The sequence below is a fragment of the Streptomyces sp. ML-6 genome, assembly GCF_030116705.1.
Classification (GTDB): Bacteria; Actinomycetota; Actinomycetes; order Streptomycetales; family Streptomycetaceae; genus Streptomyces.
In genome coordinates this window covers 1,262,984-1,320,125 of record NZ_JAOTIK010000001.1, presented here as the reverse complement: position 1 = coordinate 1,320,125, position 57,142 = coordinate 1,262,984, and the positions used below count along the sequence as shown (strand labels likewise).

47 protein-coding genes, 1 tRNA gene and 2 pseudogenes (2 of these 50 cut by a window edge) are annotated in these 57,142 nt (G+C 72.4%); 25 read left to right on the top strand and 25 right to left on the bottom strand.

All coding sequences use genetic code 11. From position 1 onward, the window contains the following. Window positions 1-1,952: the end of a HEAT repeat domain-containing protein gene (locus tag OCT49_RS05810; RefSeq protein ID WP_283850812.1), read on the top strand. It extends 2,872 nt beyond the left edge of the window; 1,952 of the gene's 4,824 nt are visible here — the last part of the coding sequence; its start codon lies off the left edge, out of view; the stop codon is at window positions 1,950-1,952. Window positions 1,953-2,023: 71 nt separating this feature from the next. On the opposite strand, the gene OCT49_RS05805 is transcribed toward OCT49_RS05810, so the two are convergent. Further along, on the bottom strand, window positions 2,024-3,241 hold the full coding sequence (locus tag OCT49_RS05805; RefSeq protein WP_283850811.1) for an acyl-CoA dehydrogenase family protein: 1,218 nt from the start codon (window positions 3,239-3,241) through the stop codon (window positions 2,024-2,026). 6 nt (window positions 3,242-3,247) lie between these two features. After that, complete coding sequence (locus OCT49_RS05800) at window positions 3,248-4,270, bottom strand: phosphotransferase family protein (RefSeq protein ID WP_283850810.1); 1,023 nt, start codon at window positions 4,268-4,270, stop codon at window positions 3,248-3,250. Between the two features lie 151 nt (window positions 4,271-4,421). On the opposite strand from OCT49_RS05800, the gene OCT49_RS05795 reads away from it, so the two are divergent. Together OCT49_RS05795 and OCT49_RS05790 are read left to right on the top strand one after the other, a co-directional pair. Beyond that, a complete protein-coding gene (locus OCT49_RS05795) occupies window positions 4,422-5,714 on the top strand; it encodes a glucarate dehydratase family protein (protein ID WP_283850809.1) in 1,293 nt (430 codons plus the stop codon). Between the two features lie 67 nt (window positions 5,715-5,781). Further along, window positions 5,782-6,744 (top strand): NADP-dependent oxidoreductase, encoded by a 963-nt coding sequence (locus OCT49_RS05790; protein ID WP_283850808.1) that lies wholly within the window; start codon window positions 5,782-5,784, stop codon window positions 6,742-6,744. 66 nt (window positions 6,745-6,810) lie between these two features. Here OCT49_RS05790 and OCT49_RS05785 read toward each other — a convergent pair whose 3' ends face one another. The 5 genes and pseudogenes from OCT49_RS05785 to OCT49_RS05765 all read right to left on the bottom strand — a co-directional run bounded on the left by OCT49_RS05785 (window position 6,811) and on the right by OCT49_RS05765 (window position 9,201). Beyond that, entirely contained in the window at window positions 6,811-7,122 is a 312-nt protein-coding gene (locus OCT49_RS05785; protein ID WP_283850807.1) for a DUF202 domain-containing protein, read from the bottom strand. After that, complete coding sequence (locus tag OCT49_RS05780) at window positions 7,119-7,514, bottom strand: YidH family protein (protein ID WP_283850806.1); 396 nt, start codon at window positions 7,512-7,514, stop codon at window positions 7,119-7,121. Before OCT49_RS05780 ends, OCT49_RS05785 begins: the two co-directional genes overlap by 4 nt. A 46-nt stretch (window positions 7,515-7,560) precedes the next feature. Further along, entirely contained in the window at window positions 7,561-8,079 is a 519-nt protein-coding gene (locus tag OCT49_RS05775; protein ID WP_283850805.1) for an NUDIX hydrolase, read from the bottom strand. Window positions 8,080-8,113: 34 nt separating this feature from the next. Then, a pseudogene (locus tag OCT49_RS05770) lies at window positions 8,114-8,206 on the bottom strand (3-alpha-hydroxysteroid dehydrogenase); the annotation flags it as partial. A gap of 101 nt (window positions 8,207-8,307) precedes the next feature. Continuing rightward, entirely contained in the window at window positions 8,308-9,201 is an 894-nt protein-coding gene (locus tag OCT49_RS05765) for a DMT family transporter (protein ID WP_283850804.1), read from the bottom strand. Between the two features lie 202 nt (window positions 9,202-9,403). Between OCT49_RS05765 and OCT49_RS05760 the strand changes: the two genes are divergently transcribed. Further along, window positions 9,404-11,059, top strand: a complete 1,656-nt coding sequence (locus OCT49_RS05760; protein ID WP_283850803.1) for an FAD-binding dehydrogenase — start codon at window positions 9,404-9,406, stop codon at window positions 11,057-11,059. Window positions 11,060-11,180: 121 nt separating this feature from the next. Here OCT49_RS05760 and OCT49_RS05755 read toward each other — a convergent pair whose 3' ends face one another. The 3 genes from OCT49_RS05755 to OCT49_RS05745 form a co-directional block, all read right to left on the bottom strand. After that, window positions 11,181-11,630 (bottom strand): ASCH domain-containing protein, encoded by a 450-nt coding sequence (locus tag OCT49_RS05755; protein WP_283850802.1) that lies wholly within the window; start codon window positions 11,628-11,630, stop codon window positions 11,181-11,183. Between the two features lie 249 nt (window positions 11,631-11,879). After that, entirely contained in the window at window positions 11,880-13,277 is a 1,398-nt protein-coding gene (locus OCT49_RS05750) for a GntP family permease (protein ID WP_283850801.1), read from the bottom strand. An 11-nt stretch (window positions 13,278-13,288) separates the two neighbouring features. Beyond that, a complete protein-coding gene (locus OCT49_RS05745) occupies window positions 13,289-13,798 on the bottom strand; it encodes a gluconokinase (protein WP_283850800.1) in 510 nt (169 codons plus the stop codon). 145 nt (window positions 13,799-13,943) lie between these two features. On the opposite strand from OCT49_RS05745, the gene OCT49_RS05740 reads away from it, so the two are divergent. Continuing rightward, window positions 13,944-14,645 carry a FadR/GntR family transcriptional regulator gene (locus OCT49_RS05740; protein ID WP_283850799.1) on the top strand — a complete coding sequence of 234 codons (702 nt, stop codon included), beginning with the start codon at window positions 13,944-13,946 and terminating at the stop codon, window positions 14,643-14,645. A 132-nt stretch (window positions 14,646-14,777) separates the two neighbouring features. On the opposite strand, the gene phsA is transcribed toward OCT49_RS05740, so the two are convergent. Continuing rightward, window positions 14,778-16,673: an O-aminophenol oxidase PhsA gene (gene phsA, locus OCT49_RS05735; protein ID WP_283855681.1), complete on the bottom strand. Its 1,896-nt coding sequence runs from the start codon at window positions 16,671-16,673 to the stop codon at window positions 14,778-14,780. A gap of 283 nt (window positions 16,674-16,956) precedes the next feature. Here phsA and OCT49_RS05730 point away from each other — a divergent pair, with 283 nt between their 5' ends. Beyond that, window positions 16,957-18,042 (top strand): S-(hydroxymethyl)mycothiol dehydrogenase, encoded by a 1,086-nt coding sequence (locus OCT49_RS05730; protein WP_283850798.1) that lies wholly within the window; start codon window positions 16,957-16,959, stop codon window positions 18,040-18,042. Then, window positions 18,042-18,671: an MBL fold metallo-hydrolase gene (locus OCT49_RS05725; protein ID WP_283850797.1), complete on the top strand. Its 630-nt coding sequence runs from the start codon at window positions 18,042-18,044 to the stop codon at window positions 18,669-18,671. Before OCT49_RS05730 ends, OCT49_RS05725 begins: the two co-directional genes overlap by 1 nt. A 58-nt stretch (window positions 18,672-18,729) precedes the next feature. Here OCT49_RS05725 and OCT49_RS05720 read toward each other — a convergent pair whose 3' ends face one another. Beyond that, entirely contained in the window at window positions 18,730-19,665 is a 936-nt protein-coding gene (locus OCT49_RS05720) for a pseudouridine synthase (protein WP_283850796.1), read from the bottom strand. A gap of 165 nt (window positions 19,666-19,830) precedes the next feature. After that, window positions 19,831-19,915, bottom strand: a tRNA-Leu gene (locus OCT49_RS05715). 184 nt (window positions 19,916-20,099) lie between these two features. On the opposite strand from OCT49_RS05715, the gene OCT49_RS05710 reads away from it, so the two are divergent. The 3 genes from OCT49_RS05710 (at window position 20,100) to OCT49_RS05700 (ending at window position 22,711) form a co-directional block, all read left to right on the top strand. Beyond that, window positions 20,100-21,425, top strand: coding sequence for a M20/M25/M40 family metallo-hydrolase (locus OCT49_RS05710; protein WP_283850795.1), 1,326 nt, complete (start codon window positions 20,100-20,102; stop codon window positions 21,423-21,425). 174 nt (window positions 21,426-21,599) lie between these two features. Then, window positions 21,600-21,833: a chaplin gene (locus OCT49_RS05705; RefSeq protein ID WP_283850794.1), complete on the top strand. Its 234-nt coding sequence runs from the start codon at window positions 21,600-21,602 to the stop codon at window positions 21,831-21,833. A gap of 137 nt (window positions 21,834-21,970) precedes the next feature. Next, window positions 21,971-22,711: a chaplin gene (locus OCT49_RS05700; RefSeq protein WP_283850793.1), complete on the top strand. Its 741-nt coding sequence runs from the start codon at window positions 21,971-21,973 to the stop codon at window positions 22,709-22,711. Window positions 22,712-22,779: 68 nt separating this feature from the next. Here OCT49_RS05700 and OCT49_RS05695 read toward each other — a convergent pair whose 3' ends face one another. Beyond that, complete coding sequence (locus tag OCT49_RS05695) at window positions 22,780-22,968, bottom strand: DUF5703 family protein (protein ID WP_030918345.1); 189 nt, start codon at window positions 22,966-22,968, stop codon at window positions 22,780-22,782. Between the two features lie 47 nt (window positions 22,969-23,015). On the opposite strand from OCT49_RS05695, the gene OCT49_RS05690 reads away from it, so the two are divergent. Further along, complete coding sequence (locus OCT49_RS05690) at window positions 23,016-23,669, top strand: hypothetical protein (RefSeq protein WP_283850792.1); 654 nt, start codon at window positions 23,016-23,018, stop codon at window positions 23,667-23,669. A 58-nt stretch (window positions 23,670-23,727) separates the two neighbouring features. Here the strand turns inward: OCT49_RS05690 and OCT49_RS05685 are convergent. Together OCT49_RS05685 and OCT49_RS05680 are read right to left on the bottom strand one after the other, a co-directional pair. After that, window positions 23,728-25,946: pseudogene (locus OCT49_RS05685) on the bottom strand (helix-hairpin-helix domain-containing protein); the annotation flags it as partial. Next, entirely contained in the window at window positions 25,943-26,926 is a 984-nt protein-coding gene (locus OCT49_RS05680; RefSeq protein WP_283850791.1) for an aldo/keto reductase, read from the bottom strand. The gene OCT49_RS05680 and the pseudogene OCT49_RS05685, both read right to left, overlap by 4 nt. Before the next feature lie 141 nt (window positions 26,927-27,067). Between OCT49_RS05680 and OCT49_RS05675 the strand changes: the two genes are divergently transcribed. Both OCT49_RS05675 and OCT49_RS05670 read left to right on the top strand, forming a co-directional pair. Continuing rightward, window positions 27,068-28,117 (top strand): LLM class F420-dependent oxidoreductase, encoded by a 1,050-nt coding sequence (locus OCT49_RS05675; RefSeq protein ID WP_283850790.1) that lies wholly within the window; start codon window positions 27,068-27,070, stop codon window positions 28,115-28,117. 224 nt (window positions 28,118-28,341) lie between these two features. Further along, window positions 28,342-29,130, top strand: coding sequence for a ferritin-like domain-containing protein (locus OCT49_RS05670; RefSeq protein WP_283855680.1), 789 nt, complete (start codon window positions 28,342-28,344; stop codon window positions 29,128-29,130). A gap of 54 nt (window positions 29,131-29,184) precedes the next feature. On the opposite strand, the gene corA is transcribed toward OCT49_RS05670, so the two are convergent. Beyond that, the gene (corA, locus tag OCT49_RS05665) at window positions 29,185-30,180 is read right to left on the bottom strand and encodes a magnesium/cobalt transporter CorA (protein WP_283850789.1); all 996 of its coding nucleotides are present in this window, start codon (window positions 30,178-30,180) and stop codon (window positions 29,185-29,187) included. 59 nt (window positions 30,181-30,239) lie between these two features. Here corA and OCT49_RS05660 point away from each other — a divergent pair, with 59 nt between their 5' ends. From OCT49_RS05660 to OCT49_RS05640, 5 genes are all read left to right on the top strand, one after another. Further along, window positions 30,240-30,950, top strand: coding sequence for a histidine phosphatase family protein (locus tag OCT49_RS05660; RefSeq protein ID WP_283850788.1), 711 nt, complete (start codon window positions 30,240-30,242; stop codon window positions 30,948-30,950). A 106-nt stretch (window positions 30,951-31,056) separates the two neighbouring features. Next, entirely contained in the window at window positions 31,057-31,647 is a 591-nt protein-coding gene (locus OCT49_RS05655; protein ID WP_072484378.1) for a DUF3090 domain-containing protein, read from the top strand. Next, window positions 31,611-32,495, top strand: coding sequence for an SCO1664 family protein (locus OCT49_RS05650; RefSeq protein WP_283850787.1), 885 nt, complete (start codon window positions 31,611-31,613; stop codon window positions 32,493-32,495). The genes OCT49_RS05655 and OCT49_RS05650 overlap by 37 nt, the downstream gene beginning before the upstream one ends. A gap of 139 nt (window positions 32,496-32,634) precedes the next feature. Further along, window positions 32,635-33,864, top strand: a complete 1,230-nt coding sequence (gene mshC / locus OCT49_RS05645; RefSeq protein WP_283850786.1) for a cysteine--1-D-myo-inosityl 2-amino-2-deoxy-alpha-D-glucopyranoside ligase — start codon at window positions 32,635-32,637, stop codon at window positions 33,862-33,864. Window positions 33,865-33,999: 135 nt separating this feature from the next. Further along, window positions 34,000-37,044, top strand: coding sequence for an NPCBM/NEW2 domain-containing protein (locus OCT49_RS05640; RefSeq protein ID WP_283850785.1), 3,045 nt, complete (start codon window positions 34,000-34,002; stop codon window positions 37,042-37,044). A gap of 125 nt (window positions 37,045-37,169) precedes the next feature. On the opposite strand, the gene OCT49_RS05635 is transcribed toward OCT49_RS05640, so the two are convergent. Continuing rightward, window positions 37,170-38,270, bottom strand: a complete 1,101-nt coding sequence (locus OCT49_RS05635) for a PAC2 family protein (RefSeq protein ID WP_283850784.1) — start codon at window positions 38,268-38,270, stop codon at window positions 37,170-37,172. A 257-nt stretch (window positions 38,271-38,527) separates the two neighbouring features. On the opposite strand from OCT49_RS05635, the gene OCT49_RS05630 reads away from it, so the two are divergent. Together OCT49_RS05630 and OCT49_RS05625 are read left to right on the top strand one after the other, a co-directional pair. After that, on the top strand, window positions 38,528-39,886 hold the full coding sequence (locus OCT49_RS05630) for an enolase C-terminal domain-like protein (protein ID WP_283850783.1): 1,359 nt from the start codon (window positions 38,528-38,530) through the stop codon (window positions 39,884-39,886). Next, complete coding sequence (locus OCT49_RS05625) at window positions 39,883-40,662, top strand: SDR family NAD(P)-dependent oxidoreductase (protein ID WP_283850782.1); 780 nt, start codon at window positions 39,883-39,885, stop codon at window positions 40,660-40,662. The genes OCT49_RS05630 and OCT49_RS05625 overlap by 4 nt, the downstream gene beginning before the upstream one ends. A gap of 68 nt (window positions 40,663-40,730) precedes the next feature. Here the strand turns inward: OCT49_RS05625 and OCT49_RS05620 are convergent, their stop codons facing one another. From OCT49_RS05620 to OCT49_RS05600, 5 genes are all read right to left on the bottom strand, one after another. Next, window positions 40,731-41,402 carry a FadR/GntR family transcriptional regulator gene (locus OCT49_RS05620; RefSeq protein ID WP_283850781.1) on the bottom strand — a complete coding sequence of 224 codons (672 nt, stop codon included), beginning with the start codon at window positions 41,400-41,402 and terminating at the stop codon, window positions 40,731-40,733. Window positions 41,403-41,617: 215 nt separating this feature from the next. Then, the gene (locus tag OCT49_RS05615) at window positions 41,618-43,228 is read right to left on the bottom strand and encodes a glycerol-3-phosphate dehydrogenase/oxidase (RefSeq protein WP_283850780.1); all 1,611 of its coding nucleotides are present in this window, start codon (window positions 43,226-43,228) and stop codon (window positions 41,618-41,620) included. 5 nt (window positions 43,229-43,233) lie between these two features. Then, window positions 43,234-44,760, bottom strand: a complete 1,527-nt coding sequence (gene glpK / locus OCT49_RS05610) for a glycerol kinase GlpK (RefSeq protein ID WP_283850779.1) — start codon at window positions 44,758-44,760, stop codon at window positions 43,234-43,236. A 57-nt stretch (window positions 44,761-44,817) separates the two neighbouring features. Further along, window positions 44,818-45,609 (bottom strand): MIP/aquaporin family protein, encoded by a 792-nt coding sequence (locus OCT49_RS05605; protein ID WP_283850778.1) that lies wholly within the window; start codon window positions 45,607-45,609, stop codon window positions 44,818-44,820. Window positions 45,610-45,845: 236 nt separating this feature from the next. Further along, window positions 45,846-46,610: an IclR family transcriptional regulator gene (locus OCT49_RS05600; RefSeq protein ID WP_283850777.1), complete on the bottom strand. Its 765-nt coding sequence runs from the start codon at window positions 46,608-46,610 to the stop codon at window positions 45,846-45,848. A gap of 239 nt (window positions 46,611-46,849) precedes the next feature. On the opposite strand from OCT49_RS05600, the gene metH reads away from it, so the two are divergent. From metH to OCT49_RS05585, 3 genes are all read left to right on the top strand, one after another. After that, on the top strand, window positions 46,850-50,362 hold the full coding sequence (gene metH / locus OCT49_RS05595; protein ID WP_283850776.1) for a methionine synthase: 3,513 nt from the start codon (window positions 46,850-46,852) through the stop codon (window positions 50,360-50,362). Window positions 50,363-50,478: 116 nt separating this feature from the next. Then, window positions 50,479-51,180, top strand: a complete 702-nt coding sequence (locus OCT49_RS05590; protein WP_283850775.1) for an HAD family hydrolase — start codon at window positions 50,479-50,481, stop codon at window positions 51,178-51,180. Between the two features lie 361 nt (window positions 51,181-51,541). Further along, window positions 51,542-53,140: an ABC transporter substrate-binding protein gene (locus OCT49_RS05585; protein WP_283850774.1), complete on the top strand. Its 1,599-nt coding sequence runs from the start codon at window positions 51,542-51,544 to the stop codon at window positions 53,138-53,140. An 85-nt stretch (window positions 53,141-53,225) separates the two neighbouring features. Here the strand turns inward: OCT49_RS05585 and OCT49_RS05580 are convergent, their stop codons facing one another. Together OCT49_RS05580 and OCT49_RS05575 are read right to left on the bottom strand one after the other, a co-directional pair. Continuing rightward, window positions 53,226-53,897 (bottom strand): response regulator, encoded by a 672-nt coding sequence (locus OCT49_RS05580; protein WP_148833656.1) that lies wholly within the window; start codon window positions 53,895-53,897, stop codon window positions 53,226-53,228. 10 nt (window positions 53,898-53,907) lie between these two features. Beyond that, window positions 53,908-54,753: a RecB family exonuclease gene (locus OCT49_RS05575; protein WP_283855679.1), complete on the bottom strand. Its 846-nt coding sequence runs from the start codon at window positions 54,751-54,753 to the stop codon at window positions 53,908-53,910. A 171-nt stretch (window positions 54,754-54,924) separates the two neighbouring features. Here OCT49_RS05575 and OCT49_RS05570 point away from each other — a divergent pair, with 171 nt between their 5' ends. Next, window positions 54,925-56,175 carry a site-2 protease family protein gene (locus OCT49_RS05570; RefSeq protein WP_283855678.1) on the top strand — a complete coding sequence of 417 codons (1,251 nt, stop codon included), beginning with the start codon at window positions 54,925-54,927 and terminating at the stop codon, window positions 56,173-56,175. Between the two features lie 62 nt (window positions 56,176-56,237). Continuing rightward, on the top strand, window positions 56,238-57,142 hold the 5' portion of the coding sequence (locus OCT49_RS05565; RefSeq protein WP_283850773.1) for a tRNA (adenine-N1)-methyltransferase. The gene runs 4 nt beyond the window's last position; only the first 905 of its 909 coding nucleotides appear in the window; it begins with the start codon at window positions 56,238-56,240; the stop codon falls past the right edge of the window.

Here is a 57,142-nt window from a genome sequence, read left to right as displayed (position 1 = left end):
GCCGGAAGGTGATCCGGTTCGTGCTGCGGATCTGCGCCACGCCCCGGTCCGCAGGAGAACTCACCGCCCGCACTCGGTCCGCCGGGCAACCCGCTGCCCGTCCTCGGTCCGCCGGGGAACCTGCCTCCCGCACCCGGTCCGGCGGGGAACCCGCCTCCTGCACCTGGTCCGCCGGGGAACTCACCGCCCTCGCCCGGTCCGCCGGGGTGCTGCTCGACGTGCTCGCCGACGCCCGGGACGAGGACCGTCACGACCTGATCGCCGTGCTGGAGGAGGCCGCGCCGATGATGACGGCCGCCCAGAGGCCGTCCGCCATCGCCTCGGTACGGGCCCTGCGGCCCGCCCCCGCCGCACCGCACCGGTCCACGCTGACGCTGCTGCGCCGCCTCGGCGCGGTGCCGGTCCGTGCCGACCTCGACCGGGCGCTCGCGGGCGCCCGGCTCGGCGCCGACCCGTGGCGGGCCGAAACCGCCGTGCTGCGCGAGGCGTTCGCCGTCCCGGAACCCGGCACGGCCCCCCTCCCCGCCGCGACCCGGGCCTGGCGGGCGGCCCTGGAGGCGGCGGTGCGCACCCCGGACGGGGCCGCGGAGTTCCGCCGCCGGGACGACGGCACGATCCCCCCGCAGGACCGGCTGGACGCACTGATCGAGGCATACCGGGGCACCGACGACCCGGCGGTGCGGGAGGCGCTGCTCGACTGGATGACGTCCCTCCAGCCGCTCGACGCACCGCCGCGCACCGCCCCCGGGGCCGACCGCGCGGTGCCGCCCCCCAGGCACGTCCGTGCCGACGACCTCGACCAGCCCCGCTCGGCGGCCCAGTACGAACGGCTGCTGGCCATGCTGGATTCGGACGCGGCGGACCGCAGGAACACCGCGGCGCGGGCACTCGCGCGATGGCCCGAGCCCGAGGCCCGGCTGGCGGTGCTCCGCGCCCATCTCCGCGGACGCGTGGAACTGCCCCCCGGCGCCGACCCGGCCCGCGCACTGGCCGGGATCGACGAGGCGGAGCTGCGCGGCGACGGTGTACGGCCCGACCTGGTGGCCCGCGCGGCGGCCCGGCTCGGCCCGGCGGAGCGGGAACCGCTGGTGCCGCTGCTGCTGGAGTGGTGGGAACACGCCCCGGCCGGGCTCGGGGCGGAGATCGCCGGGGCGCTGCGCGCCCATCCCGCCGACGCGCTGGCCGAGGCCCTGGGCGGGCGGCTCGCCGCCGGCGCCTGGGGCTTCCTCGACCTGCTCGTCGGCCAGCCGCTGCTGCGCACCCCCGCGCTGACGGAGACCTGCCGCCGCCTGCGCGCGGAGGGCCGAGGCGAACTGGCGGACCGGCTCCGGCTCGTGGAGGGTCCGCTGCGCGGTCCGGACGCCGCACGGCGGGACGCGGCCGCGCTCGCGGCGCTCCGTGAACGCGGCACCGCCGCACCCGCCGACCCCGTCCGCCCGCCGTCCCGCCGGGAACTGCTGGACCTGGCCCGGGCCGGAACCCCGGAGCAGATCTGCCGGGCCCTCACCGAACTGGCCGGTGCGCACCCCGGCCCGGACGCCGACCCGGACCGTCGGCTCCACGACCTGCTGGACGAGTTGATCACCCATCCCCGGCCCGAGGTCCGGCTGCGCGCGCACCGGACGTCACGGGTGATGCTGGAGCGGCCGGCCCATCTGCGGCTCACCGCGTCGCTGCTGGACGACCCCCGCCCCGACGTGGTGCGGATGGCGATCCGTACGCTCTGCCGCGCCGGCTGGGAACCCGCGGTCCCCGCCGTGACGGGGCTGCTCGCCCACCCGCACGCCGTGGTGCGCGGGGCGGCGGCCGAGGGGCTCGTCGAGCTGGGTGCGGCGGCGGTCCCCGCCCTCCGCAAGGCCGCCGCCCGCGCCCGCCCCGACCGGCGCTCCCGGTACACCTCGGTGCTCGACCGGATCGGAACCTCGAAGGACGGGGCTCCGGTCGGCCATTGAGGAAAGGGCGCGGGGCGGGGAGCGCCGGTCGCCCCGCGCCCACCGCCCCGCACCCGTCCCCGGCGCGCCGCCTACGACACGTACCGCTTGATCTCCCGCCGGGCCAGCGACCGCTGGTGCACCTCGTCGGGGCCGTCCGCCAGCTGCAACGTCCGTGCCGCCGCCCACAGTTCGGCCAGCGGGAAGTCCTGGCCGACCCCGCCCGCGCCGTGCAGCTGCACCGCCCGGTCGAGGATGTCGACCACCGCGCGCGGGGTGGCGATCTTGATGGCCTGGATCTCCGTGTGCGCGCCCCGGTTGCCCACCGTGTCCATCAGCCACGCCGTCTTCAGGACCAGCAGCCGCAGCTGCTCCACCGTCACCCGCGCGTCCGCGATCCAGTTCTGCACGACGCCCTGCTGGGCGAGCGGCTTGCCGAAGGCCGTACGGGACACCGCCCGCCGGCACATCAGCTCGATCGCCCGCTCGGCCATGCCGATCAGCCGCATGCAGTGGTGGATGCGGCCCGGTCCCAGCCGCGCCTGGGCGATGGCGAAGCCGCCGCCCTCCTCGCCGATCAGGTTCCCGGCGGGCACCCGCACGTCGGTGAAGGAGACCTCGGCGTGGCCGCCGTGGTAGTGGTCCTCGTACCCGTACACCTGCATGGCGCGGCGCACTTCGAGTCCCGGGGTGTCACGGGGGACCAGGATCATCGACTGCCGGCGGCGGATGTCGGCGCCCCCGGGGGCGGTCTTGCCCATCACGACGAAGATCTCGCAGTCCGGGTTCATCGCCCCCGAGATGTACCACTTGCGGCCGTTGACGACGTAGTCTCCGCCGTCGCGCACGATCCGGGTCTCGATGTTCGTCGCGTCCGACGAAGCCACCTCGGGCTCCGTCATCGCGAACGCGGAGCGGATCTCCCCGGCGAGCAGCGGCTCCAGCCACCGCTTCTTCTGTTCGTCCGTGCCGAACTGGAAGAGCACCTCCATGTTCCCGGTGTCCGGGGCCGCGCAGTTGAGCGCGGTCGGGGCCAACTGCGGGGAACGGCCGGTGATCTCGGCGAGCGGGGCGTACTGGAGATTGGTCAGCCCGGCCCCGTACTCCGCGTCGGGGAGGAAGAGGTTCCACAGGCCCTGCCGCCGCGCCTCGGTCTTCAGGTCCTCGACGATCTGCGGGGTCTGCCACGGGGAGGCCAGCAGCGCGCGCTGCTCGTCCGCGGTCTTCTCGGCCGGGTGCACGTGCTCGTCCATGAAGGCGAGCAGCCGGCCGCGCAGCTCCTCGGTGCGGGCGTCGAATGCGAAGTCCATGGGGGATCAGCCTTCCTGGAGGGTGCCGAGGCCGTGCTCGATGAAGACGGGGACGAGGGCGCCGATGCGGTCGAAACCGGCACCGACGGTCCGGCCCAGGGTGTAGCGGTAGTGGATGCCCTCCAGGATCACGGCGAGCTTGAACCAGGCGAAGGCCGTGTACCAGGAGATGGCCGAGGTGTCCCGGCCGGAACGGGCGGCGTAGCGCTCGATCAGCTCGGCGGGCGAGGGGTGGCCCGCCGCGCCGCTGGTGGTGGCGACGGGGGAGTGCGCCAGGTCGAGGTCGGAGCTGTACATCACCAGCAGGCCGAGGTCGGTCAGCGGATCGCCGAGCGTTGACATCTCCCAGTCCAGGACGGCCTTGATCCGGTCGTCGGCGCCGATCAGGGCGTTGTCCAGGCGGTAATCGCCGTGCACCACGGTGGGCGCGGGCGAGCCGGGCAGTTCGCGCCCGAGCGCCGCGTGCAGCTCGTCGATGCCGGGCAGTTCGCGGTTTCGGGAGGCGTCCAGCTGCTTGCCCCAGCGGCGCAACTGCCGGTCGAGGAAGCCCTCGGGCCGCCCGAAGTCGTCGAGCCCGACGGCCCGCGGGTCCACCGCGTGCAGCTCGACCAGGGTGTCGACGAGGCCGAGCACGACCGCCCGGGTGCGTTCGGCGCCCAGCGGGGCGAGCTGCTCGGCGCTGCGGTACGGGGTGCCCTCGACGTACTCCATGACGTAGAAGGGCGACCCGAGCACCGTGTCGTCCTCGCAGAGCAGCACCGGCCCGGGCACCGGCACGGCCGTCGGGTGGAGGGCGCTGATCACCCGGTGCTCCCGCTTCATGTCGTGCGCGGTGGCCAGCACATGGCCCAGCGGGGGCCTGCGGACGACCCAGCGGCCGGTGCCGTCCGTGACGACGTACGTCAGGTTCGACCGGCCGCCCTCGATGATCCGGGCCTCGAGCGGTCCGCTCACCAGCCCCGGCCGCTCGCGGTCGAGGTGTGCGCGCAGCCGGTCGAGGTCGAGACCTGGCGGGTGGACTGGGCTCATCGTGCGCACCTCCGGATGAAAGACGGTCGCCGCCCATGATGCCGACCAGTCGGTATGTCGTCCAGTGGGCTCCCGTCGTCCGGTGCGCCGCCCCCCGTCCGGATCGGGCCGGAGTCTGGTGCTCAGTCGCATCCCTGAATAGAGTTCACGTATGAATACAGAGCTGCTGATCGACGAAGTCCGGCTGACCCCGATCCTGATCGCCGACCCGCCCCTGCTCAACACCCAGGGGGTCCACCAGCCCTACACCCCCCGCCTGGTCATGGAGGTCGTCACCCGCAGTGGTGTCACGGGCGTCGGGGAGACGTACGGGGACGGCAGGTACCTCGAACTCGCGCAGCCGCTCGCCACCGCACTCGTCGGACGCCCGGTCAGTGATGTGAACGGCCTGTTCGCCCTGGCCGACGAGGTGTGCGGTGATTCACGAGCGACCGACGACCGGGTCGAGGCGGGTGGACTGCGCGGTGTCCAGACCGCCGACAAGCTCCGGCTCTCCGTCGTCTCCGGCTTCGAGGTCGCCTGCCTGGACGCGCTGGGCAAGACCCTCGGCCTCCCCGTGCACACCCTGCTCGGCGGGAAGGTCCGCGACCGCGTCGAGTACAGCGCCTACCTCTTCTACCGCTGGGCCGCCCACCCCGAGGACGGCGGCGAGCAGGACGACTGGGGCGCCGCCCTCGACCCGGCCGGCGTCGTCGCCCAGGCCCGGCGCTTCGCCCGCGAACACGGCTTCTCCTCCTTCAAGCTCAAGGGCGGCGTCTTCGAACCCGACCGGGAGATCGCCGCGATCCGCGCCCTGGCCGAGGAGTTCCCCGGCCGGCCGCTGCGCCTGGACCCCAACGGCGCCTGGTCCGTGGAGACCTCGCTGTACGTCGCCGAGCAGTTGAAGGACGTGCTCGAGTACCTGGAGGACCCGGCGACCGGCACCGACGCGATGGCCGAGGTCGCCGCGGCCACCGACGTGCCGCTGGCCACCAACATGTGCGTGACCACCCTCGCCGAACTCCCGGACGCCTTCGCCCGCGGCGCCGTGCAGGTGGTCCTCTCCGACCACCACTACTGGGGCGGGCTGCACCGCACCCGCGAACTCGCCGGGATATGCCGCACCTTCGGCGTCGGGCTCTCCATGCACTCCAACACCCACCTCGGGATCAGCCTGGCCGCGATGACCCACGTCGCCGCCACCGTCCCCAACCTCGACTACGCCTGCGACAGCCACTACCCCTGGCAGACCGAGGACGTCATCACCACCCGCCACGTCTTCGAGGACGGCCGGCTGACCGTGTCCGACGCCCCCGGCCTCGGCGTGGAACTCGACCGCGACCGCCTGGCCGCCCTGCACCGGCGCTGGCTCGATGACGACGGCACCATGCGCGAGCGCGACGACGCGGCCGCGATGCGCAAGGTCGAGCCGGACTGGCGGACCCCCGCGATCCCGCGCTGGTGACGGCCCGGGGCCCCGGCCCGGACCGGGCCGAGTTGCGGGTGTCCCGGCCCGCACCGACGGTCGGTACATGAAGGCGATCAGCTACAGCAGGTACGGCGGGGCCGAGGTCCTGGAGTACGGGGAGCGGCCCGACCCCAAGGTCGGCCCGGACACGGTCCTGGTGAAGGTGCGGGCCGCGGCGGTCAACCCGGTCGACTGGAAGGCCCGTGAGGGACACCTCGACCCCGTCCTGGACGCCGTCTTCCCGGTGATCCCCGGCTGGGACGTGTCCGGCGTCGTGGTCCAGCCCGGCATCGGCGTCGAGGAGTTCGCGGTCGGCGACGAGGTCATCGGTTACGCGCGGGAGGACTTCCTCTGCCGCGGCACGCTCGCCGAGTACGTCGCCGCCCCCCTGCGGGCCCTCGCCCGCAAGCCCCGGAACCTGAGCTTCGAGGAGGCGGCGGGCCTGCCGCTGGCCGGTCTCACCGCCTACCAGGTGCTGCACCGCGCCCTGAAGGTCCGGGCCGGCGACACGGTCCTCGTCCACGCGGCCGCGGGCGGCGTCGGCTCGTTCGCCGTCCAGCTCGCCCGGCACGCGGGCGCCCGGGTCATCGGCACCGCGAGCGAGCACAACCACGACCACGTCCGGGGGCTCGGCGGGGAACCGGTGGCCTACGGGGACGGCCTCGCCGACCGGCTGCGGGAACTGGCCCCGGACGGCGTCGACGCCGCGTTCGACACGGTCGGCGGCGAGACGCTCCGGGTCTCCGCCGAGGTGCTGGGGCCCGGCGGGAGGCTGGCGTCCGTCGCGGACGCCGAGGTCTTCTCGTACGGCGGCCGTTACGTCTTCGTGCGCCCGGACCCCGAGGATCTCGCCCACCTGGCCGAACTGGCCGAACAGGGCGTCGTCACGGTTCATGTGGACCGGGTGTTCCCGCTGGAGGAGGCGGCGGAGGCGCACCGCCTGAACGAGCAGGGGCGCACCCGGGGAAAGATCGTCGTCACCGTGCCCTGGGCGGTCCCGGAGGTTTCGGACGCCCCGGCCGACTGACCGGCCACCACCCCCACCGCCGACCCCACCCCCGACTTCCGGCCTCCGGGCCGGGACCGCGCGGTCTCAGAACAGCAGGGCGACAGCGAACACCGCGAGCGCGACCGTGCACGCCGCCGCGGCCAGGGCGTCGCGCGCCGTCAGGGGCCGGGGCCGCGCGGCCCCCATCCCGAGCACCCGCAGATGCGCCACCCGCAGGAACCCCAGCCAGGCCAGCGCACTCAGTGCCACCGCGACGACCCCGGTCGCGCTCACCCCGCCGTGCAGCGCCTGCCTGACCGCCAGCAGCGCCACCACCGTGCACGACAGCGTCGTGCGCCGCCACGCCAGCCGCGTCCGCTCGGGCTGCAGCCCGGGGTCGCGTTCCCCGGTGGTCACCGGCCCTCCCAGCCGAAGAGGACCACCACCACCATCACCACGGCGACGACCGCCACGGCGAGGCCGAGCAGCGTCGGGAACCGGGAGACCGGAAGGTCCTCCCCGCGCCGCATCGCCCGCTCGCACCGAACCCAGTGGTTGACCGCGCGCAGCGCGCACAGCACCCCGGACGCCAGCAGCGCGAGCGCCAGACCGGCACGGACGCCCCACACCAGCTCCGGCAGGAACTGGTCGACCGCGAAACCGCCGCCGATCAGCGCCAGAGCCGTCCGGATCCAGGCGAGGAAGGTGCGCTCGTTGGCGAGCGAGAACCGGTAGTCCGGTGTCTCGCCCTCCTCGCGGATGCGCTGCGGCGCGAACCACAGCCGCAGGCCCCGCACGAATTCGTTCACGTCCGGCCCCTGTCCGCCGGTTTCCGCGACAGGGCGCCGACCGGGCTCATCGGGCCTGCCCGGTCGCCCGCAACGCCCGCAGCCGGTGGTACGCCTCCAGCCCGTCCGGCACCCACTCCCAGGCGTCGATCCGCTCCGCGAGCTCCGCCTCGGTGAGGAAGGCGTGCCAGGCGACCTCCTCCACCTGCGGATCCACCGGCAGTTCGCACCGCACCCGGTAGACGGCGGACCACCAGGAGTGCTCGCCCTCGTAGAGGAACTTGAAGAGCGGCTCGGGCCGGGGGAGCCCGGACACCCCCAGCTCCTCCTCGGCCTCCCGCAGCGCCGCCTCCTCGTAGGACTCCCCGGCGCCGACCACCCCGCCGACGAACATGTCGTAACGGGACGGGAAGACCAGCTTGGTCGCGGTCCTGCGGTGGACGAAGAAGCGGCCTTCGGCGTCCTGCACCTCGATGAAGACGCAGCGGTGGCGAAGGCGCCGCGCGGTGGCCTCCCCGCGCGGGGCTCGCCCCACGACCACGTCGTTCTCGTCGACGATGTCCAGCATCTCGTCAGAAGGGTTCATGCTCCCCATCCAACAGCAGGAGATCGCCGGACGATCAATGGCCCATGACGTACTTCACGGTCGGCCCCGTGGTCCGGCCGCCGTCCACGGCCGGCCCGGCGCCGGTGACGTACGAGGCGGCGTCCGAGAAACGGATCGGCTTCTCCCCGGTCTTCTGCCCGGAGGTCCGCGCCGTGACGGCCATGGTCGAGAAGCGGCGCGAGCGCTCCCGGGACCGGGCGGGCCCGCTCAGTGCGGTTGGAGGCTCTTCTCGCGCCGCCCGCCCACGGGCCCCTCCGGCATCGCCGGGTGCAGCCCGAGCAGCACGATCCCGGCGACGATCGCGAGGAGCCCGACCGCCTGCCAGACCAGCGCACCGGCGTCGGTGCGCAGCCGGTCGCCGAGGAAACCGACCCCGCAGGCGATGCCGGCCAGCGGCTGGGAGGCGGTCAGCGGGGGCAGCGAGACCCGCAGCGGGCCCGTCTCGAACGCGCTCTGCACCAGGAGCAGTCCGGTGGCCCCCAGCACCAGCACGGCGTACGGCTGCCACCCCGCCACCAGCGCCTCCCATCCGCCGCCGGCCAGCAGTTGCCCGCTGATCCGGGTGAGGGCGTCCTGGAGTCCGTACAGCAGACCGGCCGCCACCGCCAGCAGGGCCGGGGCGACCCCCGACCGGGAGCGTCGGGCGACGGTGGTGAGCAGCAGGGCCGCGCCCACGACCACACCGACCACCGACCAGTGCCGCAGCGCGCTGGACACCGCCTCACCCCCCTGCGGCCGGCCCGCCAACAGGAAGACCGCGACCCCGCCGGCCAGCAGCCAGAGCCCGGCCCAGCCCTGCCGGCCGAGCCGCTGGCCGGTGCGGTGCCGGGACAGGGCCATCGCGAAGAGCAGATTGGTCGCGAGGAGCGGCTCGACGACGGACACCTCGCCCTTGCCCAGGGCCAGGGCGCCCAGCACCATGCCGCAGACCATCAGCCCGATCCCCGCCAGCCAGCTCGGCACCCGCATCAGGTCCAGCAGCAGCCGGGGGGAGAGGTAGTCGCTCCTCGGGGCGTGCGAGGCCGCGGCCTGCTGGAGGACGAAGCCGAATCCCAGGCAGCAGGCGGCACTCACGGAGAGGAGGAGGACCGGCACTGACACGCTTCTCCCTCGAGCCAGGCCAGAAGTGGGCGGATTTGTACCGACGATAACGGCTGCGGCCCCAGGACGCGGCCGGAGCGCCGCCGACCGGGCGGTTGACGTCGCGGCGGCCGGGTGCCGAAGATCTGACGCACCAGTAACTTCCGGCTCCGGAACCGGACCGCGGCCGCGACCGGATCGCCCCGACAGGATGGGACCACCCATGGCGTACGACGCTGACGTGATCGTGATCGGGGCCGGACTCGCCGGTCTGGTGGCCACCGCCGAACTGGTCGACGCGGGCCGCTCGGTGATCCTGCTCGACCAGGAGCCCGAGCAGTCGATCGGCGGCCAGGCGCACTGGTCCTTCGGCGGGCTCTTCCTCGTCGACTCGCCCGAGCAGCGCCGGATGCGGATCAAGGACAGCCACGAGCTGGCCCTCCAGGACTGGCTCGGCACGGCGGGCTTCGACCGCGAGGAGGACCACTGGCCGCGGAAGTGGGCCGAGGCGTACGTCGACTTCGCGGCCGGCGAGAAACGCTCCTGGCTGCACGCCCAGGGGCTGCGGATCTTCCCCGTCGTCGGCTGGGCCGAGCGCGGCGGCTACGACGCGAACGGCCACGGCAACTCCGTGCCCCGCTTCCACATCACCTGGGGCACCGGCCCCGGCATCGTCGCCCCCTTCGAGCGCCGGGTGCGCGCGGGCGCCGCCAAGGGCCTCGTACGGTTCCGGTTCCGGCACCGGGTCACGGGGCTCGGCCGCACCGCGGGCACCGTCGACACGGTCACCGGCGAGGTGCTGGAGCAGAGCGCGGCGGCCCGCGGCACCGCGAGCAGCCGCCGGGCGACCGGCACGTTCGAGCTGAGGGCCCAGGCGGTGATCGTCACCTCCGGCGGCATCGGCGGCAACCACGACCTGGTGCGCGAACAGTGGCCCGCCCGGCTCGGCACCCCGCCCGCGAAGCTGCTCTCCGGCGTCCCCGCCCACGTCGACGGCCTCATGCTCGGCATCGCCGAGGAGGCGGGCGCCCACCACATCAACCGCGACCGCATGTGGCACTACACCGAGGGCATCGAGAACTGGAACCCGATCTGGGCCCGGCACGGCATCCGGATCCTGCCCGGCCCCTCCTCGCTCTGGCTCGACGCCCGCGGCAAGCGGCTGCCGGTCCCGCTCTTCCCGGGCTTCGACACCCTCGGCACCCTCGAACACATCATGCGGTCGGGCCACGACCACACCTGGTTCGTCCTCGACCGGAAGATCATCGGCAAGGAGTTCGCGCTCTCCGGCTCCGAACAGAACCCCGACCTGACCGGGAAGTCGATCCGCGGCGTGATCGGCCGGGCCCGCGCGGACGTACCGGCGCCGGTGAAGGCGTTCATGGACAACGGCGTGGACTTCGTCGTGGAGAAGGACCTCGCCGCCCTGGTCCGGGGCATGAACGCGCTCACCGGCGAACCGCTGATCGACGAGGCCGAACTGCGCCGCGAGATCACCGCCCGGGACCGCGAGATCGCCAACCCCTTCACCAAGGACCTCCAGATCACCGCGATCCACGGGGCCCGCGCCTACCTCGGCGACAAGCTGATCCGCACGGCGCCGCCGCACCGGATCCTGGACCCCGGCGCGGGCCCCCTGATCGCCGTACGGCTGAACATCCTGACCCGCAAGTCGCTCGGCGGGCTGGAGACGGACCTGTCCTCCCGGGTCCTGACCGCGGACGGCACGCCCCTGCCGGGGGTGTACGCGGCGGGGGAGGCGGCCGGTTTCGGCGGCGGCGGGGTGCACGGCTACCGCTCGCTGGAGGGGACCTTCCTCGGCGGCTGCATCTTCTCCGGCCGGGCGGCGGGCCGGGCGGCGGGGCGGGCCGTGGTCTGAAGCGGCCCGCGCAGGACTGCCGGGCGGCCGGGGCACCGCCCGGGCCCTGCCGCCCGGACCGCCCGACCCGGACGGACGCGGTGCCCCGGGCGCTGCGGGCCCCGGCGCCCGCCGCTCCTTCCTACCGCTCCTTCGCCCCCGCGACGGGATCCAGCAGCTCGACGACGCGGAACCGTTCGGCGACGACCATGGTGTCGTCGTCGACGGTGAACTCCGGGTCGCCGAGCGCCTCCCGCATCTCGTCGCTGTGCCAGAACTTCTCGTGCCCCGCACGCCACTCGGCCACCGAGGTGTAGCCCTCGCCCTCGTCGACCGCGTGCTGGAGGTCGATGTCCCCCAGACGCAGCACCCGTACCTCCGACACCTCCAGCACCGCGATCTCCCGGCCGTCCGAGTCGATCAGCGCGGACTGCTCGCCGACCGGCGGCAGCTCCTCCCGCTCCACCTCGTACTCCGCGAGCAGCCCGGTCGTCGAGATCTTCGCGCCGGTGAGGACCGCCCCGACCAGCTGATCGCGCAGCGGTCCCGGGAAGGCGAGCAGGAAGGGCTTGAGGGGTTCTCGGTTCGACATGGCGCCAAGTCTGGCACGCGCCACCGGGCCCGGCGGCGGGGCGGGCACCGGCCCCGGACGCCAACCCGGTGCGCGCGGGACGCGGTTGACGCGCGGGAACGCGGCCGACGCGGACCGCGGCCCGGCACGGCGACGGCGCCCGCCGGACCCGGGCACGCCGAGGAGCGCGCACCGGGCCGACGGACGCCGTCGGGACGGCCCCCGGGACGAACCCGGTGGGAGGAGGACCGTGCGGGGAGGCCGCCGTCGCTAGAGGATCAGCGACAGCAGCAGGACGAAGACGAGCGAGACCACGGAGATGATGGTCTCCATGAACGACCAGGTCTTCACCGTCTGGCCGACGTTCATGCCGAAGTACTCCTTCACCAGCCAGAAACCGGCGTCGTTGACATGGCTGAAGAAGAGGGAGCCGGCGCCGACGGCGAGGACCAGCAGGGCGGCGTGGGTCGTGGACATGTCGGCGGCCAGCGGGGCGACCAGACCGGCCGCCGAGATGGTGGCCACGGTCGCCGAACCGGTCGCGAGCCGGATCGCGACGGCGATCAGCCAGCCCAGCAGCAGCGCGGGGATCGACCAGTCCTCGGAGAAGTCCAGGATCATCCGGCCCACGCCGGCGTCGATGAGGGTCTGCTTGAAACCGCCGCCCGCGCCCACGATCAGCAGCACGCCCGCGATCGGGGCCAGGGACTTCTCGACGGTGACGGAGAGCCGGTCCTTGGAAAAACCGGCCGCCCGGCCCAGCGTGAACATGCCGACCACGACGGCCGCGAGCAGCGCGATCAGCGGCGAGCCGATCACATCGGTGACCCGCTGGACACCCTGCTCCGGGTCGTCCACGACGATGTCGACCAGGGCCTTGACCAGCATCAGCACGACGGGCAGCAGAATCGTCGCCAGGGTGGCGCCGAAGCCGGGACGGCGGTCCAGGTCCTCCGAAGGGCGCTGCGGGATCATCTTCTCCGGCGCCTCGATGTCCACCCAGCGCGCCGCGTAGCGGGAGAAGACCGGCCCCGCGATGATCACGGTCGGTATCGCCACCAGCACCCCCAGCGCCAGCGTGACGCCGAGGTTGGCGTCCAGGGCGTCGATCGCCACCAGCGGGCCGGGGTGCGGCGGGATCAGCCCGTGCATCACGGAGAGACCGGCCAGCGCCGGGATGCCGATCCGCATCAGGGAGTAGTTGCCGCGCTTCGCGACGAGCAGCACCACCGGGATCAGCAGCACGATCCCGACCTCGAAGAACAGCGGCAGTCCGATGATCGAGGCGATCAGCACCATCGCCCACGGCATGGCCCGCCCGCTCGCCCGGGCGAGGATGGTGTCGACGATCTGGTCCGCGCCGCCGGAGTCGGCCAGCAGCTTGCCCAGGATCGCGCCGAGCGCGATCAGCACGCCGACACCCGCGACGGTCGAGCCGAGACCGGCGGTGAAACTGGCGATCGTCTTCGCGGGGGCGGCCCCGGCGAACGAACCGAGCGCCAGCGAGCCGATGGTCAGCGCGAGGAACGCGTGCACCTTGAGCTTGGTGATGAGCAGGACGATGACGGCGATGCCCGCCAGGACGGCGATGCCCAACTGGGCGTTGCCTGCCGAGGTGATCGGTTCGGCGGCGTCCGCTGCCAGCATCTCGACGCTGAGACTGGTCATGGTGGTGGTCCTCAGTCGTCGAGCCGGCGCAACGCGGCGACGGCCCGCTGGGTGATTTCTTCGGGGGTGCCGGCCACGTCGACCGAGACCCCGGCCTCGTCCTCCCCCAGTGGCTGCAGGGTGGCGAACTGCGAGTCGAGCAGCGCGGTGGGCATGAAGTGGCCCTTGCGCTCCGCCATGCGCTTCTCGATCAGGGACCGGTCACCGGTCAGATGGAGGAAGACCGCGTCCGGGGCCCCCTCCCGCAGCCGGTCCCGGTAGACCCGCTTGAGAGCCGAGCTGCTCACCACCCCGCCGAGCCCCGCCCGGCCGTGCGCCCACCGGCCGATCGCGTCGAGCCAGGGCCACCGGTCCTCGTCGTCCAGCGGGACGCCGGCCGACATCTTGGCGATGTTCGCCGCGGGATGGAAGTCGTCGCCCTCGGCGTACGGAACGCCCAGTTCGGCGGCGAGCAGGGGGCCGATCGTGGTCTTGCCGGTCCCTGCGACTCCCATCACCACGACGACGTGGGGGGTGCTCATTGGTGGTGCCTCGCAGTCCTCGTCGATGTCTTCCTCGACATCGGTCCGTCGCGCTACTGAAACCCAAACGTACGACTTATTCAAGATGCTGTGACGTAAACGTCGTACTTTTTGTTCCCGAGAGGCGCCCCTTAGGCTGGTGCCCATGACCACACAGGGCCCCGGGCTGCATACACACGTGCTGGACACCCTGGGTCTGGAGATCGCCGCGGGGGCGCACGAGCCGGGACAGGTGCTGCGCACCGACGAGCTCGCCCGGCGCTTCGACGTCTCGCGCACCGTCGTGCGCGAGGTGGTCCGGGTACTGGAGTCCATGCACCTGGTCGAGTCCCGGCGCCGGGTCGGCGTGACCGTCCGGCCCACCGAGGCGTGGAACGTGTACGACCCGCAGGTCATCCGGTGGCGGCTGGCAGGCAGCGACCGCCCGCGCCAGCTGCGCTCCCTGACCGTGCTGCGCTCGGCCGTCGAACCGGTCGCGGCCGGCCTCGCCGCCCGCAACGCCACCCCGGAGCAGTGCGCGGCCCTCACCGAGTGCGCGCTCGGCATGGTCGCCACCTCGCGCGGCCAGCAGCTGGAGCGCTACCTGGAGCACGACATCGCGTTCCACCGGATCGTGCTCAACGCCTCCGGCAACGAGATGTTCGCGCGGCTCGGCGACGTCGTCGCCGAGGTCCTGGCGGGCCGCACCCACCACCAGGTGATGTTCGAGGACCCCGACCCGGCGGCCGTCACCCTCCACGTCCGGGTCGCCGAAGCGGTGCGCGAGGGCGACGCCGCCGGGGCCGAGCGGCTGACGAAGGAGATCGCGGTGGGCGCCCTGCACGAACTGGACGTCCTCGCGCCCTGAACCACCCGCGTCCCGAGCCACCCCGCCCGGGAGCCGCAACGGGCGCCACGGACCCGCAACGGGCGCCACGGACGCGCGGCGGCCCCCGCGGAACGATCCCGCGGGGGCCACCGACAGAGCCCGGCCGACCGGTCAGCCGCCGTGCCCCTGGTGGCCGCCGTGCCCGCCGCCGTGGTCGAACTTCAGCGCCTCGGGCGGCATCACGACGAACGGCCGCATCATGCCCATGTCCTCGTGCTCCAGCAGATGGCAGTGGTACATGAACCGCCCGTACGCCCCGTCGAACTTCCCGATCACCTTCACCAACTGACCCGCCGGCACCCGGAAGACGTCCTTCCAGCCCTGCTCGTTCGGCGCCACCGGGATCGTGGTGCCGTGGTCGAACGCCACCGGGGAGCGGGTCCCGCCGACGGCCGGGTCGAAGCCGTCGACCTCGTACGCCTCCCGGCCCATCACCTGGAAGTCCGCCAGATGGATGTGCATCGGGTGCGTCGGACCGCCCAGGTTGAGGAACGACCACTGCTCGAACGAGCCCTCGCCGAGCGTGAAGCCGAGCCCGTCGTTGAAGGTCCGCGCGATCCTGCGGTACGTGCGCACCGCGCCGTCCTCGCCCCGGATCTGGATGACACCGTCCGAGGGCACCTCCACCCCGGCGGTGTCCTCGACCTCGGCCATCTCCCAGATCTCCGGGTGACCGCCGCCGCCGACCGTGCCGGGCACCGTCAGCACCACGAGCCGGTGCCCGTGCTCCACCCGGCCGTGGTCGTACCGCCGGAAGGAACCCGACAGCACCTCGGGCAGCTCGAAACCGTCCCGCCGCCCCGTCTCCCGCACCCGGAACTCCATCACCTGCGGGAACGGCACGTTCGCCGCCGGGTCCGGCACCCCCGGCCCGAGCCCGCCGCGGTTGACCAGCCGGACCCGGCGCCCGGCCAGCGCCGAGAAGTCGACCAGCAGGTCCATCCGCTCGGCCGGGGCGATCGTCAGCCCCGGCAGCACCTCGTCGAAGTCGACCGGCACCGGGCGGGGCAACAGCCCGCCGTCGCTGCCGATCTGCCGGATCGCGCCCGGCACCGGGTTGTTCCCCTCGTCGACCAGCACCAGGTCGTAGGTCCGCGCGTTGGACGCGTTGACCAGCCGGAAGCGGTACCAGGCGTCGTCCACGTCCAGATGCGGCCAGATGCGCCCGTTGACCGTCGTGTACGGGCCGAGGAACGGCAGCGACACCGGCTTGCCGGTCTCCGGATCGGCCTCGGTGATCACCGTCGTCTTGTGCAGCAGCCGCCCGTTGAGCCGGCCGTCCGGGTCGGTGTCCAGGTTGCGGTCGATGAGGATCAGCGGCAGCTCCCGGTCTCCGGACGGCAGACCGAGCGCGTCCTCCTCGTCGTCCCGGACCAGATAGGTGCCGACGAGCCCGGCGTACACGTTCCACCGGGTGATGTTCATGGCGTGGTCGTGGTACCACCACTGGGCGGCCTGGTGGTCGTTCGGGTACTCCGACAGCTGCGCGTCGCCGAAGCCGACCGCGTTGTCCGCCCAGCCGTCGTTGCCGCCCCCGGTCTGCGCGCCGTGCAGATGCGTCACCGTCCAGGCGGGCAGCGCGGCCACGTCCGGGTCCGGCTCGACGCCGTCGCGCCCGGGGCGGTTGTGCGGCGCGGGTTCGCCCGGCTTCACCGGGCCGACCTCCACCGCCGTGACCGGGTACTCGCTGCCCCGGGGGATGCGGTTGGTCCAGGCGATCCGGACCCGCTGCCCGCGCCGCACCTCGATGGTCGGCCCCGGCACCGTGCCGTTGTACCCCCACATCAGGGTCGGCGGCAGCTGCGCGTGCAGGCGCACCCAGGTGGGCGACAGCGCGATCTCGGTCTCGCGGAGCACGTCACCGCTCCGCGGGCGGAGCACCGGCGGCACGGGCAACGCGTCGACGTACGGCACGAGTCCGCCGACCGGCGCCACGGGCGCGGCCGCCGCGGGAACCGGAACCGGCCCCTCGGCCCGCCGGTCCGCCCGCTCCATGGTCTCAGTGATCTCGAACAAGGCTCTTCCCCCCATGATCCTTCGTTCCCCTGCTGATGGACCGCGAGACCCCTGCCCCCGCAGGTATCGGTCCCGCGCCCCCTGCACATCAAAGGACGGATCGGAAAGCGCCGGAGTTCACTGATATGCGGCATCTGACCGAAAGAGGCGCATCCCGCCGGGCATACGGCAGTTGTTTCCCGCCAATGCGGCGCGCCGCCGTGACACTCTCGCGGGGGCGTACGGTTGGTCGCGTTGGATCTTCGCGAAATGACGGAAACAGGGAGACCGCGGTATGTCGCAGCAGGTGCAAGGGGTCATCGCACCGGGAAAGAATGAGCCGGTACGGGTCGAGACGATCGTGATCCCGGACCCGGGCCCCGGTGAGGCCGTGGTGAAGATCCAGGCGTGCGGCGTCTGTCACACCGATCTGCACTACAAGCAGGGCGGGATCAACGACGACTTCCCGTTCCTGCTCGGCCACGAGGCGTCCGGCGTGGTGGAGTCCGTCGGCGAGGGCGTCACGGACGTCGCGCCCGGCGACTTCGTCATCCTCAACTGGCGTGCCGTGTGCGGCCAGTGCCGGGCGTGTCTGCGCGGCCGCCCCTGGTACTGCTTCGACACCCACAACGCGAAGCAGAAGATGACCCTGCTCGACGGCACGGAGCTGTCGCCGGCGCTCGGCATCGGCGCGTTCGCCGAGAAGACCCTGGTCGCCGCCGGGCAGTGCACCAAGGTCGACCCGGAGGTCTCCCCGGCCGTCGCCGGGCTGCTCGGCTGCGGCGTGATGGCGGGCATCGGTGCCGCCATCAACACCGGCCAGGTCGGCCGCGGCGACTCGGTCGCCGTGATCGGCTGCGGCGGCGTCGGCGACGCGGCGATCGCGGGCGCCCGGCTGGCCGGCGCGGCGAAGATCATCGCCGTCGACATCGACGACCGCAAGCTGGAGACGGCGAAGACGATGGGCGCCACGCACACCGTCAACTCCCGTTCCACCGACCCGGTCGAGGCGATCCGCGCCCTGACCGGCGGCAACGGCGCGGACGTGGTCATCGAGGCGGTCGGCCGCCCGGAGACGTACAAGCAGGCCTTCTACGCCCGCGACCTCGCGGGCACCGTCGTCCTGGTCGGCGTCCCCACCCCGGAGATGCAGCTGGAGCTCCCGCTGCTCGACGTCTTCGGCCGCGGCGGCTCGCTCAAGTCGTCCTGGTACGGCGACTGCCTCCCCTCGCGCGACTTCCCGATGCTCGTCGACCTGCACCAGCAGGGCCGGATCGACCTCGCCGCGTTCGTCACCGAGACCATCGGGCTCGGCGACGTCGAGCAGGCGTTCGCCCGGATGCACGACGGCGACGTGCTGCGCTCGGTGGTGATCCTCTGATGGCCGCCCGCATCGACCACCTCGTCACCTCCGGCACTTTCGCCCTCGACGGCGGCGAGTGGGACGTCGACAACAACGTCTGGATCGTCGGCGACGACACCGAGGCGATCGTCATCGACGCCGCCCACGACGCCGACGCCATCGAGGCCGCGCTGAACGGCCGTACGCTGCGCGCCATCGTCTGCACGCACGCGCACAACGACCACATCGACGCCGCCCCCGCCCTCGCCGCGGCCACCGGCGCACCGGTCCTCCTGCACCCCGACGACCTGCCCCTGTGGGAACGGATCCACCCGGACCGCGCCCCCGACGGCGAGCTGGCCGACGGCCAGGAACTGGAGATCGCCGGAACCACCCTCCGGGTGCTGCACACCCCGGGCCACGCCCCCGGCGCCGTCTGCCTGTACGCCCCCGGCCTGGGCACCGTCTTCACGGGCGACACCCTCTTCCAGGGCGGCCCCGGCGCCACCGGCCGGTCCTTCTCCCACTTCCCGACCATCGTCGCGTCGATCCGGGACCGGCTGCTCACCCTGCCGCCGGAGACCGCCGTCCGCACCGGGCACGGCGACTCCACGAGCATCGGCGCGGAGGCCCCGCACCTCGAGGAGTGGATCGCCCGCGGTCACTGAGGTCTGCCGGGCGGCCGCCGGTCCGGCGGCCGCCCGGACCCTCCTCGGCCGCGGACGCTCACCGGTCCGGCCATGCGGCCAGCCGCAGCCCGCTCTCGAAGCGGCGCGCCTCGCCCGTGACCGGATCGGTGAACTCCAGCACCCGGGCCAGGAGCTGCAGCGGACGCGACCAGTCGTCCGGGGCGCGCTCCGGCTCGACCACGGGGTAGACCGGATCGTGCGCGATCGGCAGCCCCAGGCCGTTCATGTGGACCCGCAGCTGATGGGTCCGCCCGGTGGCGGGCAGCAACCGGTAGCGTCCGAGCCCCTCCCGGTGCTCCAGCAGCTCGATCCGGCTCTCGCTGTTCGGCTCGCCCGGCTCCTCGCGGGCGGCTATGACCCCGCGCTCCTTCACGATCCGGCTGCGCACCGTCCGCGGAAGGACCGTCCGGGGATCGTGCGGCGCCACCGCCTCGTACTCCTTGCGCACCAGCCGGTCCCGGAACATCGTCTGGTACGCGCCCCGCTCCCCGGGCCGCACGACGAACAGGACCAGGCCCGCGGTCAGCCGGTCCAGCCGGTGCGCCGGCTGGAGCGCGGGCAGGTCCAGCTCCCGGCGCAGCCGGGCCACCGCGGTCTCGGTGACGTGCCGGCCACGCGGGGTGGTCGCCAGGAAGTGCGGCTTGTCCGCGACGACGAGATGCGCGTCCCGGTGCACGACGCCGACCGGGAACGGCACCGGCTCCTCCGGCGCGAAATCCCGGTGGAACCAGAGGTACCGGCCCGCCGCGTACGGCTCGTCGGCGGCCACGGCACCGTCCACGGACACGAACCGCCCCTCGGCGAACATGGCGTCCACCCGGGCCGCCCCGATCGCGTCCCCGAACCGCGTCAGCAGATGGTCGCGGACCGTCGGCCACGCCCCCTCGGGGTCCTCCGGGAGCCGCAGCCGCACCGGATCGATCCCGTCCCGCTGCGCCAGCGGCGCCGCCGGGGCCTTCCCGCGCCCCCTCACGGGGCCACGCCCACCGGTACGACGCTGCTCATGGTCCGCCGGCTCCTCGCTCGTCCCCCGGGCGGTCGTAGGGATGCCGCCCGCCCGGCCGCGGCTCCCCGCGCCAGGGCACGGGTACAACGCGAAATGCCGGTCAGGATCTCTCCCGACCGGCACTCGCCGTTGTGTCCGAGGGGGGACTTGAACCCCCACGCCCGATAAAGGGCACTAGCACCTCAAGCTAGCGCGTCTGCCATTCCGCCACCCGGACAAGGTGTCTGTCTCGCGGGCCGCTGCCCGTTCCGACGTGGAAAACAATAGCAAACATTCGGAGGTGCCCGATCACGCCCCGGACCGTGTGAAGGGCGCATGACGAGGGGCGGGTGGCCTTGGGCGCGCGGGCCCGGCGCGGGAGGATGAGGAGGGACACCACGGCGACAGTGGAAGGAAGCAGCGTGAGCGAGACCAGCACGACCCGGACGGTCTCCGGCGAGGACGAGGTCGTGGACCTCTGCCGGGAGCTGATCCGGATCGACACCAGCAACTACGGGGACCACTCGGGGCCGGGGGAGCGGCGCGCGGCCGAGTACGTCGCGGAGAAGCTCGCCGAGGTCGGACTGGAGCCGCAGATCTTCGAGTCCCACAAGGGGCGGGCCTCGACGGTGGCGCGGATCGAGGGCGAGGACCCGTCCCGGCCCGCGCTGCTGATCCACGGCCACACCGACGTGGTCCCGGCCAACGCGCACGACTGGACGCACCACCCGTTCTCGGGCGAGATCGCGGACGGCTGCGTGTGGGGCCGCGGCGCGGTCGACATGAAGGACATGGACGCGATGACCCTCGCGGTCGTCCGCGACCGGATGCGCAGCGGCCGCAAGCCCCCGCGCGACATCGTCCTCGCCTTCCTCGCGGACGAGGAGGCGGGCGGCACGTACGGCGCGCGGTACCTGGTCGACGAGCACCGCGACCTCTTCGAAGGGGTCAACGAGGCGATCGGCGAGGTCGGCGGCTTCTCCTTCACGGTCAACGAGAACCTGCGGCTCTACCTCGTCGAGACCGCCCAGAAGGGCATGCACTGGATGCGGCTCACCGTGGACGGCACCGCCGGCCACGGCTCGATGACCAACGACGACAACGCGATCACCGAGCTCTGCGAGGCGGTCGGACGGCTCGGCCGGCACACGTGGCCGGTCCGGGTGACCAAGACGGTGCGCTCCTTCCTCGACGAGCTGTCCGACGCGCTCGGCACCCCGCTCGACCCGGAGGACATGGAGGCCACGCTCGCCAAGCTGGGCGGCATCGCCAAGATGGTCGGCGCCACGCTCCGCAACTCCGCCGCCCCCACCATGCTCGGCGCCGGCTACAAGGTGAACGTGATCCCCGGCCAGGCCATCGCCCACGTCGACGGCCGGTTCCTGCCCGGCTTCGAGGAGGAGTTCCTGGCCGACCTGGACCGGATCCTCGGCCCGCGCGTGAAGCGCGAGGACGTGCACGGCGACAAGGCGCTGGAGACCAGCTTCGACGGCGCGCTCGTCGACGCCATGCAGGTCGCCCTGAAGGCGGAGGACCCGATCGCGCGCGCCGTGCCGTACATGCTCTCCGGCGGCACCGACGCCAAGTCCTTCGACGACCTCGGCATCCGCTGCTTCGGCTTCGCCCCGCTGAAGCTGCCGCCGGAGCTCGACTTCGCGGGCATGTTCCACGGAGTGGACGAGCGGGTGCCGGTGGACGGGCTGAAGTTCGGCGTGCGGGTGCTCGACCGTTTCATCGACAACTGCTGATTTCCTGCCGGTTTTCCACCGACTTTCCGTTTCTTCCCGCACCGGTAATCGGCAGCGTGTGCGTATTTGACCGGAACGGGTGAAAGGAACCATACGCTCGTAGCCCGATTACCTCTTCCTCGTTACACGTGATGCGGTCCGCGGCTGGGACCGCATTGCCAACTAGGAGGAATCATGATCAAGAAGGTCGTCGCTGCTGCGGCTGTCACTGGCGGTCTGGTGCTCGCGGGTGCGGGCATGGCCGTCGCGGACTCCGGCGCCCAGGGTGGCGCACTCGGCAGCCCCGGTCTGGTCTCGGGCAACAACATCCAGGCGCCGATCCACATCCCGGTGAACGCGTGCGGCAACACGATCAACGTGGTCGGGCTGCTGAACCCCACCTTCGGCAACACCTGCGTCAACGCCTGACGTCGTGCGTCAACCCTTGAGGGTTTGAATCCGGTCGGCCCCGGAGTGCGCGCCATGCACCCCGGGGCCGCTGGTACTCCGCCCCCGCACGGTCGAGTCCGGGGGTTTTCCGGAAGGTCAGAAGGCAGGAAACACGTATGCGACAGGTCACGCGCAAAGGCCTGATCACCATGGCGGCCGCAGGCGGCGCACTCGCGCTGAGCGGCGGTTACGCGCACGCCGACGCGGGAGCGTCCGGCGGCGCAACGGATTCCCCGGGGGTGCTTTCAGGGAATTCGGTACAGATCCCGGTGCACGTGCCGGTCAACGTGTGCGGCAACTCCGTGGACGTCGTGGCGCTGCTCAACCCGGCGTTCGGAAACACCTGCGGGAACGGCTCGCAGGACGGCTCCCAGGGCAAGCACGCCTCCGGCAGCCAGGTCTCCGGCGACCTCACCGACGCGAGCCGGCCGGGCACCGGCAAGCACCGGGCCCCGCTCGGCGGCGGGGCCACGGCCCAGGGCGTCACGAAGGGCTCGCCGGGCGTGCTGTCCGGCAACAACATCGCGGTGCCCGTCGACATCCCCGTGAACGCCTGCGGGAACAGCATCACCATCGGCGGTCTGCTCAACCCCACCTTCGGCAACGACTGCGAGAACGGCACGGACGTGGTCACGCCGCCGCCCGTCGATCCGCCGCCCGTCGATCCGCCGGTCACCGAGCCCAAGCCTCCGACCCCGGAGAAGCCGGCCGTGCCGAACGAGCCCGAACCACAGCACGTCGAACAGCTCGCGCACACCGGCGCGGGCGGGCTCGACCTGCTGGTCCCGGCGAGCGCGGGACTGCTGCTCGCGGGGGCGGGCGCCATGCTCTACCGCCGCGCCCGGACGTCCGCATAACGGACCGGAGCGGTGACGCGAACACGGTGAAGACGAACGGGCCCCGCCACTGCGGGGCCCGTTCCGTCTCACCAGGTGGCGCGGAGCTGGCGGATGATCCGCCGGCGCAGCCGCACCCTGCGGCTGCCGTCGCGACGCAGCGTCAGCCGGTCCAACTCCCAGTGACCGTACTCGGCGTGGTCGGTCAGCAGGCGGGCCGTCTCCTTGCGGGAGACCCCGCGCGGTACGTACACATCGACAAATTCGTATTCCGGCATCGCATCTATTGTGCGGGCACAGCCCGTGTACGGATAGCGTCTGCACCATGTCTGATGCTGCGCAGCCCACCGCTGCCGAGGTACGCGCCGCCGCGGAGGCGGTCAAAGCCGCGCTCGACCACCATCTCGCGGCGGTCGAACGCCGTACCGGGGACGACGACACGGCCGTCTACGACGCGTTCAACGCACTGGCCGCTGCCGCCGAGTCCTACGACGAGTTGCTCTACGACCGCTACGACGAAGTCACCCCCTTCGAGATCCCGGGTGCGGAGGACGCCCTTCCGCCGTACACCGGCCCCGAGGAGCCGAACGCGCTCAGCGTGCTGATCCGGCGCGACTACGCGGTGGTGGAACCACCGCGGCTGCTCGCACAGGCCCAGCGGATCGCCGACCTCGACCGGGACGACCGGGGCGAGCACGCCCCGGCCGTCGGCTCCAGCGTCCACGCGGCGCTCGGCGTGCTCTTCGGGGAGTACGAACCGGACGAGATCGCCTCCCGGCACACGGAGTTCGGACTGGAGGAGGGCGACTCCACCCTGTGGGTCACGGCCGCCGAGGAACTTCCCGAGGCGGGGGAGTGGCTCGACGCACCGTTCGACGAGGCGGACCCGCAACTGGTGGTCTGTCGCTTCGACGTCAGCGCCGTCTTCGACGAGGACGAACCGGAGGAGGAACTCCGCATGGCCGCGGACGGTTCCTGACCCGTCGGCCGGGCGGGCCCCCGACCGGGCCCGCCCGAAGCCCGGCTCACCGGGCGGCCGCCTCCAGCAGGTCGCGCAGCCGCGTCGTGCGGTCCTGGGCCGGGGACTGGGCGACCGCGTGCAAGAGCGCCTGATCCACCCCGTGGACGACGGACAGATGACGTTCGCCGCGCCCGAAGGCGGTGTACACCCAGGCCCGGCTGAGCCCCTGCGCCGCGTCGCCCGGCAGCACGACGACCACCGCGGGCCACCGCATCCCGGTCGCCTGGTGGGCGCTGAGGGCCCAGCCGTGGCGCACCGCGGACTCCACCCGCCCCTGCGGTACGACGAGTTCGGTGCCCCCGCAGTCCAGGTGCAGGCCCTCGGCGTCCGCCGAGACGACCACCGCGGGCACGATCCTGCCCGGCGCCGGGACGTGGACGACGCGATCGCCCGGGTCGAAGCCGCCGAACCGCCCCGGACCGGGGTTGAGGCGCTGCTTCAGCGCCGCGTTCAGCGCCCGGGTGCCCGCCGAGCCGCCGTGGCCGACGGTGATCACCTGGGTCTCGGACGACGGTACGCCGATGGCGCGCGGCACCGAGTCGGCCACCAGCTGCACGGTGCGGTGCACCGCCTCGCCCGCGTCGCGCACGGGGACGATCACCACCTCCTTGCCGGGCGCCTCGACCTGGTTCAGCTCACCGATGCCGATGCCGGAGACCAGTTCGCCGATCGGTCCCGGATCGGGGGTGCGGGAGGCGATCTGCGGGCAGGCACGGGCCGCGAGCACATCCGCGAACACCCGCCCCGCACCGGCCGATCCCAGCACCCCGGGGTCGCCGCTGAGCACCAGGCGGGTGCCGTCGGCCAGGGACTCGACCAGCACCGCGGCGGTCTCGACGTCCAGTTGCGGGGCGTCGAGCACGACGAGCAGGTCGACGGCGAGCGCGCCCTCCTCGTCCCGTCCGGGGCCCTCCGCCCCGGAGAGCAGCCCGGCGAGCGTGACGGCCGTCGCCGGATCGCCGGTCGCGCCGGCCAGCCGGTCCCTGCCGTCGGCGCTGTGCGTGGTGCCCAGGGCGCGCAGCCCCAGACCGCGGGCGGCGGTGATCAGGGCGGCGGGCTCGGCCCGGGCGGCCTCGCCGCCGGTATGGGCCACGAGGCCGTGGGCCGCGACCGTGCGGATCAGCTCGGACGCCGAGGAGGAGCCCGCGGCCGAGGCCGCCTCCGTCCAGTCGGCGTCCTTCTCGCAGGCGTTGACCAGCCGGGCGAGGCCGTCGGCGAGGCTCTCCTCGGCGAGTGCGTAGCGGTCGAGGCCGAGCAGTACCCGTACCGGCTCCGGCTCCTCGCCGTCGTCAATGCCGTCGGTCCGCGCACCGGGCTCCTCGGCGGCCCCCGGCTCCGGGTCCTCGGGCCCGTCCCGGAAGGCCAGGACGACGCCCTGGGCCACGGCGTGCTCCACGGCCGCCCCGGGGTCGGTCACCGCGTGCCCGGCGAGCGCGGCCCGTACGGTCGCGGCGTCCTGTGCGGTATGGCCCCGTAGCGCCGCCCGCTCCAGCAGCAGACCGATCAGGGCGGCGGTCCGCCGCTCGTCGTCCGGGCCGCATCCGGCCCCGAGCAGGGCCCGGGCGAATCCGTCCGCCTGCTCGGGGCGGACCCCCGGCACGGCCAGCAGGCGCCACGGGTCCTCGCGCAGCGCTTCGGCGGCCTGCGCGCCGAGCACCTCGACCACCGGGCCCGCCAGCGCCGCCGGGGCCCCGCCCTCGGCCAGCACGGCGGCGGTCGCGGCCAGCACCTCGGGCGAGGCGCTCTGGGGCGCCGGTGCCGGCTCGGGGCGCGCGGACGCGCCGGAGTGGGCGCGGGCCGGCGGGGGGCGGCGGGCGCGGGCCGGTCGCGGTCGAGGAACGGGGTGGCGGGCTTCTCGCCGCTCTCCACGGCCCGTACGGCGGCCAGCAGGTCGGCCGCCGTGCCACTCAGCTTCGCACCGGCGGAGATGGGGCCCTTCTTCTCGGCCTTGCGCTTCTCGATCCGCTCCCGGAACTCGCGCTGGGCGGCGAGCTCGGCCTCGGCCTCGGACAGCGCGGGCGCGGTGTCGCCCTCGGCGTCGGCGTCGGCTGCGGCTTCGTCCTCGTCCCCGGCGGCGTCGGCCGGTGCCTTGTACCCGGTGGGCTCGGTCGCGGCCTCGTCCCCGGTGGTGCCGGTCGCGGTTTCGCCCCCGTCCTCGGCGGGGGAGGGGTCCACGACGCCGTCGTCGGCGGCGGCCGGGGAGCCGGGGGTCTCCCCCTGGGGAAGCGCAGTCACAGCGTGTTCCAGTCCTGGTCGGGATAGCGGTGCACGGGCGCCGACACGTCGTCGAGCGCCTGGCAGATCTCGTCAGGAAGACTAAGCGCCTCCACTGACAACGCCTCCGTGAGCTGCTGCGCGGTGCGCGCGCCGACGATCGGGGCCACCACACCGGGCCGGTCGCGCACCCAGGCGAGCGCCACCTGGAGCGACGTCGTGGCCAGACCGTCCGCGGCCGTGGTCACCGCCTCCACGATGCGGCCCGCCGCCGTGTCCAGATACGGCTCCACGAACGGGGCCAGCAGCTCCGAGGCGCCCCGGGAGTCCGACGGGGTGCCCGTCCGGTACTTCCCGGTCAGCACCCCGCGGCCCAGCGGCGAGGACGGCAGCAGCCCGATGCCGAGATCGAGGGCGGCGGGCAGCACCTCGCGCTCCACCCCCCGTTGCAGCAGCGAGTACTCCATCTGTGTGCTTGCCAGCCGGGTGCGCGCCCCGGGCGCGGCGAGCTGCCAGGTGGCCGCCTTCGCCAGCTGCCAGCCGCAGAAGTTCGACACCCCCGCGTACCGGGCGCGCCCCGTGGAAACCGCCAGGTCCACCGCCTGGAGGGTCTCCTCCAGCGGGGTCCCCGGGTCGAAGGCGTGCAGCTGCCAGAGATCCACGTGATCCGTGCCGAGCCGCTCCAGGGAGGCGTCCAGCGCGGCCAGCAGATGCCCGCGCGACCCGTCGAACCTGCGGTAGGGGTCGGCCACGCTGCCCGCCTTCGTCGCGATGACCAGGTCCTCCCGCGGCACCAGGCCCGCGACGAGCCGCCCGAGCAGGTACTCGGCCTCCCCGCCGCCGTAGACATCGGCCGTGTCGACCAGCGTGCCGCCCGCTTCCCAGAAGGCCTTGAGCTGTTCGGCGGCGTCGTGCTCGTCGGTGTCCCGGCCCCAGGTGAGGGTGCCGAGCCCGATCCGGGACACTCGAAGGCCGGTGCGGCCGAGATGCCTCTGCTCCATGGGCGCTGAGATTACTGGCCAGAGCCCCACTCGGTGGAGGCCTGTGGACGGCCGTGCCCCGAAGTCGCCCCTGACGGAAGCCGGGGCCGCGCGCTAGAGTCCGGGGGTCCAGGGACGTTACTGATCGGTAAGGGAGCGGTTATGCGGCTCGGCATCAATCTCGGTTACTGGGGCGCGGGAATGGACGGCGACAATCTGGCCGTCGCCCAGGAGGCCGACCGGCTCGGGTACGACGTCTGCTGGGCGGCCGAGGCGTACGGCTCCGACGCCCCGACCGTGCTCTCCTGGGTCGCGGCCCGGACCGAGTCCATCGACGTCGGCTCCGCGATCATGCAGATCCCGGCCCGGCAGCCCGCCATGACGGCGATGACCGCCGCCACCCTCGACTCGCTCTCCGGGGGCCGGTTCCGGCTCGGCCTCGGCGTGTCGGGGCCGCAGGTCTCCGAGGGCTGGTACGGCGTCAAGTTCGACAAGCCGCTGGCCCGCACCCGCGAGTACGTCGAGATCGTCCGCAGGGCGATGTCCCGCGAGCGGCTCTCGTACGAGGGGCAGCACTGGACGCTGCCGCTGCCGGACGGCCCCGGCAAGCCCCTCAAGCTGACCGTCCACCCGCAGCGCGAGCACATCCCGCTCTACATCGCGGCGATCGGCCCGAAGAACCTGGAACAGACCGGCGAGATCGCCGACGGCGCGCTGCTGATCTTCCCCTCCGCGGAGCACCTGGAGGAGACCGCCCTGACGTACCTGCGGGCGGGCCGCGAGAAGGCCGGGCTGACCATGGCCGGCTTCGACGTGTGCCCCACCCTGCCGCTCGCCGTCGGCGACGACGTCAACGGTCTCGCCGACATGTTCCGTCCGTACACGGCCCTGTACGTGGGCGGCATGGGGAGCCGCAAGCAGAACTTCTACAACCAGCTCGCGCGGCGCATGGGCTACGAGAAGGAAGCCGTCGAGATCCAGGACAAGTACCTGTCCGGCGACAAGAACGGTGCCGCGGCCGCCGTGCCGCATCGGCTGATCGACCAGACCGCGCTGCTCGGCCCGATCGAGCGGATCGCCGACCGGATGCAGGCGTATGCCGCGGCGGGCGTCACGACCCTGACCCTGGCCCCGGCCGGCTTCACGCTCGACGAGCGGATCACGGCCCTGCGGGCCGGCACGGAGGCGCTGGAGCGCGCCGGACTCGCGTGACGCACCGCTCCCTCCGGGAGCGGGCCGCGGCGGGGGGCTCGGGGGCTCCCCGCCGCGGCTGTTGCGCGTGGCGGCGCGCCAGGGGGAGCGGACGGGCGCACGGTCCGGCGTGCGCCGGGCGGACACCGCCCCGTCCGGCGTAGCCGGGCCCCGCCTCCTGTTGCCCGGCCGGGCGTGCCGCATTTGACTGTCGCTCGGTGGATGCCGGTACGGAGGTGGCAGTGATGCTCTCGGCGAAGAGCCTGTTCCAGGAGATCCTCGACGACGACGAGGCATTCCGGCTGTTCTGTTCCATCGCGGCCGGCGGGGAGTCCCAGGGCGGCTGGGAGAACGGGCGCATCGCGGCCCTGGCGCCCGGGAGCCAGCGGGCCCTGGCCCCCAAGATCGCACGGCACGGCGCCGACGAGGACAAGCACGGCAGGATCTTCGGCGCGCTGCTGCGCAAGCGCGGTCTGCGGCCGGTGGAGGTGCCGCGGGAGACCGACTACACGATGCTGCTGGAGCGGCAGGGCATCGGCCTGGGCCACGAGCGGCTGCGGCTGGACGAACCGCTCCTGGAAAGCGACATCATCACCTACCTCGCCCACAGCCGGGTCACCGAGCAGCGCGCCTCCGAACAGATGCGGCTGCTGCGCAAGCACTTCGCGGACCACCCCGACCTCGGCCGCGCCGTGAAGATGATCTCCGACGACGAGGACAACCACCTCGCGTACTGCCACGAGGAACTGCTCCGCCTCGCCCGCGCCGGGCACGGCCGCACGATCCAGCGCACCCTGCGCGAGTGCGCGCTCGCCGAGATCCGGGTGTACCGCGACGTCAGCCTCGCCGTGATGGCGCACATGGGCCGCATCCTGGGCTGGTCCCGGGCCAGGGCGGCGGTGCTGGCCGCGGGCATCCACGGCGTCTACGCGTACGAACGGCTCGTGGGCTGGCGGCGCATGGTGAGCCTGGAACAGCCCGCACGGCGCGACGCCCTGGGCGGCCCCGCCCCGCAGGTGCCGGAATTCGCCTGACCCCGGACGGGGCGCCGGGCCGCTCCCGGACCGCCGGGCCGCGCCGCCGGACCCTCAGAGCCAGCCGCGCCGCTTGAACAGCCGGTACAGGGCGAGGACCGCGCCGGCCATCAGCACGATCACCGCCGGGTACGCCCACACCTGGCCGAGTTCCGGCATGTGCTCGAAGTTCATGCCGTAGATCCCCGCCACCATGGTCGGCACGGCGGCCATCGCCGCCCAGGCCGAGATCTTGCGCATGTCGTCGTTCTGCCGCACCCCCACCTGGGCCAGATGGGCCGAGAGGATGTCGGAGAGCAGCCGGTCCAGCCCCTCCACGTATTCGTTCGCGCGCGTCAGGTGGTCGTTCACGTCCCGGAAGAACGGCTGCGAGTGCTCGTGGACGAAGGGCACCTCCGCGCTCGCCAGCCGGGCCATGGGGGCGCCGAGCGGCCCGGCGGCCCGCCGGAACTCCAGGATCTGCCGCTTGAAGGTGTAGATGCGCGACGCGGTGGTCTTGTCGCCGCCCCCGCCGGCCGGGGCGAACACCTTCGTCTCCAGCTCCTCCAGGTCCACCTGGAGCTCGCCCGCCACCTCGATGTAGTGGTCGACGACCGCGTCGCTGACCGCGTACAGCACCGCGGTCGGCCCGTGCCTGAGCACCTCCGGCTCGGCCTCCAGCCGGCGCCGTACCGCGGCGAGCGGCGAGCCCTCCCCGTGCCGGACCGTCACCACGAACGAGTCGCCCAGGAAGGCCATCAGCTCGCCGGTGGTGACCGTGTCGTCCCGATGGTCGTACACCACCGGTTTGATGACCGCGAAGAGCGAGTCGTCGTACACCTCCAGCTTGGGACGCTGGTGCGCGCTCAGGGCGTCCTCCACCGCCAGCGGATGCAGCCCGAACTCGCTGCTGACGAGGTCGAACTCCTTCTGCGTGGGTTCGTGCAGCCCGATCCAGAGGAACGCGTCCCCGTCGGCCCGCGCCTCGGCGAGGGCGTCGGAGAGGTCGGCGGGGCGGTCCGTACGGCGCCCGTCCCGGTAGATGGCACAGTCCACGATCACGGCGGGCATTCTTCCCTGCCCGGCTCCCCGGCGCACCCCGTCGGCGGTGGCGGCCTACGCTGGCCCGTATGCCCACCCTGATCCTCGTACGCCACGGACGTTCCACCGCCAACACGGCCGGGGTGCTCGCGGGCCGCACCCCCGGTGTCGGGCTCGACGAGCGCGGGGCCGCGCAGGCCGCGGCGCTGCCCGGACGACTGGCCGCGCTGCCCCTGGCCGCCGCCGTCAGCAGCCCCCTGCAGCGGTGCCAAGAGACCCTGCGGCCGCTGCTCGACGCCCGCCCCGAGCTGGAGCCGCACACGGAGGAGCGGATCAACGAGTGCGACTACGGCGACTGGTCGGGGCGCAAGCTCGCCGAACTCACCGACGAACCGCTGATGAACGTCGTGCAGCAGCACCCCTCCGCCGCGGTGTTCCCCGGCGGCGAGTCCATGCGCGCCATGCAGGCGCGCGCGGTCGACGCCGTCCGGGAGTGGAACGCCCGGATCGCGGCCCGGCACGGCGAGGACGCCGCCTACGTGATGTGCTCGCACGGCGACATCATCAAGGCGATCGTCGCCGACGCGCTCGGTCTGCACCTCGACCTCTTCCAGCGGATCCACGCCGACCCCTGCTCGGTCACCGCGATCCGCTACACCGGGCTGCGGCCCTTCCTGCTGCGGCTCGGCGACACCGGCGACCTCGCCCCGCTGGCCCCGCGCGAACGCGGCGACGCGACGGACCCGGACCGGCGCCCGGACGCGGACGCGGCGGTCGGCGGCGGCGCTGGGGCGCCGTGATCGCTCCGCGCAGTAGGGTGGACGCGCCGTGGGCGGCCGGTTCCCGGGGTTTCCCCGGCCCCCGGCCGCCCCCCAACCACCGTCGATTCTTCAAGGGAGACAGGACGTGTCCCGTCAGGTGTTCCTCTACGACCCCCCGGACCGTTTCGTGGCCGGCACGGTCGGGCTGCCTGGACGCCGTACGTTCTTCCTGCAGGCCTCCTCAGGCGGACGTGTCACCAGCGTGGCCCTGGAGAAGACCCAGGTCGCCGCGCTCGCCGAGCGGATCGACGAGCTGCTCGACGAGGTGGTGCGGCGGACCGGCGGCAACTCCCCGGTGCCCGCCGTGGCACCCATGGACGTCACCGACACCGCCCCGCTGGACGTTCCCGTCGAGGAGGAGTTCCGGGTCGGCACGATGGCCCTCGCCTGGGACGGCGAGGAACAGCGCATGATCGTCGAGGCCCAGGCGCTGGTCGAGCTGGACGTGGACTCCGACGAAGACCTCGCGGAGGCCGAGGAACGGCTGCTGCAGGACGAGGAGAACGGCCCGCCGATGCTCCGGGTCCGCCTCAGCGGCGCACAGGCCCGGGCCTTCGCCAAGCGCGCCCTGGACGTCGTGAACGCCGGGCGCCCGCCGTGCCCGCTGTGCAGCCTGCCGCTCGATCCGGAAGGACACGTATGCCCGCGCCAGAACGGATACCGTCGCGGAGCCTGACCGGCGTCGCCACCGACACCGGCACCCGCGCCGACGCCGGCCGGCTCGCCCTGCTCGCCGACGGGGAGCTCACCGTCCTCGGACAGATCCGCGGCGCCTCCAACGCGGCGCTGTACTGCACGGTCGCGCGCGACGGCGAGGAGGCGACCTGCGTCTACAAGCCGGTGGCCGGTGAACGGCCCCTGTGGGACTTCCCGGACGGCACGCTGGCCCGGCGCGAGGTGGCCGCGTACGAGCTCTCCGAGGCGACCGGCTGGGGCCTCGTGCCGCCCACCGTGCTGCGGGACGGGCCGTACGGCGAGGGCATGTGCCAGCTGTGGATCGACGCCGTGCCGCAGGGCGACGAGGACGGGGAGGCGGGCGAACCCCCGCTGCTCGCGCTCGTCGAGGACGAGGAGCCCGGCGAGGGCTGGAAGGCCGTCGTCCGCGCCGAGGTCGGCGAGGGCCGGACGGCCCTGCTGGTCCACGCGGACGACCCGCGGCTGCGGCGGCTGGCCGTGCTCGACGCCGTCATCAACAACGCGGACCGCAAGGGCGGCCACCTGCTGCCCGCGCCCGGCGGCCGGCTCTACGGCATCGACCACGGGGTGACCTTCAACGCCGAGGACAAGCTGCGCACCCTGCTCTGGGGCTGGGCGGGGGAGCCGCTGACGGCCGAGGCCGTCAAGGTCGTCGACCGGCTTGGGGCGGAGCTCGCGCCGGGAACCCCGCTCGTCACCCGGCTGGCCGAGCTGATCACCGCGGCCGAGATCGAGGCGCTGCGGGGAAGGGTCGCGGGGCTGCGGGCGTCGGGACGGCACCCGGAGCCGAGCGGCGAGTGGCCGTCGATCCCCTGGCCGCCGGTGTGAGACGACCGGCCCCACGGACGGCAAAGGGGCCGGGTGCGTACGCCGCAGCAGACGGGGCCGCATCGCGCAAGAGTGCCTGTTCGGCCAGGATCCGGTATCCGGTTCGTATCCGGAACGTGCATCCGGTTACGCTCGTGGCATGCATGCCTGGCCCGCTTCTGAGGTCCCCGCCCTGCCCGGCAAGGGCCGCGACCTTCGGATCCACGACACCGCGACCGGCGGACGGATCACTCTCGACCCCGGTCCCGTCGCCCGTATCTACGTCTGCGGCATCACGCCGTACGACGCGACCCACATGGGTCATGCGGCGACCTACAACGCGTTCGACCTCGTCCAGCGCGTGTGGCTCGACACCAAGCGGCAGGTTCACTACGTCCAGAACGTGACCGACGTGGACGACCCGCTCCTGGAACGGGCCGTGCGCGACGGCCAGGACTGGACCGAGCTCGCGGAGCGCGAGACGGCCCTGTTCCGCGAGGACATGACCGCACTGCGCATGCTCCCGCCGAAGCACTACATCGGCGCCGTCGAGGCGATACCCGGCATCGTCCCGCTCGTCGAGCGGCTCCGGGACGCGGGAGCCGCCTACGAACTCGACGGCGACGTGTACTTCTCCGTCGAGGCCGACCCGCACTTCGGCGGGGTCTCCCACCTCGACGCCGAGGCGATGCGGCTGTTGTCCGCGGAGCGCGGCGGTGACCCGGAGCGCCCCGGCAAGAAGAACCCGCTCGACCCGATGCTCTGGATGGCCGCCCGCGAGGGCGAGCCGAGCTGGGACGGCGCCTCGCTCGGCCCCGGACGGCCCGGCTGGCACATCGAGTGCGTCGCCATCGCGCTGGACCACCTCGGCATGGGCTTCGACGTCCAGGGCGGCGGGTCCGACCTCGTCTTCCCGCACCACGAGATGGGCGCCTCGCACGCCCAGGTGCTGACTGGCGAACACCCCTTCGCGCGGGCGTACGTGCACGCCGGCATGGTCGCCCTGGACGGCGAGAAGATGTCCAAGTCCCGGGGCAACCTGGTCTTCGTCTCGAAGCTGCGCCGCGACGGCGTGGACCCGGCGGCGATCCGCCTTTCGCTGCTCGCGCACCACTACCGGTCCGACTGGGAGTGGACCGACCAGGTGCTCGCCGACGCCGTCGAACGGCTCGCGCGGTGGCGTTCCGCCGTCTCCCGCCCCGACGGACCGTCCGCCGAGGCCCTGGTCGAGGAGATCCGCGAGGCCCTCGCCGACGACCTGGACGCGCCGGCCGCCCTGGCCGCCGTGGACCGCTGGGCCGAGCGGCAGGCCGCCGGGGGCGGCACCGACGAGGGCGCCCCCGGCGTCGTCTCGCGGGCCGTCGACGCGCTGCTGGGCGTCGCCCTGTAACACCCCGCGCGGCGCCGCCGCGCCGGTTTCCCACCGGACGATTCGGCCGAACCGGCCCCGAACTTCTTGACGAAGTTCGGGGCCGGTTCCGTTTTGTCCATGGTCAAGTGCTCGTTACTGCGCTAAAAGCGCTCTATGCAATCATCAACGCGCATCAGAATGGCGGCAGTTGCGGCCTTGCTGGGATGGGTGGCCGTCTTCACGGGCCCCGGTGCCCCCGAGGCGGAAGCCGCCCCACCGGACACCACGGTCGGCGACCTGACCGGTTTCTCCGCCGACGGAGCCGTCTACCGCTTGGAGGCCGGCGCCGCCGAGGCCCGCGTCAGCTTCGTCTCCGACGAGACCTTCCGCATCGAACTCGCCCCGGACGGGGCCTTCTCGGACCCGACCGGCGACGACATCGTCCTGCCGCAGGGCACCCCGCCCCGCACCCGTTGGAAGGAGCGCGACGACCGCTACGAACTCTCCACCGCCGACATCACCCTGCACGCCTACAAGTCGCCCCTGCGCTTCGCGCTGTACCGCGCCGACGGCATCCGGCTGTGGTCCGAGTCCAAGGGGCTGAGCTGGAACGGCGAACGGACCGTCCAGACCCTCGACCGGGGCGCGGACGAGCAGTTCTACGGCGCCGGCATGCAGAACGGCCGGGGCAACACCTCGCACCGCGGCAAGACCGTCGAGGTCGGCGTCGACTACAACTGGAACGACGGCGGCCACCCCAACTCGGTGCCGTTCTACCTCTCCTCGGCCGGATACGGCGTCTTCCGCAACACCTACGCGCCGAACACCTACGCCTTCACCGACCCGGTGACCACCAGCGCGCAGGAGAAGCGCTTCGACGCCTACTACTTCGCGGGCGACAACGCCAAGGACGTCATCGGGCAGTACACGAAGCTCACCGGCAAACCGTTCCTGCCGCCCGTGTACGGGCTGGAGATCGGCGACGCCGACTGCTACCTGCACAACGCCAACCGCGGCGAGCGCCGCACCCTGGACGCGCTGAAGGTCGCCGACGGCTACGTCGAGCACGACATGCCCAACGGCTGGATGCTCGTCAACGACGGCTACGGCTGCGGCTACGAGGACCTCGCGGAGACCGCCGAGGGCCTCCAGGACCGCGGCATGCAGCTCGGCCTGTGGACCGAGGACGGCCTCGACAAGATCGCCGAGCAGGTCAGGGCGGGCCAGCGGGTCGCCAAGCTGGACGTCGCCTGGGTCGGCGAGGGCTACAAGTTCGCCCTGGACGGCTGCAAGGACGCGTACAAGGGCATCGAGGACAACAGCGACGCCCGCGGCTTCACCTACGCCCCCGAGAGCTGGTCGGGCGCGCAGCGCTGCGGCGTCCAGTGGTCCGGGGACCAGTACGGCACCTGGGACTACATCCGCTGGCAGATCCCGACCTACGCGGGCGCCACGATGTCCGGTCTCGCCTACACCACCGGCGACGTGGACGGCATCTTCGGCGGCAGCGCCAAGACGTACACCCGTGACCTCCAGTGGAAGATGTTCCTGGGAACCACGATGACGATGGACGGCTGGGCGCCCAGCGACAAGCAGCCCTTCCGGTACGGGGAGCCGTACACCTCCATCAACCGCGACTACCTCAAGCTCAAGGAGTCGCTGCTGCCCTACCAGTACTCCTACGCGCACGAGGCGACGAAGACCGGCGTCGGCATGGTCCGCCCGCTCGTCCTGGAATTCCCCGACGACCCGAAGGCGGCCTCGGACGCGGCGAAGTACGAGTTCATGTCCGGCGAGCACTTCCTCGTCGCACCGGTGTACCGGGACAGCACCGAACGCGACGGGATCTACCTGCCGAAGGGCACCTGGACCGACTACTGGAGCGGCCGCACGTACGAGGGGCCGACCACCGTGGACGACTACGCCGCACCGCTGGACACCCTGCCGCTGTTCGTCAGGGGCGGCGCCGCCGTGCCGATGTGGCCGGGCATCCGCTCGTACCGGGACCGCACCGCCGACTCCCCGCTCGTCTGGGACGTCTACCCGCGGGGGAAGTCCTCCTTCACGCTGTACGAGGACGACGGCGTCACCCGGCAGCACCGCGCGGGCCGGTACGCCACCCAGACCGCCGAGGTCGACGCACCGGTCCGGGGCGCGGGCGACGTCACCGTGCGGATCGGCGCGAGCGAGGGGGAGTTCACCGGCAAGCAGACCGCCCGCCCCTACGAGTTCGGCGTGCACACCGGCTCCGAGCCGGGCGCGGTCGAACTCGGCGGGAAGCTGCCCCGGCTGGACGCCGGGGCCGCGTACCGGGCGGCGGACCGGGGCTGGTGGTACGACCGGGACGACCGCGGCGGCGTCGTGAAGATCAAGACCGGAAAGCTGTCCACCGACAAGAAGTTCGCCGTGAAACTGAAGGGCACCAGCGCGGTCGGCGGACGGGACGCCGCCGCGACGGCCGCGCTCGCCGCACCGGCCGGCCAGGAGGTCGGGGCCGGCACCGGGTCCACCATCGCCGTGGACGTCACCGCGGGCACGGCGGACGTGACGGACGCCGAGGTGACCCTGGACGTCCCCGAGGGCTGGCGGGTCGCCCGGCCCGCGACCGTGGACCGCGTCCCGGCGGGCACCACCCGGCGGGTCGAGCTCACGGTCACCCCGGCGAAGGACGCCGAGGCGGGGGAGGCGGGAATCACCGCGGTCGCCCGCTACCGGTCGGCCGGTGAGTCCCGCACCGCCGTGCAGCGGTTCGCGGCGGCGGTGATGCCGCCGCCGCCCACCGGCGGGGCATGGGCGAGCGATCTGGTGTGGCTGAAGTCCGCCAACGGCTACGGACCGGCCGAACGGGACCGCAGCAACGGCGAGTCGGGCGCGGCCGACGGGAGGACGCTGACCCTCGCGGGCAAGACCTACGAGAAGGGCATCGGCACCCACGCCGACTCCGAGATCGAGGTCTACCTCGGCGGGCGCTGCACCGCGTTCACCGCGTACGTGGGCATCGACGACGAGATCAACGGCTACGACGAGGTGGCGTTCTCGGTCGAGGCGGACGGCGAGGTGCTGTGGACCTCGCCGAAGCTGACCGGGGCCTCGGCGACCGTACCGGTGGACGTGCGGCTCGACGGGGCGCGCCACGTGCGCCTCAAGGTCGCGGACACCAACGGTTCCAGGACCGGTGACCACGGGGACTGGGCCGCAGCGCGGTTCACCTGTTCCTGACCGGGCCGCCCGGCACCCCGCCGGGCCGCACGACGGCGGGGCGCCGGGCGGGACATGATCCCGCCCGGCGCCCCATCGGTCCCATCGGTCCCATCGGTCTCACCGGTCCCGTCGGTGGCCCGACGTCAGGAGTCCGGGGAGCCGGAGGCGTCCGGGGGCTCCGGGGTGTCCTCGGCGGAATCCCGCGGGCCCTCGGCATCGCCGTCCGCGTCGCCGTTCTCCTCCCCGGCCGACGACCGCCGCCGGGGACCGCCCGCGGGCGGCGAACCGGGACCGGTGTCGTCGCCCGCCTCGGGGCGCACCGGCTTGGGCGGACGGGTACGGCCGCCGGCCGGATCGCGCAGGTACGAGGCGTCCCCGCTCTCCGTCGCGTGCCCGCCGGGGCCGGTGTCCCTGCGGCGCAGATAACGTTCGAACTCCCGGGCGATGGCCTCGCCGCTCGCCTCGGGCAGCTCCGCGGTGTCCCGGGCCTCCTCCAGCGTCTGCACGTACTCGGCGACCTCGCTGTCCTCGGCGGCCAGTTGGTCGACGCCCAGCTGCCAGGCGCGCGCGTCCTCGGGCAGTTCGCCCAGCGGGATGCGCAGGCCGAGCAGGTCCTCCAGGCGGTTCAGCAGCGCGAGCGTGGCCTTGGGGTTGGGCGGCTGCGACACGTAGTGCGGCACCGCCGCCCACAGGCTCACCGCGGGCACGCCCGCATGGGTGCACGCCTCCTGGAGGATGCCGACGATGCCGGTCGGGCCCTCGTACCTGGTCTCCTCCAGGTCCATGGTCCGCGCCAGGTCCGGGTCGGAGGTGACCCCGCTGACCGGCACCGGGCGGGTGTGCGGGGTGTCCCCGAGCAGCGCGCCCAGGACCACCACCATCTCCACCCCCAGTTCATGGGCGAAGCCGAGGATCTCATTGCAGAACGAGCGCCAGCGCATGGACGGTTCGATGCCGCGGACGAGGACGAGGTCGCGGGGTTTCTCCCCGCCGACGCGGACCACGGACAGCCGGGTGGTCGGCCAGGTGATCTTGCGCACCCCGCCGTCCAGCCAGACCGTCGGCCGGTTGACCTGGAAGTCGTAGTAGTCCTCGGCGTCGAGCGCCGCGAACACCTCGCCCTTCCACTCCCGTTCCAGGTGTGCGACCGCCGTGGAGGCCGCGTCACCCGCGTCGTTCCATCCCTCGAACGCGGCCACCATGACCGGGTCGATCAGCTCGGGAACCCCCTCGAGCTCGATCACCCAGGCCTCCTTCCGAAGTTCCCTTGTGTACTCATCAACCTTACGGCTTTCGGCCCCTCCCGCCGCAGTCCCTGCGCACACTCGGACCTCCCGGCCCCACCGGCGGTGGATCACCGATCCGATCAAGGCTTCATCTTGCGAATACATCCGAGCTGTGTCCAGTGAATTTGCCGTCAAGCCTGGACGTTGAAGCCTTCTTGGCGCTATACATCGGATGACCAGAACAGAGGTCCGATGTTATTCCCCTGGGGGCGCACATGAGTCAGACCGTCACGGATCTCGTGGTCCACGACATCCGTTTTCCGACCTCGGAACAACTGGACGGTTCGGACGCCATGAACCCGGATCCCGACTACTCGGCCGCCTACCTCGTGCTGCGCACCGATGAGCCCGCCGGTGCGGACGGGCCGGGCGGCGACGGCGGCGCGGGCACCGAGGGGCATGGCTTCTGCTTCACCATCGGGCGCGGCAACGAGGTGATGGCCGCCGCCATCGAAACGCTGCGCCCCTACGTGGTGGGGCGCCCGGCTCCCCGTACCGCGGCCGACCTCGCCGCACTGCACCGGGAGCTCACGCACGACTCCCAACTGCGGTGGCTGGGACCGGAGAAGGGCGTGATGCACATGGCGGCCGGCGCGGTCGTCAACGCCGCCTGGGACCTGGCGGCGAAGCTGGCGGGACAGCCGGTGTGGGAGTTCCTCGCCGGGATGACGCCCGAGGAGCTCGTCTCCCTCGTGGACTTCCGCTACCTCACCGACGCCCTCACCCCTGACGAGGCCCTGGAGATCCTGCGGGCCGCCGAACCGGGCCGGGCCGAGCGCGCCGAACGGCTGCGCGCCGAGGGCTACCCGGCGTACACCACCTCGCCCGGCTGGCTGGGCTACACCGACGACAAGCTGGTCGGCCTGGCGAAGGAGGCCGTCGCCGACGGCTTCACCCAGATCAAGCTGAAGGTCGGCGGCAGCCTCCCCGACGACGTCCGCCGACTCGCCCTGGCCCGCGAGGCCGTCGGCCCCGACGTCCGGATCGCCGTCGACGCCAACCAGCGCTGGGACGTCGCCGACGCGGTCGAGTGGATGACCGCGCTCGCCCCGTACGACCCGCACTGGATCGAGGAGCCGACCAGCCCCGACGACATCCTCGGCCACGCCGCCGTGCGGGCCGGGCAGCCGGTCAGGGTCGCCACCGGTGAACACGTCGCCAACCGGGTCGTGTTCAAGCAGCTCCTCCAGGCCGGGGCGGTCGACTTCGTCCAGATCGACGCGGCCCGGGTCGCGGGCGTCAACGAGAACCTGGCGATCCTGCTGCTCGCCGCCAAGTACGGCGTGCCGGTCTGCCCGCACGCGGGCGGCGTCGGCCTCTGCGAGCTGGTGCAGCACCTGTCGATGTTCGACTACGTGGCGGTGTCCGGCAGTTGGGACGACCGCGTGATCGAGTACGTCGACCACCTCCACGAACACTTCGCCGACCCCACCGTGATCGAGAACGGCCGTTACGTCGCCCCGGACGCCCCGGGCTTCTCCGCCCGGATGCTCCCCGGGTCGATCGCCGCACACCGCTACCCGGAGGGCCCCGTGTGGCAGGCCCGCCGCATCGCCGAGGAGGCCAACCGATGACCGGCACACGTGACTTCGAGGGAATGGGCGCACTGGTGACGGGCGGCGCCTCCGGCATCGGGGCCGCCGTCACGGCCCTGCTGCTGGCACGCGGCGCACGGGTGGCCGTGCTCGACCGGGAGACCGCGGGGGCCCCCGCCGGGGCCCTGGCCGTCGAGGCGGACGTCACCGACGACGCCGCCGTGCGCGCGGCGGTCGACCGGGCCGCGGCCGAACTGGGCGCGCTGCACACCGTCGTGTCCAACGCGGGCATCGGCTCCATCGGCACGGTCGAGGACAACGACGACGAGGAGTGGGGCCGGGTCCTGGACATCAACGTCCTCGGCATGGTCCGCACCGCCCGGCACGCCCTGCCCCATCTGCGGCGCGCGGCGGCCGACCGGCCGGGCGCCGTGTCGATCACCCAGACCTGCTCCATCGCGGCGACCGCCGGGCTGCCGCAGCGCGCCCTGTACAGCGCCAGCAAGGGCGCGGTCCTCTCGCTGACCCTGGCGATGGCTGCCGACCACGTCCGCGAGGGCATCCGGGTCAACTGCGTCAACCCGGGCACCGCGGACACGCCGTGGATCGGCCGGCTGCTGGGGCAGGCGGAGGACCCGGCCGCCGAACGGGCCGCGCTCAACGCCCGCCAGCCGCTGGGGCGGTTGGTCTCCGCCGACGAGGTGGCCGCCGCGATCGTGTACCTCGCGAGCCCCGCCGCCGCCTCGGTCACCGGCACGGCGCTCGCCGTCGACGGCGGAATGCAGGGACTGCGGCTGCGCCCGGCCGGAAGCTGACCGGCCCTCCGGGAAGGCGGACTCCGGGAAGGCGGAGGGGTGCCCGGCCCGGCCACCCCTCCGCCGCGTCACAGCGTCGACCTCAGCCACTGCTCCACGCTCGCCACGTGCACCGTCGCCCAGGCCCGCGCGGCCTCCGCGTCCCGGTCCCGCAGGGCCGACACGATCGCCCGGTGCTCATGCAGCGTGCGGCTGACCGCGTCCTCCTGGGTCAGACCGCGCCACACCCGCGCCCGGGTCGTCGGCCCGGACAGCCCGTCGAGCAGCGAGCAGAGCACCGAGTTCCCGGACGCCTGCACGATCCCGCGGTGGAACTCCAGGTCGCAGGCGACCAGTTCCTCCACCGAGGGCTGCGCGCCCAGCGCGTCCAGCTGTGCGCCGAGCGCGTCCAGCCGGGCGTCGTCGATGCGGGTGGCCGCCATCGCCGTCGCGGCCGGCTCCAGGATCCGGCGGACGGCGAGGAACTCGAGCACCGTGTCGTCGCGGTGGAAGTCCACGACGAAGCTCAGCGCCTCCAGCAGCAACTGCGGATCGAGGCTGGTCACATAGGTGCCGTCGCCCTGGCGCACGTCGAGGATGCGGATCAGCGACAGCGCGCGCACGGCCTCCCGGAGCGAGTTGCGGGAGAGCCCGAGCTCGGCCGCGAGCTCGCTCTCCTTGGGGAGCCGGTCGCCGGGCCGTAGCGCACCCGAGACGATCATTCCCTTGATCTTCTCGATCGCCTCGTCGGTGACAGCCATGACGGTCCTCCTGAGATCCGGACGGGAATCAGACATCCGATGTATCTCTTCATTATGGGGGCGGGGAGGGGCGAAGGAGCCGGGCCCGGCGAGCTCGTCCGCGCCGGGCGGCCGTGCCGCCCGGCGCCGTGCCCGGCCGGACACACGGGCGGGGCGGCCCCGTCGTGGGAGCCGCCCCGCCCGCTTCGTACGCCGGGCCGTGTTGTGCCGCTCCGTCAGCTCCGGTCGCCGAGCATGGTCTCGACCCCGGCCCGGATCTCGTCCGTCGCCAGGCCCCGGATCGTCAGCGTCGTCCGGCGGCGCAGCACGTCGTCCGCCGTCTCGGCCCACTCGTGGTCGCGCGCGTAGGCGACCTGCGCCCAGATCTCCGGCGCGTCCGGGTGGATGCGCTCGGCCAGCGCCGGGTTCTCGTTGGCCAGCCGGGCGATGTCGAAGGAGAGCGAGCCGTAGTGCGTGGCCAGGTGCCGCGCGGTGTCGGCCGCCATCCGCGGACCGGGCGTACCGCCGTCGACCAGCAGCCGGTGCGCCACCGCGTTCGGGTTGGCGATGCCCGGCAGCGGGAGCTTCTTCGGCAGGTGCGCGATCGGCTCCATGTCCTCCGCGAGCGGGCGGCCGGGGAGCGCGGCCAGCTTGTTCATCACCGTACGGCCGATGTGGCGGAACGTCGTCCACTTGCCGCCCGCGACCGACAGCATCCCGCCGCGGCCCTCCGTCACGACCGTCTCGCGCTTGGCCCTGGACGTGTCGCCGGGACCGCCGGGCAGCACCCGCAGACCGGCGAAGGAGTACGTGATCAGGTCCCGCGACAGCTGCTGGTCCCGGATGGAGAACGCCGCCTCGTCCAGGATCTGCGCGGTGTCCTGCTCGGTGACCGCGAGGTCCGCCGGGTCGCCCTCGTACACCTCGTCCGTCGTACCGAGCAGCAGCATGTCCTCCCACGGCAGGGCGAACGTGATCCGGTACTTGTCGATCGGGGTGGCGAGCGCGGCCTTCCAGGGGCGGGTGCGCTTCAGTACGAGGTGCGCGCCCTTGGACAGGCGTATGGAGGGCGCCGCGGCCGGGTCCTCCATCCTCCGCAGGTGGTCGACCCACGGCCCGGTGGCGTTCAGCACGAGACGGGCATCGACGCCGAACTCCGTGCCGTCCAGGCGGTCCTCCAGGTCGGCGCCGGTCACCCGCCCCCGGGTGAACCGCAGCCCGGTCACCGCCGCGTGGTTGAGGACGACCGCGCCCGCGTCGACGGCCGCGCGCACCGTCATCAGCGCCATCCGGGCGTCGTTCATCTGGTCGTCGCCGTAGACCGCGACGGCCTTCAGGTTGTCCGTGCGCAGCTCCGGCACGTCGCGCCGGGCCCGTGCCGGGCTGATCACGTGGCCGACCCCGTCGCCGAACGCGGAGAGCGCCGAGTAGGCGAACACGCCCGCGCCGAGCTTGGCCGCGCCGTGCGGGCCGCCCTTGTACACCGGCAGGTAGAAGGTGAGCGGATTGGCCAGGTGCGGGGCCACCTGACGGGACACCGCACGGCGCTCGAAGTGGTTCTCCGCCACCAGCTTCACGGCACCGGTCTGCAGGTAGCGCAGACCGCCGTGGAGCAGCTTGGAGGAGGCGGAGGAGGTGGCGCCGGCGAAGTCGCCGGCGTCCACCAGGGCCACCCGCAGCCCGGACTGCGCGGCGTGCCAGGCGGTGGAGATGCCCAGGATGCCGCCACCGATCACCAGGAGGTCGTACGCAGCCCTGGACAGCTGCTCCCGGGTCTCGGCGCGGCTCGGGAGGGAGCCGGAGGCCGGGTGTGTCCCGAGGGACGGGACGCTCTGCAGGGTGGTCATGTCGATTACTCCTCGTCTTCGAGCCAGCCCATGGTCCGCTCGACGGCCTTGAGCCAGTTCTTGTACTCACGGTCGCGGGTGTCCGCGTCCATGCGGGGTGTCCACTCGGCGGCCCGGCGCCAGTTGGCGCGCAGCGCGTCGGTGTCCGGCCAGAAGCCGACGGCGAGACCGGCGGCGTAGGCGGCGCCGAGGCAGGTCGTCTCGGCGACCATGGGCCGCACCACGGGCGCGTCCAGGAAGTCGGCGAGCGTCTGCATCAGCAAGTTGTTGGAGGTCATGCCGCCGTCGACCTTCAGGGCGGCCAGCTCGACGCCGGAGTCCTTCGTCATGGCGTCGGTGATCTCGCGGGTCTGCCAGGCGGTGGCCTCCAGGACGGCACGGGCGATGTGCGCCTTGGTGACGTACCTGGTCAGACCGGCGATGACACCGCGGGCGTCGGAGCGCCAGTACGGGGCGAACAGACCGGAGAAGGCGGGCACGAAGTACGCGCCGCCGTTGTCCTCGACCGAGGAGGCCAGGGTCTCGATCTCGGCCGCGGACTTGATCAGCCCCATCTGGTCGCGCATCCACTGCACCAGCGAACCGGTGACGGCGATGGAGCCCTCCAGGGCGTAGACCGGCTTCTGGTCGCCGATCCGGTACCCGACGGTCGTCAGCAGCCCGTTGTACGAGTTGACGGGCGTCTCACCGGTGTTCATCAGCATGAAGGTGCCGGTGCCGTACGTGGACTTGGCCTCGCCCTCGGAGAAGCAGGTCTGGCCGAAGAGGGCCGCCTGCTGGTCGCCGAGCGCGGACGCCACGGGCACCCCGTCGAGCACGCCGCCCCTGGCGTTCCCGTACACCTCGGAGGAGGAACGGATCTCGGGGAGCACCGCGGCCGGGATGTCCATCGACTGGAGGATCCGCTCGTCCCACTTCATCTCGTGCAGGTTCATCAGGAGCGTGCGCGAGGCGTTGGTGACGTCGGTGACGTGGACGCCGCCGTCGGTGCCGCCGGTCAGGTTCCAGATGACCCAGGAGTCCATGGTGCCGAAGAGGATCTCTCCCCGCTCCGCGCGTTCGCGCAGCCCCTCGACGTTGTCGAGCAGCCAGCGGACCTTCGGGCCGGCGAAGTAGGAGGCGAGCGGCAGACCGGTCTCGCGGCGGAACCGGTCCTGGCCGACGTTGCGGCCGAGCTCCTTGCAGAGGGCGTCGGTCCGGGTGTCCTGCCAGACGAGGGCGTTGTGGACCGGCTCACCGGTGTTCTTGTCCCAGAGCAGCGTGGTCTCGCGCTGGTTGGTGATGCCGATCGCCTTCACGTCGGCGGCCGTGATGCCCGCCTTGACGACGGCGCCGGCCACGACCTCCTGGACGTTCTCCCAGATCTCGGTCGCGTCGTGCTCGACCCAGCCCGGCTTCGGGAAGATCTGTTCGTGCTCCTTCTGGTCGACGGAGACGATCCGGCCGTCCTTGTCGAAGACGATGCAGCGGCTGGAGGTGGTGCCCTGGTCGATGGCCGCGATGAACGGGCCGGTGGTGTGTGCGTCGGTCACGGTGTGCTCCCGGAAGTCTGTGTGGTCTCTTGGGGGGACGGCTCTGGGCGCCGCGGCTCAGGCGAAGGCGACGTTGTAGAGCCCGCCCGCGATCGCGCCGCCGATCAGCGGTCCGACGATCGGTACCCAGGCGTAGCCCCAGTCGGAACCGCCCTTGTTCGGCAGCGGCAGCAGCGCGTGCACGATACGCGGACCGAGGTCGCGGACCGGGTTGATCGCGTACCCCGTCGGGCCGCCGAGCGAGAGACCGATGCCCACCACGAGCAGCGCGGTGATCAGGGCGCCGAGCGTGCCGAGGCCGTTGCCGTCATTGTTGAGGCCCTGGGTGAGGATCGCCAGGACCAGCACGACGGTGGCGATGATCTCGGTGACCAGGTTCTGCGCGGCGTTCCGGATCTCGGGACCGGTGGAGAAGATGCCCAGGACCGGGCCCGCGGCCGGGGCGGCGGCCTTGTCGACCATGCCGTCCTCACCCGTACGGGCGCCCACGATCTCCGGATCCGTGAGGTGCGCCCGGAACTGCCCGTAGTACGTCGCCCAGACCAGCACCGCGCCGATCATCGCGCCGAGCAGCTGGGAGGCGAGGTACAGCGGCACGTCGCCCCACTCGGTGCCGCCCTGGATCGCGAGGCCGAGGGTGACCGCCGGGTTGAGGTGCGCGCCGGAGACCCCGCCGGCCAGGTACGCGCCGGTCAGCACCGCGAAACCCCACCCGAAGGTGATGGCCAGCCAGCCGGCGTTCCGGGCCTTGGAGTGCTTGAGAGTGACGGCGGCACAGACACCGCCGCCGAGCAGGATGAGCACGGCGGTACCTATGGTCTCGCCGATGAAGATGTCGGAGCTGGACACCCGCGACTCCTTTGTCCTTCGTCCAGGGAAGCCGAACCCCGGGTCCCTCCGGTGGTCCGCGCCCTCGTGGGAGGGCGTTTTCCGGCCCTTGGCGCTGTCACACCATAACGCTTATTTCCGTTAGCTGTTCGACAATGCCGACCGGTGAACGGCAATGCTTCCCCCAGGTGAATCGGGCGTCAAGGGTTGTGTGGCCCATAACTCGATCGTTACCGGGTGATGCGCCGCGGCCGGGCTCAGAAGCGTCCGGCGCCCAGGTCCCTGGAGACCGCGCGGGCGCAGTCGCGCACCGCGGCGATCAGCTCGGGGCGCAGCTCCCCGTTCGCGCAGACCCGCTCCACCGCACCGGTCACGGCCACCGCGCCCACCGGCATCCGCCGCCGGTCGTGGATCGGGGCGGCCACCGCGGCCACCCCCTCCCAGGTCTCCTCCACGTCGGCCGCCCAGCCCCGGGCCCGGGTCAGGTCGAGCATCGCCTCGAATTCCTCCGCGTCGGTGACGGTGCGCGGGGTGAAGGACTTGCGCTCGGCCTCCAGGGCCTCGGTGTGCGCCACCGGGTCGTAGGCCGAGAGCACCTTGCCCAGGGCCGTGGAGTGCAGCGGCTGCATGGCCCCGACCTCCAGGACCTGCCGGCTGTCGTCGGGGCGGAAGACATGGTGGACGATGAGGACGCCCTGCTGGTGCAGCACGCCCAGATAGGCGCTCTCGCCGCTGGAGCGGGCCAGGTCGTCCGTCCAGACGAGCGCGCGGGCCCGCAGCTCGTGGACGTCCAGATAGCTGTTGCCCAGCCGCAGCAGCTCCGCCCCCAGCTGGTACCGGCCGGACGCGGTGTCCTGCTCGACGAAGCCCTCGTGCTGGAGGGTGCGCAGGATGCCGTGCGCGGTGCCCTTGGCCAGGCCCAGCGAAGAGGCGATGTCGGACAGTCCCAGCCGACGCTCGCCGCCGGCCAGCAGGCGCAGCATCGCCGCCGCCCGCTCCAGCGACTGGATGTTCTTGGCCATCGCGCCGTACTCCTCCACCTCGGTTCGACAATGCTGAACACTATCGGTCGATGCCGACCCATGCTCGATCGCGGAGGAAAACCGCGGCGCCACTCCGATCCGGACATCGCCCCGCACAGCATGCCGTCCGCTCCGTGGGACGGAGTGACGACCCCGGCCGCCGCCGGGCTAGGCTGGCCTGGTGCGCCTTCCACCGAAGCCGCAAAGCCGACAGCCGTCGCATCCCAGGGAGTACATCCATGGCCTCGTTGCCGACCCCTTCCGCCGACAGCAGGAACCGAGCCGGAGCGCTGCGTGAGGCGCTCGCCACCCGGGTGGTGGTGGCGGACGGTGCGATGGGCACCATGCTGCAGGCGCAGGACCCGACGCTGGAGGACTTCCAGCAGCTCGAGGGCTGCAACGAGGTGCTGAACGTGACGCGGCCGGACATCGTGCGGTCGGTGCACGCGGAGTACTTCGCGGCGGGGGTGGACTGCGTCGAGACGAACACCTTCGGGGCGAACGCCTCGGCGCTGGGGGAGTACGACATCCCCGAGCGGATCTTCGAGCTGTCGCAGGCCGGGGCACGGATCGCGCGGGAGGTCGCCGACGAGTTCACCGCCTCGACCGGACGGCAGCGGTGGGTGCTCGGCTCGATGGGGCCGGGCACGAAGCTGCCGACGCTGGGCCACGCCCCGTACGCGAGGCTGCGGGACGGGTTCCAGCAGAACGCCGAGGGGCTGATCGCCGGCGGTGCGGACGCGCTGATCATCGAGACCACGCAGGACCTGCTGCAGACCAAGGCCGCGGTGCTGGGCGCGCGGCGTGCCATGGAGGCGGCGGGCAGCGATCTGCTGGTGCTGTGTTCGCTGGCGTTCGAGACGACCGGGACGATGCTGCTGGGCTCGGAGATCGGTGCGGCGCTGACCGCGCTGGAACCGCTGGGCATCGACATGATCGGCCTGAACTGCTCGACCGGCCCGGCCGAGATGAGCGAGCACCTGCGCTACCTGGCCCGCCACTCCCGTATCCCGCTGCTGTGCATGCCCAACGCGGGCCTGCCGGTGCTGACGAAGGACGGTGCGCACTTCCCGCTGGGGCCGGAGGGGCTGGCCGAGGCGCAGGAGACGTTCGTGCGGGAGTACGGGCTGTCGCTGGTGGGCGGGTGCTGCGGGACGACGCCGGAGCATCTGCGCCAACTGGTGGAGCGGGTGCGGGGCGCCGAGCTCGTGGCGCGCGATCCGCGCCCGGAGCCGGGGGCCGCCTCGCTGTACCAGACGGTGCCGTTCCGCCAGGACACGTCGTATCTGGCGATCGGGGAGCGGACCAACGCCAACGGGTCGAAGAAGTTCCGCGAGGCGATGCTGGAGGGCCGGTGGGACGACTGCGTGGAGATGGCCCGCGACCAGATCCGTGAGGGCGCGCACATGCTCGACCTGTGCGTCGACTACGTGGGTCGCGACGGGGTCGCGGACATGGAGGAGCTGGCCGGGCGGTTCGCCACCGCCTCCACCCTGCCCATCGTGCTGGACTCGACCGAGGTGCCGGTGCTGAGGGCGGGGCTGGAGAAGCTGGGCGGCCGGGCGGTGCTGAACTCGGTGAACTACGAGGACGGCGACGGGCCCGAGTCCCGGTTCGCGCAGGTGGCCGGCCTGGCGGCGGAGCACGGGGCGGCGCTGGTGGCGCTGACGATCGACGAGGAGGGCCAGGCCCGCACGGTGGAGCACAAGGTCGCCGTGGCCGAGCGCCTGATCGCGGACCTGACGGGGAACTGGGGGATCCGGGAGTCGGACATCCTGATCGACTGCCTGACCTTCACGATCTGCACCGGGCAGGAGGAGTCCCGCAAGGACGGTCTCGCCACCATCGGCGCGATCCGGGAGCTGAAGAAGCGCCACCCCCAGGTGCAGACCACGCTGGGCCTGTCCAACATCTCCTTCGGCCTGAACCCGGCCGCCCGGGTGGTGCTGAACTCGGTCTTCCTGGACGAGTGCGTCAAGGCCGGGCTGGACTCCGCGATCGTGCACGCCTCCAAGATCCTGCCCATCGCCCGCCTGGACGAGGAACAGGTGCGAGTGGCCCTGGACCTCATCCACGACCGCCGCACCGAGGGCTACGACCCCCTGCAGCGGCTGATGGAGCTGTTCGAGGGCGTCAGCACGAAGTCGATGAAGGCGGGCAAGGCCGAGGAACTGGCCGCCCTCCCCCTGGAGGAACGCCTCCAGCGGCGGATCATCGACGGGGAGAAGAACGGCCTGGAGGCCGACCTCGATGAGGCCCTGCAGGACCGCCCGGCGCTGGAGATCGTCAACGACACCCTGCTGGAGGGCATGAAGGTCGTCGGCGAGCTGTTCGGCTCCGGCCAGATGCAGCTGCCGTTCGTCCTGCAGTCCGCGGAGGTGATGAAGACCGCGGTGGCCCACCTCGAGCCACACATGGAGAAGTCCGACGACCAGGGCAAGGGCACCATCGTGCTGGCCACGGTCCGCGGCGACGTCCACGACATCGGCAAGAACCTCGTCGACATCATCCTGTCCAACAACGGCTACAACGTCGTCAACCTCGGCATCAAGCAGCCGGTCTCGGCGATCGTGGAGGCCGCCGAGGAACACCGCGCCGACGTGATCGGCATGTCCGGCCTCCTGGTCAAATCCACCGTGATCATGAAGGAGAACCTGGAAGAGCTCAACCAGCGCAAACTCGCCGCCGACTTCCCCGTCATCCTCGGCGGAGCCGCCCTGACCCGTGCCTACGTCGAACAGGACCTCCACGAACTCTACGAAGGCGAAGTCCGCTACGCACGCGACGCCTTCGAGGGGCTGCGCCTGATGGACGCCCTCGTCGCCGTCAAACGCGGCCTGCCCGGCGCCGCCCTGCCGGAGCTGAAGCAGCGCCGCGTCCCGCGCCGGGAGACGGCGGTCCTGGAGGTGGAGGAGCCGGCCGGAGACGTGCGCTCGGACGTCGCGGTCGACAACCCGATCCCCACACCCCCCTTCTGGGGCACCCGGGTCGTCAAGGGCATCCCGCTCAAGGACTACGCCTCCTGGCTCGACGAGGGCGCCCTCTTCAAGGGCCAGTGGGGACTGAAGCAGAACCGCGCCGGCGACGGACCCACCTACGAGGAACTGGTCGAGACCGAGGGCCACCCCCACCTGCGCGGCTGGCTCGACAAGCTCCATACCGAGAACCTCCTTGAAGCCGCCGTCGTCCACGGCTACTTCCCCTGCGTCTCCAAGGGCGACGACCTCATCCTGCTCCACGAGGACGGCTCCGAACGCACCCGCTTCACCTTCCCCCGCCAGCGCCGCGGCCGCCGCCTGTGCCTCGCCGACTTCTTCCGCCCCGAGGAATCCGGCCAGACCGACGTCGTCGGCCTCCAGGTCGTCACCATCGGCTCCCGCATCGGCCAGGAAACCGCCAAACTCTTCGAGGCCAACTCCTACCGCGACTACCTCGAACTCCACGGCCTGTCCGTCCAGCTCGCCGAAGCCCTCGCCGAGTACTGGCACGCCCGCGTCCGCGCCGAGCTGGGCTTCGGCGGCGAGGACCCCGACGACGTCCAGGACATGTTCGCCCTGAAGTACCGCGGCGCCCGCTTCTCCCTCGGCTACGGCGCCTGCCCCGACCTCGAGGACCGCGCGAAGATCGCCGAACTGCTCCGCCCCGAACGGATCGGGGTCCACCTCTCCGAGGAGTTCCAGCTCCACCCCGAACAGTCCACCGACGCCATCGTCATCCACCACCCCGAAGCGAAATACTTCAACGCGCGGTAAGACGATGTTCGACGCGCGGTAGCGGGGCAAGTCGTACACTTGTCGGCCCAGTGCAGGCCGGTCGTCCTTTCCACGGGAGAGGCGACCGGCCTCTCGTCCCTCACGGAGGTGTGCCGATGACCAGTACGGTCCCCGCGTCCTTGACCCGCACGGCCGAAGGTGCCGCGCTCCAGGCCGTTCTGCTCGACATGGACGGCACCCTCGTCGACACCGAGGGCTTCTGGTGGGAGACCGAGGTGGAGGTCTTCGCCGAACTCGGGCACCGGCTCGACGAGGCATGGCGGGACGTGGTGGTCGGCGGGCCGATGACCCGCAGCGCCGGTTACCTCATCGATGTCACCGGCGCGGACGTCACCCTCGACGAACTCACCGTGCTGCTCAACGACCGCTTCGAGAAGCGCATCGGCCGGGGCGTGCCGCTGATGCCGGGCGCGGCCCGGCTCCTGGACGAACTGGCCAGGCATGAGGTCCCCACCGCCCTGGTCTCCGCCTCGCACCGGCGGATCATCGACCGGGTGCTGGACTCGGTGGGGCACCACCACTTCGCCCTCACCGTCGCGGGCGACGAGGTCTCCCGCACGAAACCGCACCCGGAGCCCTACCTCACCGCCGCCTCCGGCTTCGGCGCCGCCCCCGAGCGCTGCGCCGTCATCGAGGACACCGCGACCGGTGTCGCCGCCGCGGAGGCCGCCGGCTGCCGGGTGGTCGCAGTGCCGTCCGTCGCCCCCATCGCCCCCGCGTCCGGCCGGGTGGTCGTGGGCTCGCTGGAGGAGGTCGACCTCGCCTTCCTCCGGGAACTGGTCACGGGAATCCAGTGATTCGCACACCGAGGGTGTTTCTGTGAATAAAAGGAAAAGCTCTCGGTGAGGAGTGTGTGCTTTCTGTCGCGCGTACGTGTGCGGGGGTGTGCGCGCGACCGGGATTGCAAATACAGGAAAGCGTGAGCTTTGTCACTCGATAAATCCTGAAAATTGTTCAGGATCCACCTGGGTGCCCGTTTTGCGGTGGTGAAAAGTCCCGATTGCTGACGGTTCGAACGAAGCCTTCCGGGCACGGGGAAACGGTGCGTGGTTATTCCCTCGGCCGTCCGATCGCATGGCGGAACTTCCCCGTGCGGCATTGCCGAAAGTGCCTACTAATGTCGCTCTCTCGATACCGGGATGAGGGAGAGCGTCCAAGATGAACCGCAAGACTCTGGTGCTGCCGGCCGTAGTCGGCCTGCTCGCACCCGTACTCGCCGCCTGCGGCGCGTCGGGCGGGGGCGGCGGCGGGGACGCCGTCGTCGTCGGCACCACGGACCAGTTCGTCGCCTCGAAGGACAACCCCGCACCGTTCGACCCCGCCGTCGCCTACGAGGCCGGCGCGTGGAACGTTCTCCGGCAGACCGTGCAGACCCTGATGCACGTGCCGCGCGGCGGTGGCCTGCCGGTGCCCGAGGCGGCCGAGAGCTGCTCCTTCACGGACACCCAGAACGAGAGCTACCGCTGCGAACTGCGCAACGACCTCAAGTTCACCAACGGCAGGAGGATCACGTCCGACGACGTGAAGTACTCCATCGACCGGGTCATCCGCATCGACACCCCCAACGGGCCCGGAGCCCTGCTCGCCAACATCGACACGGTCGAGACGCCGAACGAGCGGGAGGTCGTCTTCCACCTCCGTACGCCGGACGCCACGTTCCCGTACAAGCTCTCCACCCCCGTCGCGGGGATCGTGTCGCGGACCGAGTACGACGCGAAGTCCGCGCGGACCGGGTTCCAGGTGAACGGCTCCGGCCCGTACACCATGAGACCGGAGGTCGAGCACGGCGAGGTCGTCAAGGTCGTCTTCACCAGGAACCCCCTCTACAGGGGAGACCTGAAGGTGCGGAACGAGGAGGTCGAGCTGGACCTCCTCCCCGACGCGAAGGCGATGGAGAAGGCCTTCGACAGCAAGAAGATCGACATGATGACCCGCACCATGACGCCCGAACAGGCCCAGCGGATGCTGGAGGAGCCGGAGGAGGGCGTCAAGATCACCGAGATGCCGGGGCTCGCCATCCGCTACCTCGGCTTCGACACCGACGACGAGACCGTGAAGAGCAGGGCGGTCCGCCAGGCCATGGCGCAGGTCGTCGACCGCGGCGAGATCGCGAGCGAGGTGTACGGCGCCACGGCCGATCCGCTGTACTCACTGATCCCGTCCAGCATCGCCGGACACGCCAACTCGTTCTACAACAAGTACGGCGAGCCCAGCACCGCCAAGGCGGAGAAGATCCTGCGGGCCGGAGACATCGACACCCCGGTGAAGCTCACCCTGCACTACACGACCGACCACTTCGGCACCGGGACGGCCGAGGAGTTCCGGATGCTGAAGAAGCAGCTCGACGACACCGGCCTGTTCGACGTCACCGTCAAGGGCACCCCCTGGGCGAAGTTCCGCCCCGCCCAGGTGCGCGGCGACTACGCCGTCTACGGCATGGGGTGGTTCCCCGACTTCCCGGACCCGGACAACTACACGGCGCCGTTCCTCGACAAGAACAACTTCCTCAACTCGCCCTACAAGTCGACCCTGGCGCAGAAGAAGCTCATCCCGGAGTCCCGGCGCGTGGCCGACCGCAGCGCCGCGGCGGAAACCTTCGAGGAACTCCAGGACCTCGTCGCCACCGACGTCCCCGTACTGCCGATCTGGCAGGGCAAGCAGTACGCCGCCTCCCACGACGGCCTCACCGGGGTCGAATGGGCGCTCAACTCCTCCGGCGAACTCCAGCTCTGGGAACTGCAGGAAAGAGCCGGCTGACCGCCCCGCCGCCCGGACACCCCACGACGGCGTCCGGGCGGCGGGCACGTCACCGCCCGGTCGGCCCCGCGCCCGCCCGAGGCCCTCACTGGGCGCCGGGGCGCACCAGACCGCTCTCGTACGCGTACACGGCCGCCTGCACCCGGTCGCGCAGCCCGAGCTTGGTCAGCACGTGCCCGACGTGCGTCTTCACCGTCGTCTCGCTGACGAACAGATCCGCGGCGATCTCCGCGTTCGACAGACCACGGGCCACCAGCTTCAGCACCTCGACCTCGCGGTCGGTCAGCGTGTGCAGCGTGTCGGGCACGGGATCCTCGCCGGACGGCAGGTGGTCCGCGTACTTGTCGAGCAGCCTGCGGGTGATGCTCGGGGCCAGCATCGCCTCGCCCGCCGCGACCACCCGGATGGCCTGCACCAGCTCATTGGCCGGGGCGTCCTTCAGCAGGAAGCCGCTGGCACCCGCGCGCAACGCCTCCACCACGTACTCGTCGAGGTCGAACGTGGTCAGCACCAGCACCTTCGCCGGACCGTCCCGGCCGGGACCGGTGATCTGACGCGTCGCCTCCACGCCGTCCATCCGCGGCATGCGGATGTCCATCAGCACCACATCGGGCTGCAGCGCCCGCACCTGGTCGAGCGCCTGGAGGCCGTCACCGGCCTCGCCCACCACCGCGAGATCCCCCTCCGCCTCCAGGATCATCCGGAAGCCGGTGCGCAGCAGCGGTTGATCGTCGACCAGTAGGACGCGGATAGCCACAGGGTCTCCTTCAGGGTCCTTCGGGGGCCACGGGCCGGCCGGCCTCGGTGCGGACCGGATCCATTCTGCCCTGCCCCTCCGGCTCCGCCCCGGGCGGGCGGACCGACAGCGGATACACCGGGGGAGTACCACCGAATTCGGGACAGACCGACTGGTGGTCGCACCAGCCGCAGAGCTTCGTCGGCCGGGGCCGCCACTCGCCCGTCTCCGTGGCCAGCCGGATCGCGTCCCAGAGGGCCAGCAGCTTGCGCTCCACCCGCTCCAGGTCCGCCACCACCGGGTCGTACGTCAGGACGTCCCCGCTGCCGAGGTAGACGAGCTGGAGCCGGCGCGGCACCACACCCTTCAGCCGCCAGATCACCAGGGCGTAGAACTTCATCTGGAACAGCGCGCCCTCCGCGTACTCCGGACGCGGTGCCTTGCCCGTCTTGTAGTCGACGATCCGGACCTCGCCCGTCGGCGCGACGTCGATCCGGTCGATCACCCCGCGCAGCCGCAGCCCGGACTCCAGCTCCGTCTCGACGAACAGCTCCCGCTCGGCGGGCTCCAGCCGCGTCGGATCCTCCAGCGAGAACCACCGCTCCACCAGGCTCTCCGCCTCCGAGAGCCAGCGCGCGAGCCGCTCGCCCCCGGTGTCCCCGGCGAACAGCTCGGCCAGCTCCGGCTTCGACTCCAGCAACCGGTCCCACTGACCGGGGACCAGCGCCGTGGCCCGGCCGGCCGTGCGCTCCGCCGCGGGACTGTCGAAGAGCCGCTCCAGCACGGCATGCACCAGCGTGCCCCGGGTAGCCGCCTCGCTGGGCTTCTCCGGCAGCTTGTCGATGACCCGGAAGCGGTACAGCAGCGGACACTGCATGAAATCGCTCGCCCGCGACGGCGACAGGGACGAAGGCGGCTGAGGGGACCGTGACAGGGAGGCCATGTCGAAGACCCTACGGCCCGCCACCGACAGTCGGCGGCATACCATCGACCACACACCCTCGAACACTGCATGACCGTGCCGCAGGGCACCGACCGAAGGGACCCCGTGGACGAGAGCGGCGACAGCGGGCGGCCGCAGCCCGGTGCCGGGGGAACGGCACCCGGGACCGGCCCCGACGGAGGCCGGCCGCAGCGCCCCGAAGAGCCCGGAGGCGGCCTCCTCATGGGCCGCCCCTTCGGCGTGCCCGTATACGTGGCACCCAGCTGGTTCCTCGTGGCCGCACTGATCACCTGGGTCTTCGGCGGACAGCTCGACCGGGTGCTGCCGGAGCTCGGCGCGGCGCGCTACCTGGTCTCCCTCTTCTTCGCCATCGCCTTCTACGCCTCCGTGCTCGTCCACGAACTCGCGCACACGGTCATGGCGTTGCGCTACAAGCTGCCGGTGCGCCGCATCCAGCTCCAGTTCTTCGGCGGCGTCTCCGAGATCGAGAAGGAGTCCGAGACCCCCGGCCGGGAGTTCCTGCTCGCCTTCGTCGGCCCGCTGCTCTCCCTGGTGCTCGCCGGCCTGTTCTACCTCGGGATGATGTTCGTCGAGCCCGGCACCGTGCCCGGCGTCCTGCTCGCCGGCCTGATGATCTCCAATCTCCTGGTGGCCGCCTTCAACCTCCTGCCCGGCCTCCCGCTCGACGGCGGCCGCATGCTCCGGGCCGTCGTCTGGAAGATCACCGGACGCCCCATGAGCGGCACCGTCGCCGCCGCCTGGGTCGGCCGCGCCCTCGCCGTCGTCACCCTGATCGGCCTGCCGCTGCTCACCCACAGCGGGTCCTTCGGCAACGACCCCGCCGAACTCAGCGGCATGGACACCGTCACCGACGCGCTGCTCGCCGCCATCCTCGCCGCGATCATCTGGACCGGGGCGGGCAACAGCCTGCGCATGGCCCGGCTGCGCGAGCACCTCCCCGAACTGCGCGCCCGCACCCTCACCCGCCGCGCCGTCCCGGTGGAGGCCGACACCCCGCTCTCCGAGGCCCTGCGCAGGGCCAACGAGGCGGGCGCCCGCGCCCTCGTCGTCGTCGACGGCCACGGCGAGCCGAAGGGCCTCGTCCGCGAGACCGCCATCGTCTCCGTGCCGGAACACCGCCGCCCCTGGGTCGCCGTCGGCGGCCTCGCCCAGGACCTCACCGACGGCATGCGGGTCTCCGCCGAACTGTCCGGCGAGGCCCTCCTGGACCGGCTCAAGGCCACCCCGGCGACCGAGTACCTCGTCGTCGAGGAGACCGGCGAGATCTACGGGGTGCTCTCCACGGCCGACGTGGAACGGGCCTTCGTCGCCGCCCTGGCCCGGCCCGCCGCCTGAACGCCCGCCGTCCGTCCCGGCCTCGCGACCGGAGGCCGGGGAATCACCGGTACGCTGGTCACATGTCTGAACCGACCGGTGCCGCCCGCCGACGCGGGCCCTTCAAGGTCGGGGACCAGGTCCAGCTCACCGATCCCAAGGGACGCCACTACACCTTCACGCTCGAAGCCGGGAAGAACTTCCACACCCACAAGGGTTCCTTCCCGCACGACGAGCTGATCGGTGCCCCCGAGGGCAGTGTGGTCCGAACCACGGGAAACGTCGCCTACCTCGCGCTGCGCCCCCTGCTCCCCGACTACGTCCTGTCCATGCCCCGCGGCGCCGCCGTGGTCTACCCCAAGGACGCGGGGCAGATCCTGGCCTTCGCCGACATCTTCCCCGGCGCCCGCGTCGTGGAGGCCGGGGTCGGCTCCGGCTCGCTCTCCACCTTCCTGCTGCGCGCCATCGGCGACCAGGGCATGCTGCACTCCTACGAGCGCCGCGAGGACTTCGCCGAGATCGCCCGGCAGAACGTGGAACGCTACTTCGGCGAGCCGCACCCCGCCTGGCAGCTCACCGTCGGCGACCTCCAGGACAACCTCTCGGACACCGACGTCGACCGGGTCGTCCTCGACATGCTCGCCCCCTGGGAGTGCCTGGAGGCCGTCTCCAAGGCGCTGGTGCCCGGCGGCATCCTCTGCGCCTACGTCGCCACCACCACCCAGCTCGCGCGGACCGTCGAGTCCATCCGTGAGATCGGCTGCTTCGCCGAACCGCAGCCCTGGGAATCGATGATCCGCAACTGGCACGTCGAGGGCCTGGCCGTCCGTCCGGACCACCGCATGATCGGCCACACCGGCTTCCTCGTCACCGCCCGCCGCCTGGCCGACGGGGTGGAGCCCCCGCTGCGCCGCCGCCGGCCCGCCAAGGGTGCCTACGGCGAGGACTACGACGGCCCGGGCAGCCAGAGCGGCTCCTCGTCGCGCGG

What these genes read in the sequence shown, in the direction of transcription:
- OCT49_RS05705 (WP_283850794.1), top strand. Translation starts at nt 21,600, where the DNA reads ATGATCAAGAAGGTCGTCGCTGCTGCGGCTGTCACTGGCGGTCTGGTG.
- OCT49_RS05675 (WP_283850790.1), top strand. Translation starts at nt 27,068, where the DNA reads ATGCGGCTCGGCATCAATCTCGGTTACTGGGGCGCGGGAATGGACGGC.
- OCT49_RS05745 (WP_283850800.1), bottom strand. Translation starts at nt 13,798, where the DNA reads ATGAGCACCCCCCACGTCGTCGTGGTGATGGGAGTCGCAGGGACCGGC.
- OCT49_RS05660 (WP_283850788.1), top strand. Translation starts at nt 30,240, where the DNA reads ATGCCCACCCTGATCCTCGTACGCCACGGACGTTCCACCGCCAACACG.
- OCT49_RS05790 (WP_283850808.1), top strand. Translation starts at nt 5,782, where the DNA reads ATGAAGGCGATCAGCTACAGCAGGTACGGCGGGGCCGAGGTCCTGGAG.
- OCT49_RS05620 (WP_283850781.1), bottom strand. Translation starts at nt 41,402, where the DNA reads ATGGCTGTCACCGACGAGGCGATCGAGAAGATCAAGGGAATGATCGTC.
- OCT49_RS05775 (WP_283850805.1), bottom strand. Translation starts at nt 8,079, where the DNA reads ATGAACCCTTCTGACGAGATGCTGGACATCGTCGACGAGAACGACGTG.
- OCT49_RS05700 (WP_283850793.1), top strand. Translation starts at nt 21,971, where the DNA reads ATGCGACAGGTCACGCGCAAAGGCCTGATCACCATGGCGGCCGCAGGC.
- OCT49_RS05755 (WP_283850802.1), bottom strand. Translation starts at nt 11,630, where the DNA reads ATGTCGAACCGAGAACCCCTCAAGCCCTTCCTGCTCGCCTTCCCGGGA.
- OCT49_RS05740 (WP_283850799.1), top strand. Translation starts at nt 13,944, where the DNA reads ATGACCACACAGGGCCCCGGGCTGCATACACACGTGCTGGACACCCTG.
- corA (WP_283850789.1), bottom strand. Translation starts at nt 30,180, where the DNA reads ATGCCCGCCGTGATCGTGGACTGTGCCATCTACCGGGACGGGCGCCGT.
- OCT49_RS05585 (WP_283850774.1), top strand. Translation starts at nt 51,542, where the DNA reads ATGAACCGCAAGACTCTGGTGCTGCCGGCCGTAGTCGGCCTGCTCGCA.
- OCT49_RS05590 (WP_283850775.1), top strand. Translation starts at nt 50,479, where the DNA reads ATGACCAGTACGGTCCCCGCGTCCTTGACCCGCACGGCCGAAGGTGCC.
- OCT49_RS05575 (WP_283855679.1), bottom strand. Translation starts at nt 54,753, where the DNA reads ATGCAGTGTCCGCTGCTGTACCGCTTCCGGGTCATCGACAAGCTGCCG.
- OCT49_RS05800 (WP_283850810.1), bottom strand. Translation starts at nt 4,270, where the DNA reads ATGAGCCCAGTCCACCCGCCAGGTCTCGACCTCGACCGGCTGCGCGCA.
- OCT49_RS05615 (WP_283850780.1), bottom strand. Translation starts at nt 43,228, where the DNA reads ATGACCACCCTGCAGAGCGTCCCGTCCCTCGGGACACACCCGGCCTCC.
- OCT49_RS05730 (WP_283850798.1), top strand. Translation starts at nt 16,957, where the DNA reads ATGTCGCAGCAGGTGCAAGGGGTCATCGCACCGGGAAAGAATGAGCCG.
- OCT49_RS05625 (WP_283850782.1), top strand. Translation starts at nt 39,883, where the DNA reads ATGACCGGCACACGTGACTTCGAGGGAATGGGCGCACTGGTGACGGGC.
- OCT49_RS05630 (WP_283850783.1), top strand. Translation starts at nt 38,528, where the DNA reads ATGAGTCAGACCGTCACGGATCTCGTGGTCCACGACATCCGTTTTCCG.
- OCT49_RS05805 (WP_283850811.1), bottom strand. Translation starts at nt 3,241, where the DNA reads ATGGACTTCGCATTCGACGCCCGCACCGAGGAGCTGCGCGGCCGGCTG.
- metH (WP_283850776.1), top strand. Translation starts at nt 46,850, where the DNA reads ATGGCCTCGTTGCCGACCCCTTCCGCCGACAGCAGGAACCGAGCCGGA.
- OCT49_RS05650 (WP_283850787.1), top strand. Translation starts at nt 31,611, where the DNA reads ATGCCCGCGCCAGAACGGATACCGTCGCGGAGCCTGACCGGCGTCGCC.
- OCT49_RS05640 (WP_283850785.1), top strand. Translation starts at nt 34,000, where the DNA reads ATGCAATCATCAACGCGCATCAGAATGGCGGCAGTTGCGGCCTTGCTG.
- OCT49_RS05750 (WP_283850801.1), bottom strand. Translation starts at nt 13,277, where the DNA reads ATGACCAGTCTCAGCGTCGAGATGCTGGCAGCGGACGCCGCCGAACCG.
- OCT49_RS05690 (WP_283850792.1), top strand. Translation starts at nt 23,016, where the DNA reads ATGTCTGATGCTGCGCAGCCCACCGCTGCCGAGGTACGCGCCGCCGCG.
- OCT49_RS05670 (WP_283855680.1), top strand. Translation starts at nt 28,342, where the DNA reads ATGCTCTCGGCGAAGAGCCTGTTCCAGGAGATCCTCGACGACGACGAG.
- mshC (WP_283850786.1), top strand. Translation starts at nt 32,635, where the DNA reads ATGCATGCCTGGCCCGCTTCTGAGGTCCCCGCCCTGCCCGGCAAGGGC.
- OCT49_RS05795 (WP_283850809.1), top strand. Translation starts at nt 4,422, where the DNA reads ATGAATACAGAGCTGCTGATCGACGAAGTCCGGCTGACCCCGATCCTG.
- OCT49_RS05600 (WP_283850777.1), bottom strand. Translation starts at nt 46,610, where the DNA reads ATGGCCAAGAACATCCAGTCGCTGGAGCGGGCGGCGGCGATGCTGCGC.
- OCT49_RS05680 (WP_283850791.1), bottom strand. Translation starts at nt 26,926, where the DNA reads ATGGAGCAGAGGCATCTCGGCCGCACCGGCCTTCGAGTGTCCCGGATC.
- OCT49_RS05760 (WP_283850803.1), top strand. Translation starts at nt 9,404, where the DNA reads ATGGCGTACGACGCTGACGTGATCGTGATCGGGGCCGGACTCGCCGGT.
- OCT49_RS05725 (WP_283850797.1), top strand. Translation starts at nt 18,042, where the DNA reads ATGGCCGCCCGCATCGACCACCTCGTCACCTCCGGCACTTTCGCCCTC.
- OCT49_RS05695 (WP_030918345.1), bottom strand. Translation starts at nt 22,968, where the DNA reads ATGCCGGAATACGAATTTGTCGATGTGTACGTACCGCGCGGGGTCTCC.